Below are 57671 nucleotides of genomic sequence, written 5' to 3'. Positions count from 1 at the left end.
TGGCCCTTCATAAATAAAACCAGTGTATAATTGTATTAAACACGCTCCTGCTTCTAGTTTTTCGATAGCATCTTCGGCAGAATGGATACCTCCTACTCCAATAATAGGAAATGCTTTTTTGCTTTTTTGAGATAGAAAACGAATAACTTCAGTAGAACGTTTTGCCAATGGTTTTCCGGATAAACCTCCCATTTCTGATTTATTTTCGGATTGCAATCCTTCGCGAGAAATAGTTGTATTCGTAGCAATAACTCCTGCAATCTTTGTTTCCTTAATAATATCTATGATATCCAGCAATTGATCATCCGTCAAATCAGGAGCAATTTTTAACAGAATAGGTTTTTGTTTTGGCTTAGCCAAATTCTTATTTTGCAGTGTTTGCAACAATTGAGTCAATGGCTCTTTGTCTTGCAAGGCACGAAGATTTGGTGTGTTTGGCGAACTCACATTAACTACAAAATAATCTACATAATCATATAACGCATCAAAACAAATTTCGTAATCAGAAGTTGCTTCTTCATTAGGAGTCAGTTTGTTTTTACCAATATTTCCACCAATTAATACACCTGTGTTTTTTTTCAAACGTTCTACTGCTTCTTGAACACCACCGTTATTAAAACCCATTCGGTTAATTATGGCACTATCTTCTTTAAGACGGAACAATCGTTTTTTAGGATTTCCTTCCTGACCTACAGGAGTAAGTGTTCCTATTTCGATAAAACCGAAACCAAAGTTGGACAATTCTTTATATAACTTGGCATCTTTATCAAAACCTGCAGCCAATCCAACTGGGTTTTTGAATTTCAATCCAAACACTTCTGTTTCCAGTCTGGGGTCATCAATATCATAAAGTGATTTGAAAAGGAATGAAAATCCAGGGATTTTTGATAAAAAGCGAATCAATGAAAAAGTAAAATAATGAATTTTTTCTGGGTCAAACCAGAAAAGTATAGGACGAATTATTAATTTATACATGTTTGTTGTCTTGTTCGTGCAAAAATAGAACTATCTACTCGATAAATAAATATTTGGAAAATAATTTTAATAAATCATTTTGCTCTTTAAAAACAAACTTAAAATATTCAACTTCAATTTATAGCTAATTTAATAGGCCCGTTTTGTTTTTTTATAGAAATAATCTGAATAATTAATTATAAATGACTAATTTTAAGTATAATACGTCATTCTGAATAAACTACTATTATAGGTTTTATTATTTAATTTAAAAAAAAAGCAATGAAAAAAGATTTAAATTTCCGTAGATTCTTGTCTTTTTGCATCACTATCATTGGATGCATATTTATGGTAGCAAGCTGTGATTCTCCCAAAAAAGAGAAGAAAGAAAGCTTTGATATGGCTGAAGCCAAAAAAAGTATTGAAGAGCAAAACTTTATTTTTACCGAGGCGATGAACAAAAGTGACTCCGTATCTGCAGCCAATTGTTACACTACAGATGCAAAATTTATGCAGCCCAACACAAAAGCAACTGTTGGTAGAAATAACATACTTCATGTTATTTCGAATTTTATGAAATCTGGCATGCCCAAATTTAGTTTGAATACTAAGGAAGTTTGGGGAAATAATGATCTATTAGTTTCAGAGGACGAATGGACATTTACCGACAAATCGGGCAAAGTATTAGACCGTGGAAAATCATTAGTCGTATGGAAAAAGGAAGATGGAAAGTGGAAAATGTTCCGTGATTGCTATAATTCTGATATGCCAATGCCTAAGTAAAATGAAATTATTTTTCTATTTACAAAATGAATTTAAAAAAAACCGAAACTATAAATATGGTTTCGGTTTCTTCTTTTCTGCAATTGAAAAATTAGTTTCACACTAAAATTTTGAATGTCTTTACTTTTTAGTTTTCCATTTTCATTTTCGTTCTTTTCATCATCATTCCATTCATATCCATTTTGTCCCCATTTTTCATCATCATGGTTTTCCCGTTTTTCATCTTTACCATTCCGTTAGGAAAAACCATTGCACCATTAGACATCATCATTTCATTTTCCATCATCATCATCTTACCGTTTTTCATCATCATCATTTTTCCGTCTTTCATCTTTACATACCCTTCCATTTTATTCATCATCATCATCATGCCATTCATATCCATCATATCTCCGTTTTTGAACATAATGGTTTTCCCATCTTTCATTTTTACCATCCCGTTTGGAGAAACAACAGAACCATTAGGCATAGTCATTTTTTTTTCCATAATAATCATCCTTTCTCCTTTCATCATCATCATTTTACCATTTTTCATCATTAAATGATCTTTCATTTGGACCATTTTTGGATCGTACATTTTGGAATCATACATTTTAGCATCCTTAGCCGTAGCGCCTAAAGTACAAATAACCACTGCTAATAAAATAAATAAATTTTTCATAATATATTGATTTTTAGTTTTTTACATTATTAAAATTACAAAAAAAAATAGTTATAAGAAACTCTTTTTAATTTTTAATTCACAAAAAAAATCTAAACTAATAATTACAACACGCAGGAGCGCCCTTTACAAAAAAAAGAAATCCTGTTTACAGATTTCTAAAGATCTATTTATAAATTAGCAAACTAAAGGCCTTATATTAAAAAAAGCATGCATAATACAATCATCTTAATAGTTGGTCGGGGAAATCTACAAAAATACGGCTCACTAAACACCGCATTATTAGCCTATTTATACCAGCAAAATTATATATTCTTTACGAACCAATTGGTCAGGAAATATATCATTTGAGTAATATTGAAAGGAAATATAAATGGTTCCCTGCAATTTTAAAAAAATATTTTGGAGAATTTATCTTTTGAGATATACTATTCTTAATTTTATTCTTTTTTTAAAATCCTTCCGCAAGAATATAAATACTATAGAATTTCATTCAAAAATATTAAAACAGTTTCTCTTAAAATTGGGCACTAAAAAAGAAATAATCATAATTTAAAGTTCAGCTGGTGGATTAATAGCAACACAAATTGCGGATGAGTTAAATATAAAACATATTATTTGTTTGGGTTATCCTTTTCAACATCCTGAAAAAGAAGAGGAATCTCACCGATTTATGCATTTAAAGAACTTAAACACTCCCTTCATTATAATTCAAGGTACAAATGATGCTTATGTCGGGAGTGAAATTGATACAAAATATGAGCTTGCGCCAACAATTGAACTGTTTTTTGTGGAAACAAATAATGATTTTAAAACCTCAGCTGATGATTGGAAAAAAGTAATTACTAAAATTAACAGTACAATTAATCCAATTATAGAGTAATCAACAACTAGTAAGCCAAAATTTATACAAAAAAATAGTTAAGTATCATAAATCCTAATATATTTACTATAATCTAATTTTTGTTTTAACGCTTGTAATAATATTTCCTTTTTATTCGACAATTAAAACAGAAGGTGGTTACCATTTGATAATTCTTAAAAGCTATTTTCCAAAATTTAAAATAAAACACTTTGAAAATGATTAATGATACAAATTGGCACGAAAAACATACAGCAACATTAAATGTAGGAAGTCGTTTAGCTGACTCTGTAGCCAAAGGAATGGGTTCCTGGAGGTTCATTATAGTTCAAACCATATTAGTACTGCTTTGGATGACATTAAACATTGCTGCTTTTACTTACCACTGGGATGTATATCCATTTATCCTCCTAAATCTTCTTTTTTCTACTCAGGCTGCTTATGCCGCGCCTATCATCATGATGTCCCAAAACCGTCAAAGTGAAAGAGACAGATTACAGGCGCAAGCAGATTACCAAACAAATATTGACGCAAAACTAGAAATAGAAGCCTTGACAATTCAACTAAATAAATTAGAAGTCGAAAAACTAGATGTAATAATTTCCTTGTTGAAAGAAATGAAAGAAACTAAATAAGTCCTCGGAATTATTTTCTTTGAAAGCTTTGTCATAAATTTTGCGGACTTGTTTCATAGGCTACAATTAAGATTATTTCTTAACTTTCTGTGACTGCTAAGTTAGCATGTCCACTCTTGAAGGATACCGAAAATAGCTTCTGAAAAAATGATTATATTTGCATAAAACAAATAAAAAATGCAACATATTATAGACCGATTCATCAGTTACGTAACTATTGATACAGAATCTGACGCCAATTCGGAAACCACGCCAAGTACCCCTAAACAATGGGACCTAGCCAATAAACTAGTTGAAGAATTAAAAGCTATTGGCATGCAAGATGTAACAATAGACGACAAAGCGTACATCATGGCTACTTTGCCAAGCAATGTTATCCATGAAGTACCAACTATTGGATTTATTTCCCACTTTGACACCACGCCCGATTTTACCGGTGCCAATGTAAAGCCTCAAATTATCTCAAATTATGATGGTAAAGACATTGTCTTAAATGCTGAACAAAACATTATATTATCACCTAATTATTTTAAAGATTTATTATTGTATAAGGGACAAACCTTGATTACAACTGACGGAACGACATTATTAGGTGCCGATGATAAAGCCGGAATCACCGAGATTGTTACCGCAATGGAATTCCTTATCAAAAATCCCGAAATCAAACACGGAAAAATCAGAGTGGGTTTTACACCTGATGAAGAAATTGGTCGTGGTGCACATCATTTTGATGTAGAGAAATTTGGAGCTGAATGGGCTTATACGATGGATGGTAGCCAAATAGGCGAACTGGAATATGAGAATTTTAACGCGGCTGGCGCCAAAATTATTTTCAAAGGAAAAAGTGTTCATCCTGGTTACGCCAAAGGAAAAATGATCAATTCTATGCTGATTGCTAATGATTTCATCAATGAATTACCTGATGATGAAACACCAGAAACAACTAAAGGATATGAAGGCTTTTTCCATGTACATCACCTTACTGGCAGTATTGAAGAAACCGTTTTGGAACTGATTATCAGAGATCATAACAAGAAAAAATTTGAAAAACGCAAAGAATTAGTAGAAAAAATCACTCGAAAAATCAACAAGAAATTTGCGAAACAATTTGGTGCTGATATAGTTAAAGCCGAGATAAAAGATCAATATTACAATATGAAAGAAAAGGTAACGCCTGTAAAACATATTGTGGACATTGCTGAAAAAGCAATGAGAGAAATAGGTATTAAACCACTTATTAAACCTATTCGCGGAGGGACTGACGGTTCCCAATTGTCATATAAAGGATTGCCATGCCCAAATATTTTTGCTGGTGGACATAATTTTCATGGAAAATACGAATATGTTCCCGTTGAAAGCATGCAAAAAGCAGTAGAAGTTATCGTGAAAATTGCTGAACTTACCGCAATAGGCGATTATATTAAAACGGAAGAAACCATTAAAAATAAAAAATAATTGGAATCATCAAAAACCGATACACGTATTTGGGATAAAATCAATGGTTGGTCAGAAGAATTAGAATTACTTAAATCAATTGTTGCCCAGACGGAACTCATCGAAACTACGAAATGGGGAGGTTGCGTTTATGTCTTAGACAATAAAAATGTGATCGGGATAGGAGGATTTAAAAATTATTTTACAATCTGGTTTTTTAATGGCGTTTTTCTAAAAGATGAAAAAAAAGTTTTAGTTAACGCGCAAGAAGGCGTTACTAAATCATTACGACAATGGCGCTTTACATCAAAAGATGATGTAAATGAATCTTTGGTTTTGGAATATATTCAGGAAGCAATTGAAAATGAAAAGCAGGGAAAAATAATTAAACCCACTAAAGCGGAACTTACAATTGAGATGCCCGAAATTTTTCAGAAGGAATTAGATGTTAATCCGAATTTAGCCGACGCTTTTCTAAAATTCTCACCATACAAACAAAAGGAGTTTTTAGAATACATAGTTGAAGCAAAACGAGAAGAGACTAAACGTTCCAGACTAGAAAAGATAAAGCCAATGATACTCGAAAACATTGGTTTAAATGACAAATATCGATAAAATTAAGACCCAATTCTGAAAAATCAGAGTTGGGCTTTTTTTTTTAAAATCATATTATATTACATAAATGCAATTTAATAATCATTCGATGAAAATTGCATTCAAATTCATAACCCCGATATCTTTTGAAAACTATTGAAAAGGAATTATATCCTTTTTGACATCTTTATGTGCATTGTTTTTATTGTAAAGCGCATCAAAATATTAGTATTATACTGAAAACCTTAACATTGACCAGTTTGTTAAATCACTATATTTACTAACAACTGCTTAACAATCTATTAACACCACAGATAACTATTCGTATAATTTCATAAAAAACTAATACTAAAAATATAAATTATGATACAAAAAAAAGAAGCGCAAACTGATTCAGTATCGCCAGCAAAACCTAAAATCGATAAGCCAGTTAGAACTCGGACAACAAAAATTGTCGAACATGTTATGGAAGCGGTTGCAATTGAAGAACCAAAAATTGAAGAAACTAGCACCGAAAATGTAGAAGTCTCACCTACTAATCCAGATGAAAACAGTAAATCTTCAAAAAAGAAAGATGATAAAAACAAGACTAAAAAGAAAGCGAAAATGAAAGCAAAAGAAAAAGCTAAAAAGGCTGACGCGAAAGAAAAAGCAAAACAAAAAGCGAAAACAAAAGCAAAAAAGGCTAAAAAAGCAAAAAAAGAGAAAGCAAAAAAAGCCAAAGTAAAAGCGAAAGCAAAAGAAAAAAAGGCTAAAGCGAAATCTAAAAAAGCGAAAAAGAATAAAAAAAACAAGAAGAATAAAAAATAACCCGATTCTTTTAAATACAAAATGCCCTGAAATTCAGGGCATTTTTTACTAGTTCAAAAAGAACTATTATTTTTTTACAGCTGGAGTATTTAATGCTGCACTCATTTCCATAGAGATAGCGGAACGCTCCATTTTTAATTTTCCTGACATAGTTTCAACGATAACTGTAGTATCAGCTAATTCAGAAACTTTTCCGTGAAGACCACTTTTTGTAATAATTTTGTCGCCTACTTTCAAGCTGCTTTCAAATTCTTTTTCGCTTTTAGCTTTCTTTTGTTGCGGTCTTATCATAAAGAAATAGATTACCACAAACATTAATAGAAACGGCGCAAATTGAGTTAATTGTCCCATAATTTTAAAATCTCTTTTTTGTTTATTAATATTACATTAAACCACGACCAGCTTTAATCATCTTTTTGCTAGCCTGTAGCTCTTTTACTAAATTATCTAAAATTCCGTTGATAAAAATACTACTTTTTGGTGTAGAATACTCTTTGGCAACTTCTAAATATTCGTTAAGGGTAACTTTTACTGGAATTGATGGAAATTTAAGAAATTCACAAATGGCCATTTTAAGAATAATGGTATCAATCTCGGCAATTCTATCGCTGTCCCAATTTGGCGTTTTATCAACATATTCTTTAGCAAATTCTGCTTCGTTCAAGACTGTTTTTCTAAACAAATCTTTCACAAAATCCTTGTCCTCGTTGTCTTTATACAATTTTGGCACTCTGAAATTATCATCTTCACCAGATTTAATAACTTTCAATTGCTTGATGATATGTGTATTAACTAATGGAATATCGTCTACCCAAGTTAATTTATCATCTTCTAAATATTCATAAAGTTTTTCATTAGGAACAATTACATCCATAAATAAATCAACAATAAATTGTTTATCCTCTTCGAATGTGTTGATTGAATTACTCATGTATTTTTCATACAACTTACTTGCTTTTATATCATTAAGAAGCAACAAGATATAATCATCGTTTTTTGTCCAATTGTCAATTTTACGATTTTCAAGAGCAATACTAAGTGAATTGTTTTCTGAAAGAATTTGAAAAATACTATTTTTAATAAATTTTTCATTTGGCTTACGCTCCTCAGCAGTAGCAAGATGTTTCAGAGATGATTTATGCAAAAAGATGGTTTCTTTTTTACAAATTTCAATCAGGGAAGAAAGCATTATTAGGTATAAATCTTGAATATTGTCGATACTATAGAAAAGAAATTTTTCTTCTTTTTCCAGATTATCAGAACCGTTTTGATGCATCGCATAAATGGATTGCATAACTTTAACGCGTATGTGTCTTCTATTTACCACCTTGTAAGAACTTTTATTAATTAGAGTGCAAAAATAAGAATTTCATCCTTGTAAATAAAATATATAATCGCTTATTTTAAAAGTATTCAGTGATCAGTATTCAGTGAACGGCAATTATTGGACACTAAATACTGATAACTGAACACTGAAAACTACTTTTTACTATTCTCTATCTTTCTTTGATCAATACGATTTTGAGCAATAGTCAGAGCCGCATGATGCGTAGTAATTCCGTTAGCAATGGCAAATGCAAAAATCTCTAGAGTTGTATTGTAAATATTCTCTGTTTTACGCATAATCTCTGCTTTGTCATAATGCGCTAATTCCGCATAAACATTGATAATTCCACCAGCATTAATCAAAAAATCAGGGGCATAAAGAATCCCTCTTTCTTGCAAAATTGCACCATGAATATTCTCATTTGCTAATTGGTTATTGGCTGCACCAGCAATTACTTTAGCTTTAATTTTATGCACAGTGGCATCATTTATAGTCGCACCCATAGCACAAGGAGCATAAATATCAACATCGGCAGAATATAAATCATCCCCGGTAAAAATTGTAGCACCGTACTTTGATCCAACTTCGTACAATTTTTCTTCATTAATGTCTGCGATAGTAACTATTGCTCCCTCTTTTGTCAAATAATCAACTAAAGTTTCTCCAACATGACCAATCCCTTGTACCAACACTTTTTTCCCGCTAAGTATATCTGAACCAAACTGCTGTTTTGCAGCTGCTTTCATACCAAGATATACGCCGTAAGCTGTTACAGGCGATGGATTTCCAGAACCGCCTCTTGATTCAGAAATTCCGGTCACATAAGGCGTAACGTCTCTAACGGTGTCCATATCTGCAGTTTCCATTCCTACATCTTCGGCAGTGATATATCTTCCGCTTAATGAATGTACAAACTCACCAAATTTACGCATCAATTCCGGTGTTTTTTGGGTTTTGGCATCGCCAATGATAACCGCCTTACCTCCACCGATATTTAATCCTGTAATGGCTGCTTTATAAGTCATACCGCGAGAAAGTCGCAATACATCATTTAAAGCTTCCCATTCGTTAGCATAATTATACATACGAGTACCTCCTAAAGCAGGACCCATAACCGAATTATGAATACCAATAATTGCTTTTAAACCTGTATCTTTGTCGTTGCAAAATACAATTTGTTCGTGATCATTAAATGATAGTTGACCAAAAACGGGATCCATTTTTTGAAGTTCCTTTCCAGATGTGAAAGCTGCATTCATAGTATTAATTTTTATAGTGATAAAATTATGAATTTGTCAAAAAGACAAATCAAATTTACACAAAAAATACATATACACTAATATTTTAGTTAAAATTTATCAATATGGTAATTATTACGAATAAATTATAGTTTTAAACTTTATCAAAAATTAACTAAAAAACAAAAAATAAAACTATTTCAATAAAGAATATCTTAAAAACATGAAAGAATTACGTTATTTAAATAAATACTTTATCAAATATAAATACAGCTTTTCGCTCGGTATTATATTTACCATCATTGCCCAAATATTTTCTTTGTTTACACCAAAACTAATTAGCAAATCATTCAAAGTAATTGAATCCTTTTCTAAAGACAAAAATGTAGCCATTTCAGTAATTCGCGAAGAACTAATTTCGAATATTTTATTGATTATCGCTACCACTATCATAGCTGGTTTTCTTACTTTTTTGATGCGACAAACGCTTATTGTTATGTCACGACACATTGAATTCGATTTGAAAAATGAAGTTTTCCGACAATACGAAAACTTATCGCAGAACTTTTATAAACAAAATCGTACGGGTGATTTAATGAACCGCATCAGTGAAGATGTTTCAAAAGTAAGAATGTATGTAGGACCGGCGGTTATGTACACGATCAATACCTTCATACGATTTACAATTGTCATCGTATATATGTATAATGTTTCGCCTCGCTTGACTTTATATACCATTCTTCCATTACCACTATTATCATATTGCATTTTCAAATTAAGCTCCGAAATCAATAAGCGAAGCACCATATTCCAACAATATTTATCTAAAGTTTCCAGTTTCTCGCAAGAAATATTTTCTGGAATCCGTGTGATAAAAGCCTATTCATTAGAAGATCAGCATCAAAACAATATGGTAAACCTGGCCAATGAGAGCAAAAGCAAAAGTTTAAACTTAGCCAAAGTTCAGTCTTTATTTGGACCGTTGATGCTGGCACTTATAGGAATAAGTAACTTAGTTGTTATTTACTTTGGAGGATTAATGTACATTGATGGTACCATAAAAAGCATTGGAACAATAGCAGAATTTATCCTGTATGTCAACATGCTTACTTGGCCAGTAGCTTCTTTAGGATGGGTCTCCTCTATGGTTCAAGAAGCCGAAGCCTCTCAAAAACGTCTTAACGAATTCCTTAAAATCGAACCTGAAATAAAAAACAACAATCCAAATAAATCTATTATTGAAGGTACTATTTCTTTCGAAAATGTAAGTTACACGTACGAAGACACTAATATTGAAGCATTAAAAAATGTCACTTTTACAGTCAAAAAAGGAGAAACACTAGCAATTCTAGGAAAAACAGGATCCGGAAAATCAACAATCTCTTCATTAATATCTAGATTGTACGATGTAACAGGCGGAAAAATAAACATTGATGGAAACGAAATAAGGACCGTAAACCTTTATGATTTACGAAACAGCATTGGGATTGTACCGCAAGATGCCTTCTTATTTTCGGACAGCATAAAAAACAATATAAAGTTTGGTAAAGAAAACGCAACTGATGAAGAAGTAGAATCAGCTGCAAAAAATGCTGTTGTACATGATAACATTATTGGTTTTAATAAACAATATGACACCATATTAGGCGAAAGAGGAATTACACTTTCCGGAGGACAAAAACAACGCGTTTCTATTGCCAGAGCAATTATTAAAAACCCTCCTATATTACTTTTTGACGATTGTTTGTCGGCAGTAGATACAGAGACTGAAGAAGCTATTTTGAATAATTTATCTGAAATTTGCAAGGATAAAACTACCATTATCGTAAGTCATAGAGTTTCATCAGCCAAAAATGCAGACAATATTATCATTCTTGAAGACGGAAAAATTATCCAACAAGGTTCTCATAATCAATTGATAAATCAAGAAGGGTACTATGCATCCCTATATTTAAAACAACTTTCAGAAAAAGAATTGCTTTAATTGTTGTGTAATACATATATTTTTTAGATTTTTGAGTACTACTTAACAACCATAAATTGATAGAAAGGATTATGAGAGAAAATGACATGTTAGAAAAAGAAGAGATATTTTCTAAAGTTCTACGAGCTGGAAGAAGAACTTATTTCTTTGATGTGAGGGCTACAAAAGCAGATGATTATTATATTACGATTACCGAAAGTAAAAAATTTACTGAAGAAGATGGCTCGTTCCACTTCAAGAAACACAAAATTTATTTGTACAAAGAAGATTTTGCTGCTTTCGCAGAAATTTTAGGAGAAATGACCTCTTATGTTTTGAACCACAAAGGGGAAGAAGTAATCTCTGAAAGACACCAAAAAGATTTTAAAAAAGAATATGCTTCTGATAAAGTTGAAGACGAATTCATACCAAAAACATCCTCTTTTACTGATATTGAATTTGATGATATTTAATTGTTAATTACCTACTTACACACCTAAAAAGTCCAAAAGTCATTTGATTTTTGGACTTTTTTGTATTTAAAAAACTCTTTCGAGTTAAAATACAACAAGTCTTTACCAGTTGTAATTCAGAATTGATTAACTTTACTAATCAACTTAGTATCAGTACAATAATTTACTTTATATTTCAGAATAAGCTACAAAAGTAGTTGTTTTTATTTCGATTATAATTCTAAAAATCAGGTTGTTGCTTTTATTAATTTACAGTTCAAACTCTTAAGAACTTCAATTTATGCAAACTACTCCAATAAATAATTTTTGGCAATTTAACCCCGACTATTGGTTTAAAAAACTAAACAGTTCTGCATTGGGATTATCTAAAACTGAAGCTGCTAAAATACTATCAGAATCCGGACATATAAAAAAAAGCAAGTCGGCTTTTAGAAAAGAAGCAACTCTTTTTATCGGACAATTCAAAAGCCCATTGATGCTATTACTTATAGGAGCAGTTCTGCTTTCGGCTTTTCTTGGAGATACCTCCGATGTATTTATTATTCTTTTCATCGTTTTGTCTACTGGATTCCTTAGTTTTTTTCAGGAAAGAAATGCGGGACGATTTGTAGAGAAATTGCAATCAATGATTGCATTAAAGAGTACTGTTCTTAGAGACGGAAAACTACAAGAAATTAATTCCTATAATGTAGTTCCAGGCGACATTATTATACTGAATGCTGGAGATATGCTTCCCGCAGACTGCTTGATTATTGAATCCAATGAATTGCATTCAAACGAAGCAAGTCTTACTGGAGAATCTTATCCTACAGCAAAACTAGTTGGAGTTTTAGACGAAAATACCGCATTAGCTAAAAGAACCAATTCTCTTTGGGAAGGTACAAATATAGTAAGCGGTACAGCAAAAGCATTAGTTATTAATACAGGAAAAAACACCATTTTTGGCAATATTGCAAAAAGTGCGACCACAATTATAGAAACTAAATTTGAAAAAGGAATTAAAGACTTTGGCTATTTTTTGATGAGAATCACATTGATTCTTTCGATTTTTATTTTAGTGGTCAATTTATTATACCACAAAAATGTTATTGACTCGGCTTTATTTGCTTTGGCTTTAGCTGTAGGAATGGCACCTGAATTATTACCTGCCATTACAACAATTGCAATGAGTGCCGGAGCAAAAAGAATGTTAGATAAAAAAGTTATCGTAAAAAAACTTTCTTCTATTCAAAATCTAGGAGAAGTTAATTTATTATGTACAGATAAAACAGGAACCATTACTCAAGGTGCAATAATAATTTCAGGTGCAGTGGATGGTCTTGGCATCGAAAACGAATATGTCAAAGAACTTGCGTATTGGAACGCTTATTTTGAAACGGGTTACGCCAATCCAATTGATGAAGCCATAAAAAAGATAAAATTGGAAACAAAAGTAATGCCCTTGAAAACTGGCGAGATTCCTTATGATTTTATTCGCAAAAGATTAAGCATCGCTATTACTACCGGCACTGATAAAGTATTGATTAGCAAAGGAGCTTTTAAACAAATAATCAGCATTTGCACATTCGTAAGATTAAGTAATGGGAGCATTGAAAACATTGAATCCCACAAAACTGAAATTGAGGATAAATTCAATCAATTTGGAATTAACGGTTTGCGAACAATAGCGGTCAGTTACAAAAATATTAATAACGACCATATTTCAAAAGAAGACGAAGCAGACTTAATTTTCGCAGGTTTTATATTACTTGAGGATCCGGTAAAAGCTGGAATCATAGAAATAATTGAAGAACTAAAAAAACTACAAGTAAATTTAAAAATAATTTCTGGCGACAACAAAAATGTAGCACTTTCAACAGCATTAAAAATTGGAATCAAAAACCCTATAGTTATGACAGGCCAAGATCTTTTTAGTGCAAGTCCGGAAGCACTGAAACATTTGGTAAGAAAAACACACATTTTCGCGGAAGTGGAACCGCAGCAAAAAGAACACCTTATCCAAGTTTTACGAAAAACATATACGGTTGCCTATGTGGGTGACGGCATTAATGATGTTTCGGCTTTAAGTGCTGCCGATATCGGAATTTCTGTCGAAAATGCCGTTGATGTTGCCAGAGAAGCGGCTGATTTTGTACTAATGGAAAAAGACTTGAAAGTCATAATTGATGGTATAAAAGAAGGTCGAAAAACTTTTGCAAATACCTTGAAATACATATTTATCAACACTGGATCAACTTTTGGAAATATGTTTAGCGTAGCAATAGCGTCCTTATTATTACCTTTTTTGCCCATGCTTCCTAAGCAGATTCTATTGACTAACTTTATCACTGATTTCCCATATCTTACCATAGCTTCGGATAATGTTGACCAAGAACAACTAAACAGACCTGGCAAATGGAATTTGAAATTAATACGCAATTATATGATCATTTTTGGCATACATAGTTCTGTCTTTGATGTTATTACTTTTCTCATACTGTATTATGTACTAAAAGTAAAAGAATCCGCATTCCAGACTGCTTGGTTTGTAGAATCAATCCTTACTGAATTGTTCATTTTATTTATCATTCGAACTCACAAAAACTTCTTTAAAAGCAGACCAGGCAAATATCTTTTTATCTTGAGTTTTATTGGATTAGTACTAACCTTAATTCTCCCCTATCTTCCCTTCGCTGACAAAGTGGGATTATCTCCTCTTCCTTTCCTTAATATGATAATAATGCTAATAATTGTCGCTATTTATATCCTGACAGCGGATGTGTTAAAAGTTTGGTTTTTCAAAAAACACTTCCATTCGTAGTACATCTACTTTGGTTCAAATACCATTTTTTTAAATTCAATAAATAATTTAGACATTAAATATTTTAAATTAATTTCTAAAAAGTATTTTTGTTTAATGGAAACGAAACTATTAATACTGGCCGGACTTGGCGATTCCGGAGAAAGACACTGGCAAAGCTATTGGTTACAGAAATTTAAAAACAGTTCCAAGTTAGCTCAGAAAAATTGGGAACAACCTATACTTGAGGATTGGCTTAGTAATTTAACGGAAGCTATTTCAAACCTAGACTCCCCAACGATCCTGGTAGCACACAGTCTTGCTGTTTCGATGGTTTTGCATTGGGATGCAGCAAATACTAATTCAAACATAATTGGCGCATTATTGGTCGCTCCTGCCGATGTTGATTCTCCAGATCACACCCCTGAAACCATTTGGAATTTTTCTCCAATGCCAACTAAAAAATTAAAATTCCCATCCGTTGTTGTCACCAGTGCTAATGACCCCTATATTTCTCCGATAAGAGCTGAATATTTAGCTAAAATCTGGGGTAGTGATTTTATAAATATTGGTAAAAAAGGCCATATCAACTCCGATTCAAATCTTGAATTTTGGGAAGAAGGCCAATTGATTTTGGAACAATTAATAACTAAAATTGATATTGGTTAAGCTGAACCAACAATTCATACTAATTGGATCTTCATTGATTTGTTTTTGTTGATTTTGACATAAAAAAACTGCTTCATTAAAAAAGCAGCTTCTTATTTTGATTAAAAAGGTTGATTATCTTTTATACAAACCGACTAATTCTCCCCTGGCAATAATATGCTCTTTCATTGCCTTTTCAAGTTCATTTTTATCAGTACTTACAAGTAAATTTAGTTTAGTATTTAAAGCGTATACTTTAAAATGATAATGATGTTTGCCACTTGGAGGGCAAGGCCCATCATATTTATTTTCCCCAAAACTATTCCTGCCTTGAATTCCTGGTGCAGAATTTTCTTTTATACTGTTTTTTGGTGTAATATTCCACATTATCCAATGACAAAAAGATCCATTTGGAGCATCTGGATCATCCAGTATAATAGCCAGGCTCTTTGTATTTTTAGGAATTTCGTCTATACTAATCTCTGGGTTTACATTTACCCCGTCACATGTATATTTCGAAGAAATAAATTCATTATCCAGAAATTCAGGACTTTTTATAACTAATGTGGTACCGGCTGTTACTGACATGATAAATCGTATAAATAAGATTCATTATTAATGTGCCATTTGTTGTTCATGACACATTTCTGCACATTTACGACATGCTTCTGCACATTTTTTACAATGTTCCATTTGTGGATATTTTTCACATTCAGCGGCACATATTTCGCACATTTCAGCACATAATTTTAAGAAAATAGCTGTGTTTTCAGAATTTCGTTCCATTAGCTGGGCTGTTAAGCGGCATATATCTGCACAATCCTGATCGTTCATCATACATCGAGCCATATCCATTTCTTTTTCTAAATGGCATGCATCATAACAATGTGTGCATTGTGCAGCACAAAGATGCAATACGTCAATAATTCCTTGCTTTTCCATTTTTTAGGTATATTTAAATTAAAAATCTATTTTAAAACACCAAAAGGAAACGCTACGGCATTTGATTTCCATCTGGTTCACAATATGACGGCTGCACCTGCTGATGCATCATTAACAATACCGTATTGTACTGCAAATAGCTTTGGAGAAACTTTACACTAACTGTAATCCTAAAAATTTAAAAAAGAATTTGTAGCACGCATTCAGTAAGGTATTGTATGTAAAAAAACTCCGATATAGAAAAGTAAATTTACAATATTTATTATTTTAAAGGATTGATAAATAGATTATTAACATTTTAATAACCTATTTATACTGAAGAAGTTAAGTAAATCCTGCTATTGAAGTTATCCAATTCTCAACCCATTTTCAATCTTAAAATCAGGTGCTAATAAGATAACATCACCTTCCTCCCCTACTGCTCCCAATACCAGACACTCGCTCATGAATTTACCAATTTGTTTTTTAGGGAAATTAACTACAGCTATCATTTGTCTGTTAACCAAATCTTCTTTTTGATATCGTCTGGTAATTTGTGCCGATGTTTTTCTAATTCCAATTGTGGAACCAAAATCTATCGTAAGTTGATATGCTGGTTTTCGTGCTTCAGGAAAATCATTGACTTCCAAAATAGTTCCAACTCGCATTTCTACTTTTTCAAAATCTTGCCAAGTCAATTCCATGGTTATATTGTATTAATGGTTTTTAATTAAATGTTAATTTCTAACAAACCTATCAATTTTACAACTATTTACACTAATTTCATAAGACATTTTTTTCCCTATCTCTTTAAATTTACAAAGTAGGAATACTATTTAAAAATTATAAATACTAGTAGTAAGATGGAAGACAATCAAACAAATGGAAGCGAATCGTTAAGGAATGGTAGCTTTTCTAAATCAAAAATGGCAACTGATAAATATCTTGAGACGGAAACAAACATAAAATTATATGTAAAGGATTATGGTCAAGGAAAACCGGTAATTCTTATCCACGGCTGGCCGCTATCTAGCGAAATGTGGGAATATCAAATCGAGGCTTTGGTCGAAAATAACTTTAGAGTTATCGCTTATGACCGCCGAGGTTTTGGAAAATCTTCACAACCTTGGAACGGATACGATTATGATACTTTGGCAGATGATTTAAAAGCAATTATCGATCAGTTAGAACTGCAAGATGTTACTCTAGTTGGATTTTCTATGGGTGGTGGAGAAGTCGTGCGCTATTTCAGTCGTCACGGCGGAGAAAAAATTGCCAAAGCAGTGCTAATATCTGCAGTAACTCCACATTTATTAAAAACCGATGCTAATCCAGAAGGAGTTCCTCAAGAAAAATATGATGCAATGGCGGAACAAATTAAAGACGACCGAATTGGGTTTATGGATGCCTTTGGGAAAACGTTTTTCGGTGTGAGCTTTATTAGCAAGCCTATCAGCACGCCACTATTGGATTATTACAGAATGCTGTGTTCACTTGCTTCTCCCCGTGCCACCTTAGAATGTGCAAAGTCTTTTTCTACAACTGATTTTACGCATGAAATGTCCTCTGTAAATGTACCTACATTAATCATTCATGGAGATGAAGACAAAACTGTTCCGATAGAAATCACTTCTGAAATTGCCACTAAATTAATCCCTGATAATATCTTTATTATTTACGATGACGCGCCACACGGATTATTTTATGTAGAAAAAGAAAAATTAAATAGAGATTTGATTAAATTTTTAAACTCTGAAATTTAAATTGAATCATTAAAAAGTACGCTCCGAAAGGGTAATTTGTCAATCAAACAACGCTCCTCAGAGCCTTTCGTCTGGAGACAAATATTAGACAAAATATTTAAACACGAATTTCACTAATTTACACGAATTAATTGGTGGTAATTAGTGAAAATGGTGTTGATTTATTTTTTTTATAAAAAGCTGTAAGCGCACTAAAAATCTAGTAAATCCATATGTCTATTTACGTATATTGGTAGCTTCAGATCGTACTTTTATTATTTTGATTCTAAAATATTTTAGTAAAAAGACGAATCTTTTTTAATACTGCATTTTTTATTGTAATTTGGTAAAAGCAATATCAACTTCAATGACACGAACAACTTCACATACAGTAGCACTGGGAACTTTGGCTCCAAATTTCAATTTAAAAGACACCAATTCGAGCGAATGGTTTTCTTTTCAGGATTTAAAAAAAGAAAAGGGGACTTTAGTAGTATTTATTTGTAATCATTGCCTATTTGTTCATCATGTAATTGATGAAATTGTTATGATTGCCAATGATTATCGGGTACAAGGCATTGGTATCGTTGCCATTTCCAGTAATGATGTGATAAAATTCCCGGAAGATGCACCGGAATTGATGACCGAGTTTGCGTTCCAAAATAAATTTGAGTTTCCCTATCTTTATGATGATACACAGGAAGTGGCAAAAGAGTATGATGCAGTTTGTACACCCGATTTTTTCTTATTTGACAATCAAGATAAATTAGTCTATCATGGACAATTAGACGACAGCCGACCGGGAAACGGAATTCCATTAAGTGGAAACGATTTGCGCGGTGCAATTGATAGCGTAATCTACAATAGAACTATTAATCCCGATCAAAAACCGAGTTTAGGTTGTAATATTAAGTGGAAATAATAAATTATATTTATAAATGAACATAAAGAAATCCCAAAACTCTCGCTTTGGGATTCTAAATGAATTGGATTGTTCAATACTGCAACCTGCGATGAACACTGAATACTATTACTTCACATCCATTAATTCGACGTCAAAAATCAAAGTAGCATTTGGTGGAATTGCTCCTCCAGCACCACGAGATCCGTAACCTAAATGTGATGGAATTACGAAACGTGCTTTATCACCTACTCGTAACAAGGCAATACCTTCATCCCATCCTTCGATTACATTTCCTTTTCCTAATGGAAATTCAATTGGTTTTTTTCTTGGGTAAGAACTGTCAAAAACTTTTCCGTCTGGAAGTTGTCCTGTATAATGCACCGAAACTATTTTACCATTTGCTGCTTTTTTACCTTCCCCTCTTTGGATAAATTGGTAACGCAAACCGCTTTCTGTTTTTTCGAAACCAGCCGCTAATTTATCCATTTCAGCTTCTGCATCTGCTTTCAAAGAAGCGTCACGTTTGTTACGGGCACCTTTTAAACCTACAAATGCTTCAATAGCATTCCACTTTTTAGCTTCGTCTCCTACTCTGATGATTTCAACTGACTCTAAAGCATCTCCTTGTGCAATAGCATCTACAACATCTTGGCCTTCTATAACATTTCCGAAAATAGTATGTTTATCATCTAGCCATGGTGTAGCCACATGCGTGATAAAAAACTGTGACCCATTTGAGCCTGGACCTGAATTTGCCATCGACAAAACACCAGGTGCATCGTGACGTAAATCTTTGTGGAATTCATCCTCAAATTTGTAACCTGGATCTCCAGTTCCTGTTCCTTGAGGACATCCTCCTTGAATCATAAAATCAGGAATAACTCTATGAAAATTTAAACCATCATAGAATTTTTGTCCTTGAGGTTTTATTTTGTTTTCCATATTTCCTTCAGCAAGAGCTACGAAGTTCCCTACTGTTCCCGGTGTTAAATCGTGTGTTAGCTTTACTAAAATAGCACCTTTTGCGGTGTTGAATTTAGCGTATATTCCGTTTTCCATTGTGTTTAATTTTTATTGAAAGGCAAATTTACGAAATTAATTTTAAAAAGGGAATTGCGGAATTGGTTGATTTAGTTATTCGTTGATTTGAGAATTTGGGAATTTGGAAATTTGAGAATTTGGGAATTTGCAGATTATCTAAAATTATTTTTTTAGCAATAGAAAAGATTTGTTAATATCTATTTGACCATTTCTTTAATTTGCTTTATTTGTTCCGTAGGAACTAAATATCGAAAGAAAAAACTAATCGTTTCATTTGTCCCGTTAGGGACTAAATATTGGTAGAAACACACATTTCACTTCTTATTTTTGTCCCGTAAGGGACTATACAACCTTAAATCAATTCTTTGAAAATAAATTTTTCATCATAATCGATTTCAAATTTTTCAAGAAAATCAAGGTATTCTTCTCTAAATATTTTCTTTTTATGATGTAATTCTTGGTTGTGAATATAACTTATTACTTGGTTTATTTCAGATTTACTATATGAAAAAGCACCATATCCTTCTTGCCATTCAAAATGTCCGTTTGTTAGTTTACTTTCATTAATCCATTTTGAAGAACTTTGTTTTAAGTCCTTCATTAAATCGGAAACGGATTGTGCTGGTCTTAGCCCAATCAAAATATGAATATGATCTGGCATTCCGTTTATTGCCAAAAGCTTATGATTATTATTTTGAATTACACCCGCTATATATTTATACAAGTCTTCTTTCCATTTAGATTGTATAATTCCATGCCTGAATTTTACCGAAAAAACAAAATGAATGTGTATTTGTGTGTAGGTATTTGCCATATGTTTCGTCCCTACGGGCATATGCGTCAACTTACGGGAATAGCGAATTGAATCTCTGGTTAAAATTGCATCTTTTCTTCTTATCATAAGAGCAATATTTGGCAAGGATTTCTTCCATTTCACACCGTATATCATCCTTGTTTTGCAATGCTGCTATAAGCGGAATTAACTTCTCTATGTTTTTGCAAATGTACTTTATGAATTTAATTAAACTGAGATCTCGCCCGTGATTTTTATAAATTCTAGAGCAATAGCTCTGGTATAAATATTGTGTACATAAAACTATCATTATCAATCTTGCGCTTAATAAAACACACAATTGCTTTTCGGAAACATTTTGGATTTTAGAAAAATTCATGTTGCTTTTCCATGATTTGAAGATTGTTTCAATTCTCCATCTTAGGGAATATAAATTCATTATTCTCTCATAATCTGCTTTCTCTTTTGGCAACGTCGTTATATAAATAGACCAACCCATTAATGCTAAATAGTTCTGTGAAGGAATTGATTTTCTAGCATTTTTTTTAGCATTCATTCTTCTAGTATTTGCAATTTCAGCACTTACTGGTTCTGCAACAATCCTTACAACGGTATGTGATTTGTTGTCGTTTAAACAAACTTCCATGTCAATGGAATTTTTCTTCTTTAGCAGTTTTGCCAAATCTATTTCTTTCTTGTCCGTAATGTTCAAAAAAACAGACCTGTGCTTAAATCGGTAAATACAATCGACTTCCGCATCTATATGCCTTTTTATTTCTGCATTTGTGTAATATCCCCTATCCCTCAATATTAGGTCGCCTTTTTTTACTTCTAATTCCGGAGCAGAAGTCAAATCATTTTTGCTGTATGGATCAATCGAAAATGCAATGAAATTGCCGGAAACATAATCATAAACGGCTTGGATACGTGTGTTGCAAACAGTAGTGGTAGCATTTGACACGCCCGAAAAAATATTGAAAAGCCGGAACGGGATTTTTAAAATCGTACTGTCTTGAACCAGTATCCGTTTAAATCCGAAGTTGTCCCTTAATTGGTTTTCATGGCTTTGCACTTTTGAAGTTAGAATGACTAACAAAACCGATTGAAAAAAATGAACGCATTGCTCATTTACCCGCTTCCAAATAGATTGCTTTGAAGTAAAAAAGCCAGATAAAGTTTCCATTCTTGATGCTAAATCATTATAGCTGGGAGTGCCATTTACTGATTCTAAACACAATATTTTTAATAGTATTTGAGGGAATATTTTCTTGGGTTTCCTTTTCGAAAATCGGACATTAAATGCAAGGGTCAATATTTTTTCATCTGTCAATCCCTCTATTTTTAAAAAATTCAAAAAATTAACATCACTAACAGCTTTAAAGTTTATCATTTTTATTATTTTTGTTAATAGTATATATACTATTAATAAAAATAAATAAAAAAAATGGGATACAAGGTAAAAGTTCAAAGAGTAGATAGAGGAAAAACGAAATCTTTTTATATAAATTTCCCTGCCGCACTTGCAGAAGCTGGGGAAATTAACAAAGGAGAGGAGATGGAGTGGGTTATTCAAGATAAAGACACGTACATTTTAAAACGCATAAAAAAAGCCTCAATTTAGAGGCTTTGTAACTTTAAGTTGACGCATATGCCTTACGGGACTTTATTTGCTGGGGTTAACTTTTTTTCTACCAACATTTAATTCCTAACGGAATATTTTAATGAGTCCTTTACTTTTTAATTTAAGTTTACGTGCGGGACGTTCTTACTATCTGGGCATTTTTTCTTGGCTTTTTCTTTTTTTCTTATTTCGTACATATTTTCAAATTCAATAAACATTATAGAATTAATGAATATGAAAATTATGGCATACCAAAAACCATAATAATAACTTAACCAAGTTGATGCTCCAAATGAATGTGAAATCAAAACAAAAAGAGCGAAAATTTTCAGTTTTCTATTTTGTAGTTTATTACCAATTATTCCAATAAATATTAACCATAAAGCACAAATTATAAATAATCCCGAAGTGTGATTCGCCATCATAAACGCACCAATTGGATTTTCTTCGTTTGCTTTACTTAAGTTTCCTTTCCAATATTCGTCAGATTGATTTATAATTGTAATAATTTCGTCAAATAAGCAAGCCCAATATGCAGGAATTAATAAAATTAATTTTGTATTCAGAATTTTCTCTTTCATTAAACGACTGTTGTTTTATTTGCCTTTTTACGTTTTTTACTTTCCGATTTCAAGCGTAAAAAAAAATGTTTGATTTTAAAATTTTGATTTTCAGCGTAATTTTGGTTTCGACTGACCGCTAACTTTCATATAGTCATAACAAAATCATTCCAATCTACTCAAATCCGGCTGTCTTTGTCTGACAAATATCTAATTATTTGTATTTCAAATGTATAATAAATTTATTACAAAAACCACCTAAGGGCTTTTATTTATTAATCTCTTTCGTACTAATTTAGTTATCTAAAACCTTTAATTCTACAAAATCCTAGCCCAGATAGAAGCGAAAATCCTTTTTATTTTTTTTTAAAAATAGAAAGATTGCAACGAATAGCTGGAATAGCTCCCAAAAAAAATGACATCCTTTACGAATGCCATTTTTAGTAGTGAATTAAAAAAGGATTATTTGTCTGAAAGTCCCGCGTTTTTCAAATACGGTTCGATTTGCATGTCATGCCCAATAAAATCCTTGAAAGCTTGGTTTAAATCGACGCTGTTCCCTACTGATAAAATATATTTACGGAAACGTTCGCAATTCGCTCTGGTCATACCACCATTGGCCTGCATCCAATCGAAAGCATTATAATCCAAGGTTTTTGACCAGGTGTAAGCGTAATAACCAGCTGAATAACCCCCGCTCCAAATGTGTGCAAAGTAAGGCGTGTGATATCTTGTTGGAACTTCATTGACCAACAAACCATATTTTTGAAGTGCTTCTTTCTCAAAAACCAAAGTTGGTTTAAAATCTGCTTCTTTTTCTACACTATGCCAAGCCATATCAAGCGTTGAGGCGGCCAATAATTCGGTCACGTCATATCCTTTGTTGAATGTCTCTGCTTTTTTAATTTTATCAATTAAAGCTTGAGGAATCACTTCTTTTGTTTTGTAATGAATCGCATAATTTTTTAAGACAGTAGGATCCAGTGCAGCATGTTCGTTGATTTGAGATGGAAATTCCACATAATCACGCGGCACAGATGTTCCTGAAATACTTGGATAATTTTGATTGGCAAACAAACCATGCAAGGTATGTCCAAACTCGTGGAATAATGTTGTCACATCATCAAAACTAATCAATGATGGGTTTCCATTAACTGGTTTAGAAAAATTATAAACGTTTACAATCACCGGTTTTTGTTTTAAATAATGAGACTGAGTCACAAAATTATTCATCCAGGCACCACCGTTTTTGTTATCTCTGGTGTAAAAATCCAGGTAATAAATCGCCATTGATTTTCCGTCATTGTCAAATACTTCGTACGCCACAACATCCGGATTGTAGACCGGCAAATCTTTTCTTTCCTTGAAAGTGATGCCATACATTTGTTTTGCTGCAAAAAATACCCCTTTTTCTAAAACAGTCGTTAACTCAAAATAAGGTTTTACTTGACTTTCGTCCAAATCATATTTTGCTTTACGAACTTGTTCGGAATAAAAATTCCAATCCCAAGGCTCCAATTTGAATCCTCCATTTTGAGCATCGATCAGGTCTTGAATTTCCTTGGCTTCTACTTTTGCTTTAGCAACTGCTGGGGTAGCAATTTTCGCTAAAAGGTCCATCGCAGTGCTTGGTAATTTTGCCATTTGGTCTTGCAATCTCCATTCAGCAAAACTTTTCTTACCCATTAATTTCGCTTTTTTCAAACGTAATTTGGCCATTTTTTCTAATACTTCTCGAGTATCACCATCGTCATTTTTCTCCGCACGAGTCCAAGACGACTTGAATATTTTTTCTCTTGTGGCTCTGTTTTTAAGACTTGCCAATAAGGGTTGTTGCGTTGTATTCAATAATCCAATCAAATATTTACCATCGTGGCCTGCCTCGGTAGCTTTTGCTTTTGCAGCGGCTATTTCGTCTGAACTCAAACCGTCTAAATCCTTTACATTGTCAAATAAAACGGCTCCATTTTTACGGGCAATCAATAATTTGTTGCCAAAGAGTGTACCCAAACTGGCCAACTCTTCGTTTATTTTCTTCATCTTTTCTTTATCAGCAGGCGATAAATTTGCACCCGCCAATTCAAACAATTGCAAGTAATATTGCGTCAATCTCTTGTCTTCTCCTTTTAGAGTAGCCAGGTTTAACGCTTTGAAACGTTTGTATAACTGGCTGTTCAAATATATTTTGTCATTGTGAGCGGAAAAAATCGGAGCATATTCTGCTTCAATCGCTTGCAAAGTGGGATTAGTATTTGAACCCGTTAGATTATAAAAAACTCCTGTAGCCCTAACTAAATCGACCCCGCAAATTTCGAGTGCCAACACCGTATTTTTGAACGTTGGTTTAGCAGGATTAGTTGCTATTTTGTTTATTTCCTGATCATGGCTTTTTAAGGCATATTCGAAAGCAGGCTTAAAATTCTCGTCTTTAATTAAATTAAAAGGCGGTGCTTGATACTGCAACGCGCTTTTTTGCAAAAGTGGGTTAGTCATTTTAATAGAATTATTTTGAGCGTGAAGCGCTTGATTTTGCAGGGAAGCAATAAAAACAAGCATTATACTAGCTTTGGTTATTTTTGAAATCATTGTTTAAGATTAAATTATTTGTAGCGATAAAAGTAGTTGAAATAAGCTTATAGTTAAATAGTACAATTGAATAATTTAATTTCAATCTTTAAATCTTTAAATTTTGACTCTTTAAAACTTTGTACCTTTGCACCTTTAAAATTAAGATGTAAAATTATGCGTATTGATATTGTTACCGTTTTACCTGAATTATTGAGAAGTCCGTTTGAGGCTTCGATTATGAAACGTGCCATCGATAAAGGATTGGTAGAAGTTCATTTTCATAATTTGCGGGATTACACCACGAATAGACAAAAAAGTGTAGACGATTATCCCTACGGCGGTGGTGCTGGCATGGTGATGACGGTGCAACCTATTGATGCCTGTATCACGCATTTGAAAAGCGAAAGAACCTACGACGAAATCATTTATATGTCTCCGGACGGAGAAACTTTGAACCAAAAAATGGCCAATACCATGTCGATGTATGAGAATATCATCATTTTGTGTGGGCATTATAAAGGCGTTGACCAACGAGTTCGTGATCATTTTATCACTAAAGAAATCTCTATTGGTGATTATGTATTGTCCGGTGGAGAATTGGGGGCTTTGGTTTTATCGGATGCATTAATCCGATTGATTCCGGGTGTTTTGAGTGATGAAACCTCAGCATTGACGGATAGTTTTCAGGATGGATTATTATCGGGCCCTATTTACACGCGCCCTGCAGATTATAAAGGCTGGAAAGTTCCTGAAGTATTAACCAGCGGGAATTTTGCCAAAATTGATAAATGGCGAGAAGATACGGCGTACGAACATACAAAGAATAGAAGACCGGATTTGCTTGAGGAGTAAAAATTAGTTTAAAGTTTGAGGTTTAAAGTTGGCTATCAACAACTTCTCAACTTTAAACAAGAAAAACTTTAAACTTTAAACATTTTTTTTATCTTTGCACCCAAATTCAGGTTAACCTCTGGCGAGATCCGCGAATGTTGATTTGATATAAAAACCATAATTAAATATATCATGGCAGATTTAATGAAATTCGTTCAAGACGAATTCGTAACAAGAAAAGATTTCCCAGTTTTTGCAGCTGGAGACACTATTACCGTTTACTACGAAATTAGAGAGGGTGAAAAAACTAGAACACAGTTTTTTAAAGGAGTTGTTATTCAAAGAAGAGGTTCTGCTAATACAGAAACTTTTACTATTCGTAAAATGTCAGGTGCTGTTGGAGTTGAGCGTATCTTCCCAGTTAACTTGCCTGCTTTGCAAAAAATTGAAATTAACAAAAAAGGTGCAGTTCGTAGAGCTAGAATTTTCTACTTCAGAGAACTTACTGGTAAAAAAGCTAAAATTAAAGACAAAAGAAGATAGTCCGCTATCTCTTTACCATAAAAATCCCCAACATTGTTGGGGATTTTTTTTTGATATAAATTCAAATATTTCCATTTACATTATTTACGCGTTTTCTTGAGTTTTTATTTGACAAAAAAAGAATATTAAATTTTTCATATTCTCTTTTAAAACGTACAAAAACAATAATTACGTAATTCAATTTATTCCATATTAAACTTAACACAAACGTATTTCCTTTTACGATACCGTTTTATTATATTTGTAGCCACGTTTTTAAAATAAATAAATTACACATCAATACATTATGACAAAAATTAAAGTAGCCAATCCAGTGGTTGAATTGGATGGAGATGAAATGACACGAATTATTTGGTCTTTTATTAAAGAAAAACTAATTCTTCCTTATTTAGATTTAGACATTAAATATTACGATTTAGGGATTGAAAATAGAGATGCAACTAATGATCAAATCACTATTGATTCAGCAGAAGCAATAAAAAAATACAATGTAGGGATTAAATGCGCGACCATTACTCCTGATGAAGATCGTGTAAAAGAATTTGGTTTAAAGAAAATGTGGAAATCACCAAACGGAACTATCCGTAACATCGTAGGTGGTACTGTTTTCCGTGAACCAATTATCATGAAAAATGTTCCTCGTTATGTGCAAGGATGGACGCAGCCAATCGTTATTGGTCGTCATGCTTTTGGAGATCAATACAAAGCAACTGATACCGTTATAAAAGGAAAAGGAAAATTAACCATGACTTTTGTTCCTGAAGAAGGAGAAACAAAAACTTGGGAAGTTTACGATTATGAAGGTGATGGAGTTGCTATGGCAATGTACAATACGGACGAAAGCATTTATGGTTTTGCTCATTCATCTTTCCAAATGGCATTGACTAAAAAATGGCCATTATACCTTTCTACAAAAAACACAATCTTGAAAGCTTATGATGGGCGTTTCAAAGATATTTTTGAAGAAGTTTACCAAAAAGAGTACAAAACTCAATTCGTTGAAGCAGGAATTACTTATGAGCACCGATTAATCGATGACATGGTTGCTTCCGTAATGAAATGGAGTGGTGGTTTTGTTTGGGCTTGTAAAAACTATGATGGTGATGTACAATCTGACACTGTTGCACAAGGATTTGGTTCATTAGGATTGATGGCTTCTGTATTAGTTACACCTGACGGAAAAACAGTAGAAGCTGAAGCTGCTCACGGAACGGTTACAAGACACTTTAGACAACACCAACAAGGAAGAGCAACTTCTACCAATCCAATCGCATCTATCTTTGCTTGGACAAGAGGATTGGAACACAGAGGCAAATTAGACGAAAATCAACCATTAATTGATTTCTGTCATGCTTTAGAACAAGTTTGTATTGACACTGTTGAAAGCGGTAAAATGACTAAAGATTTAGCTATGCTAGTTAAACCAGAAGGATTGACTGAAGCTGATTACTTGACTACTGAGAATTTCTTAGCAGCGATAAAAGAAAATTTAGATGCTAAATTAGCATAATCTATCTTTTTCCATACCACAAAAAAGACAACCCGAAACGGTTGTCTTTTTTTTTATCTTAGCAATACATTAACAATTGTTAAACAAGAATTAACTTCCATTAGTTCAAATTTGCAAAATCAAAATCTAAGAAATGATTACTAAGAAAAATATTGTCTTTTTTATTCTTTTATTATCTTCTCTGGCTACTTTTTCACAAGATACAAACATACGCGACCTGACGAAGCAAAAATTTACACTAAGCGGAATCATAACCGATACTAACAGTAACGAAACTTTAATTGGCGTAAACATTGTAATCTCGGGGTTAAAAACGGGAGTTACTACCAATGAATATGGGTTTTACTCCATTACTTTACCACAAGGAATTTATGCAATTCAAATCACTTATTTGGGATACCAAAACATTGAAGAATCTATAAATTTAAACCAAAACATAAAAAATAATTTCAAGCTATTCAGTAATGAAACAGCATTAAAAGAAGTTATTATTACCGATAATAAAACCAAAACTGATATTCGAAAACCGGAAATGAGCGTCAATAAACTCTCTATTTCGACCATTAAGAAAATGCCAGTTGTACTTGGAGAGGTTGATGTTCTTAAATCTATTTTAATGCTTCCCGGTGTTACTAATGCTGGCGAAGGCGCTTCAGGATTCAATGTTCGCGGTGGTGGCGCAGACCAAAATTTGATTCTATTGGACGAAGCAACCATATTTAACTCCTCCCATGTTTTTGGTTTTTTTTCCGTTTTTAATCCGGATGCGATTAAAGATTTAAAATTATACAAAGGAGGAATTCCAGCTCGTTTTGGAGGAAGAGCTTCGTCAGTTTTAGACATTTATCAAAAGGATGGCAACAGCAAAGGATTTCATGTTAATGGAGGAATAGGATTAATCTCGAGTAGGATTTTGGTCGAAGGACCATTAGTAAAAGACAAGGGTTCTTTTCTTATTGGAGGCAGAAGTTCCTATGCGCATTTATTCTTGAAACTATCGGAAGAACAAAAAAACAACTCGGCCTATTTCTATGATTTGAACACTAAATTGAGTTACAAACTGAATCCAAATAATAACTTATATTTATCCGGATATTTTGGGAGAGACGTTTTTAGCTTAAACAAAAGTTTTACTAATATTTATGGAAACTCCACTTTAAACTTACGTTGGAATCATTTATTTTCAGATAAATTATTTTCGAATTTATCGCTGATTTACAGTGACTATTATTATGGTTTAGATCTTGATTTTGTTGGTTTTAAATGGGATTCTGGAATCAAAAATTACAATATTAAATACGATTTTAAAAATTACATTTCAGATTCTTTCAAATTAAATTATGGTGTAAATGCTATTTACTACGATTTTAATCCGGGAACCATCAAACCATCTGACGCTAATTCCGGGATTAATTTTGATCAATTAGATAAAAAATACTCTTTTGAACCCGCATTATATATTAATGCTGATCATGAAATTTCGGATAAAATATCGCTTTCTTACGGAATTCGCTATAGCATGTTTTACCGTTTAGGACAATCAACCATAAATATTTATGAAAATGACAATCCGGTAACATTCAATCCGGATTTACAAATTTATGAAAAAGCGACTCCTATTGAAACAAAATTCTATGAGAAGAATAAAGTTATGAAAAGCTTTAATAATCTGGAACCACGTTTTTCATTTGCCTATCAAATCAATGACGACCAATCTGTAAAAGCAAGCTATAACAGAATGGTGCAATATTTACAATTAATCTCTAACACCTCATCTCCTACTCCGCTTGATGTGTGGACGCCAAGTGATAATTTTATAAAACCACAAATTGCTGATCAAGTCGCTTTGGGTTATTTCAAAAATTTTAAAGACGGAATGTATTCACTTGAAGTGGAAACGTATTACAAGAAAGTAAAAAACCGATTGGATTATATTGACGGCGCAAATTTGATAGCTAACAAAGCCATTGAACAAGTGATACTCAACGGACAATTAAGATCGTACGGATTAGAAGTAATGTTCCGAAAAAACGAAGGCAGATTTAACGGTTGGATTTCCTATACCTTATCTAAATCTGCGCAGCAAACTCCGGGAAGAACAGCTGTTGAAAAAGGAATAAACAATGGAGCATGGTACAATTCAGTGTACGATAAATTGCACAATATTGCTATTACCAGTTCTTATAATTTGAATGAAAAATGGTCTTTTGGAGCCAATTTTGCTTTACAAACCGGACAACCCGTAACTTATCCAAACGGGCAATATGAATACTTGGGAATAAACGTACCAAGTTATGGTTTGAGGAATGAAAATCGTCTTCCGGCTTATCATCATCTCGACATTGTTGCAACATTGACACCTAGAAAAAATGCCGATAGAAACTGGAAAGGAGAATGGGTTTTCAGCATTTATAATTTGTATAACCGGAAAAATGCGGCTTCCATCAATTTCCGACAAAACACAGATACCGGTAATAATGAGGCGGTAAAAACTTCCATTTTCGGAATAGTTCCAGCCGTTAGTTATAACTTCAAATTTTAATTATCATGAACAAAATAAAATCACTATTAGTTATTATTCTGGCATTCTTTCTAAAGAGCTGTGAAGATGTTATTCCAGTAAATTTAAATACAGCTACTCCAAAATTAGTCATAGAAGCATCAATAAACTGGAAAAAAGGAACATCAGGAAATCAACAAAAAATCACATTAACCACAACGACTGATTTTTACAGCAATCAAATTCCAAAGGTTTCCGGAGCTACTGTTTACATAAAAAATAGCTCTAACACTATTTTCGATTTTATTGAATCGGCAATAAAAGGAGATTATGTCTGCTACAATTTTGTTCCGGTATTAAATGAAGTTTATACGTTAACAATCATTAGTAATGGATCAATTTACAATGCCAAAGAATCTTTAAAATCAGTTGCCCCAATAACAGAAATCATTCAAAATAATAATGGTGGATTTACCGGAAACACAATAGAAATTAAGTCTTACTTTACTGATCCAGCTAGTGAACCTAATTATTATTTGTATAAATACATTTATTCCAATCAAATTAAATCAAATTTTTATGTAGATCAAGACGAGTTTTTTAACGGCAACAGATTCTTCAGTATTTCCCAAAATAATGATTTAAAAGTAGGCGACAAGATAGAAGTCATCCATTACGGCATTTCTAAAACCTATTATAATTACATGAGTGTTCTGGTCAGCATTGCCGGAAATAATGGCGGAGGTCCATTTCAGTCTCCTCCCGCAACAGTTCGAGGAAATATCATTAACACTACAAATGTAGCGGATTATCCTTTGGGTTATTTTTCCCTAAGCGAAGTTGACATTAAGAATTACAAGATTGAATAACTATATTTGTATTCATAATTTTTAATTTGTAATTTATAACTTATAATTAACCATGTCTTCACATCACATCGTTCGCGACGACCAAGAACCGGCTTTAATAATTGCTAATGGCGCCGCGTGCCATCCGGAATTATTAGGACAATTACTAGAATGGTCTCCCCTAGTAATTGTATTAGATTCTGCCATGGAAAGAGTCATGCAATTAGATATCAAAGTCGATGTGCTTTTAGGTGATTTCGATCGCGGATTTGATCCCGAACAATATAAAACTTCCCAATACCCTATAGAAATTATTCATACTCCGGACCAAGATAAAACGGATTTAGAAAAAGCATTTGATTATTTAATTCAAAGAAAAATCCCGGCGGTAAATGTAGTTTGGGCAACTGGTAGAAGAGCAGATCATACGATTACCAATCTGACAAATATTGTTCGATATAGAAATTTATTGAAAATTGTTATTCTGGACGACCATTCAAAAATTTTTTTGCTACCCAATAAATTTGAAAAATGGTACTCGGCAAATACACCCATTTCGTTAATTCCCATTGGCCACGTTAACGGAATTCATTCTGACAATTTATTTTATCCGTTAAAAGACGACAGTTTAACTATTGGGTATAGAACCGGAAGCAGCAATCACGTCACCAAAGATGGTATCGTTACAATAGAACACAATGAAGGCGATTTATTAATGATGGAATGCATGGATTGATCTTGAAAAACAATTTTATACTCAAGCATAATCTATTAAATGCTTCTTATATCTTGCCAAAAAGAGATTGACTACCTTTGCATCCGAATTATAGAAAATGAAAGCGAAAACAATTACCGAAAAAACTAATTTACATCCGAGAAATCTTGATAGATTTGGGTACGATTTTGAACAATTAATCAAAGACAATCCTGAATTAAAAAATTTTGTTGCTGTCAATGAGCACAATATCGAAACGATCGATTTTAGTAATCCAGATGCTGTAAAGGCATTAAACAAAGGTTTATTAATCAATCATTACGACATACAAGATTGGGATATCCCTAAAAACTATCTTTGTCCTCCCATCCCGGGAAGAGCTGATTACATTCATTATTTAGCTGATTTATTAGCTTCAAGCAATAACGGAATCATTCCGCAAGGAGAAACAGTACAAGGTTTAGATATCGGCATTGGTGCAAACTGTATTTACCCTATAATAGGAAACGCTTCTTATGGCTGGAGTTTTGTTGGTACAGATATTGACGAAAATGCAATTCAAAATTGTAAAAAAATTATTGAAGCAAACCCAAAGTTAATTGATCCAATTAGTTTGCAATTACAAACGGAATCCCGTTTTATTTTTAAAAACATAATCACTCCCGAAGATAAATTTACATTTACTATTTGCAATCCTCCTTTTCATGCTTCCCAAGATGAAGCTACTAAAAGCTCCGTGCGAAAAATAAACAATTTAGAATCCCGAAGCCTCGCGACAAAAACCACAAAACCCGTTTTGAATTTTGGTGGCCATAATGCCGAGTTATGGTGTGAAGGTGGCGAACTAGGTTTTGTTACCCAAATGATTTACGAAAGCGCAAAATATCCAATGCAATGTCTTTGGTTTACTACTCTTGTTTCCAAAAGAGATAATCTGTCCAGTATTTACAAAACGTTAAACAAAGTAAGTGCAGCGGAAATAAAGACAATTGACATGGCGCAAGGCCAAAAAACAAGCCGAATTGTAGCATGGACTTTTTTGAGCGAAGCACAGCAAAAAGCCTGGAAATTTTAAAAAATAACTTTTATTACTTCTTATTCTCATTTATTTTCAAAAATTATCTACAATAATATAATTATTGTATTTTCAAAAAAAACAAATCCTTTTACTTTTTCTATAAAATAGTCCATAAATAATGATAATCCATTATTTATGGACTATTTCTGATTATTTTATAAAAATTAACGTTATTTTAATAGTAATTTAGCCGTCAGAACCCTAAAAACCCAAAAATGAAAAAATTTTTTTTTATTCTAACCTTTATTCTTTCGGCAGGCTTAACTGCTCAGGAAATTAAAGTTTCAGGAGTCGTAACTGATGACTCCAATGCTACTTTACCAAGCACAACTGTAATTGTTAAAGGAACTGCCAAAGGCACAACTACAGATGCTAACGGTAAATTTACCATTACTGCAAAAACAGGTGATGTTTTACAATTCTCTTACGTAGGTTTAGAAACTAAATCTGTAACAGTAACAGGAAATACTGTAAATGTTATTTTAACAGGAAGTGGTGAAACACTTCAAGATGTTGTTATAATAGGTTCCCGTAATCCTACCAGAACGGTAACAGAATCTGCGGTGCCAATTGATGTAATCAGCATGAAAGAGATTGCTTCACAAGGTCCACAAGTTAACTTAAACCAAATCTTAAACATGGTTGCGCCATCGTTTACATCAAACACTACGACTGTAGCTGATGGAACGGATCACATCGACCCTGCTCAATTAAGAGGTTTAGGACCAGATCAAGTATTGGTATTGGTTAACGGAAAAAGAAGACATACTTCTTCTTTGGTAAATATTAATGGATCGCCAGGTAGAGGATCAGTAGGAACAGATTTAAATGCTATTCCTGCTTTTGCGATCGAAAAAATCGAAGTGTTGAGAGACGGAGCTTCCGCACAGTATGGTTCTGATGCCATTGCAGGTGTAATCAATATTAATGTAAAGAAAAACACCAATAAATTAGATGTTGCCCTTTTTGGAGGAGGAAATCTTTCAAAAGGAGCTAATGACCATACTGGTAGTATTGATGGTGGCAACTACCAATTAGACTTAAACTACGGAACAGGTCTTGGCAAAGAGAAAAGTTTTATTAATGCAACTGCCAGTTTTCAACTTAGAGATGCTACTAGCAGAGCAAAGGATGTAACTGGTACTCTATTCAATGCCTATAATGCGGTTGAACAAAGAGCTGCAGAAGCTGGTACAAACATTAATGCCTTGTTTGGAAACATTACTAATACACCTAATACAACACAAATACTTACCACAATAAAACAGTATGCTCCTCAAGTAGGTTATTTTACAGCGTCGCAACAAACTGCTATAACAGGTGCTCTAACTATTCCTCAAATGCAAACCGCATTAAACTTTGATGCTACAGCAGGAGAATTAGCGTATAGAAGTCTTGAAAGAAAAGATTTCAATATGAGAGTGGGACAATCTTCTTTGCGAAGCGCCCAATTCTTTTTGAACGCCGCTTATCCAATCAATGATAAATTAGAAGTGTATGCTTTTGGCGGAACTAGCTATAGAACCGGCGAAGCTGCAGGTTTTTACAGAAAACCAAATCAAGCCAGATCATATACCGGATTATATGCAAACGGCTTCTTACCAGAAATTCATTCTACAATTGGCGATGTATCTGTAGCCGCTGGTCTTAGAGGTCTTTTATTCGAAAACTGGAATTTTGATTTAAGTAATACTTTTGGAAAAAATACTTTTGATTATAACATCGAAAACACTGTGAATGCTTCCTTAAGAGAAAAATCTGCAACTCAGTTTGATGCTGGAGGTTTAGGTTTCTCTCAAAATACAACCAATTTTGATATGAATAGAAAATTTGATGTTATGAAAGGACTGAACGTTGCGTTTGGTGCTGAATACAGACATGAAAACTTTAATATCAATGCTGGTGAACCAGATTCATATAACCTATATGACATCAATGGAACAGCAGTTACGGGGACAACTCCTGCTAATATTAAAGTTACTGATTTTTACGGTGCTAATAGACCAGGTGGAGCACAAGTATTCCCAGGTTTCAGACCTGCAAATGCAATTGACAAAGGACGTAATAGTGTAGCCGTTTATACTGATTTAGAATTAGATCTTACTGACAAATGGTTAGTTAATGGCGCGGTTCGTTTTGAGAATTACTCTGATTTTGGAAATACAACTAATTTCAAAGTGGCATCTCGTTACAAACTAACGGATAACATCAATTTGCGTGGTGCTGTTTCAACAGGATTTAGAGCGCCATCATTACATCAAATCTATTTTAATTCAACAGCGACTCAATTCGTAGGCGGTGTTCCATTTGAAGTTGGAACTTTTAACAATGATTCTCCAGTTGCAAAAGCATTAGGAATTCCAACATTAAAACAAGAAGAATCTAAAAGTGTCAGTATTGGATTTACTGCAAAAATACCTGCTGCAAATATCACTTTAACAGCTGATGCCTATGTTGTTAAAATAAATGACAGAGTCGTTCTTACAGATCAATTTACTTCGAATGCTGTTACTAAACAATACTTTGATGCCGCAGGAGCAACTGCAGCAACTTTCTTTGCGAATGCAATTGACACAGAGTCAAAAGGAATTGATGTTGTAATTAGCCATAAAACAAGTTTCGGTGAAGGGTTATCTTTAAAAACTGATTTATCTGGTACTATTTCTAATACAAGAAGAGTCGGTTCAATACACGCATCGCCGATACTTGAAGCAGCAGGTCAGATAAACAGATACTATTCAGAATCCTCAAGAATTTATCTTCAAGAAGCAGTGCCAAGAGTTAAAGCTAATTTAACAAATTCACTTTCTTACAAAAAATTCGATTTCTTCTTGAGAAACGTTTATTTTGGTAAAGTAACAGATCCAAATACAGCAGACGTAAATGGAGATGGAAGAGTTGAAGGTATTGTAGTAAACGGTCAAGCAGTAGAAATTGAGCACCCAATCTGGGGAGCAAAAATTATTACTGATTTGTCAGTTGGTTTCAAAATTACCAATGCTGCAAAAATTGTTATTGGAGCTAATAATATTTTTGACATTTATCCAGATATGAATCTTGGAACGCAAACTGCAATCAAACCACGATTAGTGTCAGGAGCTATCGATTATACAGCTGCTCCATCGACAATCGATTTGTCTAATGCAAATCAATTTGTATATTCAAGAAACACATCTCAATTTGGTCAAAACGGTCGTTTTGTTTTTGCCAGATTAAGCTTCAGCTTCTAGAAGAATATTTTTATAATATGGAAAGCCATCAACAAAAAGTTGATGGCTTTTTTTTGGCTTAAACTTTGGTAAAAAAAGAATTCAAACTTTGTACCTTTGTTCCTCTTAACCTTTGTCTATTTTTTAAATGAATTTCCAAGTAGTATCCGATTACCAGCCTAAGGGCGACCAACCCCAAGCGATTGAAAAATTGACTCAAGGGATTATTGATGGTGAAAAATTCCAAACTTTATTGGGAGTTACCGGATCTGGAAAAACATTTACAGTTGCCAATGTGATTCAGGAAGTGCAAAGACCAACTTTGGTTTTGGCACATAATAAAACCTTAGCGGCACAATTGTACTCGGAATTCAAACAGTTTTTTCCAAATAATGCCGTGGAATATTTCGTTTCTTATTACGATTATTACCAGCCCGAAGCATTCATGCCCGTAACCGGCGTTTTCATAGAAAAAGATTTATCCATCAATGAAGAACTGGAAAAAATGAGAATGTCAACAACGGCTTCGTTACTTTCTGGGCGAAGAGATATTTTAGTTGTAGCGTCTGTCTCCTGTTTATACGGTATCGGAAATCCAATAGAATTTCAGAAAAACTTGATTCCAATTGAGAAAGGACAAATCATTTCCCGAACTAAATTATTGCATCAACTAGTGCAAAGTTTGTATTCCAGAACTGAAGCCGATTTTAATCCCGGAAGTTTCAGAATAAAAGGCGACACAGTAGATGTTTATCCGAGTTATGCAGATGAGGCCTATCGAGTTCATTTTTTTGGTGATGAAATCGAGGAAATTGAAAGTTTCGACCCAAAGAATTCTCAGGTTCTAGAAAAATTTGAAAAACTGACGATTTATCCAGCCAATATGTTTGTGACTTCGCCAGATGTACTGCAAGGTGCAATTTGGGAAATACAACAGGATTTGGTAAAACAAGTCGATTATTTCAAGGAAATTGGAAAACATCTCGAAGCAAAACGATTGGAAGAACGCACCAATTTTGATTTGGAAATGATTCGTGAACTCGGTTATTGCTCCGGAATTGAAAATTATTCCCGTTACCTTGATGGTCGTTTACCAGGAACAAGACCATTTTGTTTATTGGATTATTTCCCAAAAGATTACTTAATGGTGGTTGATGAAAGTCACGTGACTCTTTCTCAAGTTAGCGCCATGTATGGCGGGGACAGAAGCCGAAAAGAAAATTTAGTGGAATATGGTTTCCGACTTCCGGCAGCGATGGACAATCGTCCTTTGAAGTTTGAAGAATTCGAAGCGATGCAGAACCAAGTAATTTACGTTTCGGCTACACCAGCCGATTATGAATTGCAAAAAACGGAAGGTGTCGTTGTGGAACAGGTAATTCGTCCGACAGGATTATTGGATCCAATCATCGAAATCCGACCAAGTTTAAACCAAATTGATGATTTAATCGAAGAAATTCAGGTTCGAGCCGAAATTGACGAACGCGTTTTGGTGACCACTTTAACCAAAAGAATGGCGGAAGAATTGGCCAAATATTTAACCAAAGTCAATATTCGTTGCCGTTATATTCATTCTGAAGTAGATACTTTGGAACGAATAGAAATCATGCAAGATTTACGGAAAGGAATTTTTGATGTGTTGATTGGTGTGAATTTACTTCGTGAAGGCCTGGATTTACCCGAAGTTTCTCTGGTGGCAATTTTAGATGCAGACAAAGAAGGTTTTTTACGAAGCCATCGTTCGCTTACGCAAACAATAGGTCGCGCAGCAAGAAACCTGAATGGAAAAGCAATTATGTACGCTGATAAAATTACGGCAAGCATGCAAAAAACCATTGATGAAACCAATTATCGCAGAACAAAACAAATGAATCACAATACTGCAAACAATTTGGTTCCTCAAGCTTTGAATAAAAAGATTGAGAGCGCCTTTACTAAAAATCCTTTGGCAGATTATGAATTAGGCTACACTAATTCTATTGCAGCCGAACCTGTTACTGAATATTTATCAAAAGTGGAAATAGAAAAACGCATTCGGGAAAAACGAAAAAACATGGAAAAAGCAGCAAAGGAATTGGACTTTATGCAGGCCGCAAAATTACGTGATGAAATAAAAGCGTTGCAAGGACAATTGACTTAATTCTGCTCTTCCTGAAAAACATTTAATAAAACTTCACCATCAATAATTACATTTGGCGCTTCCTTCATTAACTTAAGAATACGTTTCGTAGCTTCTGGATTGAGTCCCATGTCAATTGCTATTTGTTGGATAGCGACAGTTTCTTTTTTATGCAAAACACCATCGCTATGCATTAATAAAGCCAATCTATAAAATTGTTGAATGCGTTGAAAATTTGATTTGATTGGCAATTTTGGTAATTCTTGGTGAAACAAATCATTGAATCCTCCTTTTTCTATATTTAACTCATTGGCAACAATAAACAAAAATCCATATTCTCTCTTATGTAACTTTCCATCAACAGTAGAAAATGCAATCATTTCTAAAAGCAAACTTACTTTTTCTTCGTTAGTATCCATCAAATTATTTTTTGCTAAAATATCTCTTTTAAATTAAAATACAAAAAATTGGTCACTAATTAGACATCTTTTATAGATTTTCATATTGTTTTTGAACAACTATAGAAAATACAAAAAAAGAGAGAGAATCAATTTTGATTCTCTCTCTTTTCTATTTAAATTTAATAGGAATTAATCATCGTACTCATCGTTATCGCAATGTCCACGATTATCTCTTTCTTCATATCTTCTTTGTGCTTCGTATCTTTGTTGCGCTTCATATCTTCTTTGCTCTTCATACCTTCTTTGCGCTTCGTATCTTCTCCTATCATAATCTCTCCGGTTCTCATATCGTCCAGGATTACAGTAGACTCTATCATTATCGTGATATTCTTTGTAAACTCTTTGAGGGGCATACCCTCTCTCATAATGACCTGATACTACTACTGTAGGAAGTCCAACATTTAAACCAAACGATACCTGTGCATTTATTGCGCTTGTGGCAAAAAAGGCTATACCTAATAATGCGAGTAACTTTATTTTTTTCATCTTTTCAAAATATTAATTAGTAACTACTATTGCGAAATCCAACAACTGTGCCAGTAAATAATTTCAATATTAGCACGAATCAACGAAATATAAGAAAAATCGAAATAAAAAAAGATTATCACTCAGATTATCAAACATTTAAACCAAATAAAAAAAACACAGTAAAATGAAACTTTAACAAAAAAACAAAATTCGATTACTGGAACGATAGTAATTTGGGAAGTACTTCTACTATAATTCGAAACAATAAATAACAATATATTCGAAATAAAAGTAGAGATCAATCACTGAATGAATTTGATTTCTATAACAAGACCTTTATTTTAATAAAAGATCCTCAATTATAATTTTATTCAAAATCAAATTATAAAAATAATTACTATTTTTAGCTAAAAAATTCCTTCTAAATTAAATTACAAATTATAACTTAATGATTAGACGACTTCCCCTTCTTCTTGTACTACTTTTTGCATTTACAAATACAATAGCTCAAAAAAGTACCGCGTCAAAACAAGTTTCAAGTTTTACTGTTGAAGCTCCTCAATTGCATTCAAATAAAAAAATATGGGTGTATTTACCTGAAAATTATTTAACCACAAAAAAGAAATTTTCGGTTATTTATATGCATGATGCCCAAAATTTATTCGACACTAAAACATCCTACAGCGGAGAATGGAATATCGATGAAAAACTGGACAGTCTCCATGCACAAGTTATTGTAGTGGGAATAGAACACGGAAACGAAAAGCGTTTAGCAGAATTAACTCCCTATAAAAATGAAAAATATGGCGGCGGAAAAGCGGATAATTATTTAGAATTTATTGTTAAAACGCTAAAGCCGCAAATTGACAAAACGTATAGAACCAAAACTAAAAAGAAAAACACCATTATTATGGGAAGTTCTTTGGGAGGATTGACTTCCTTTTATGCTACTTTAAAATATCCTGAAGTGTTTGGTAAAGCAGGTGTTTTCTCGCCCGCTTTTTGGATTAACCGTAAAGAAATTTTCGAACTAGAACAAAAAACAAAAAAACAAAAAACAAAATATTATTTCCTGTGCGGGGATAAAGAAGGAGATGATGATTCTATGGTTACAGACCTTAATAATATGGAGCGTCTAATTAATACAAAAAGATGCTATTGCCTCAATTTGAACGAAAAGAAAATAGTAAAAGGAGGACAACACAATGAAAGATTATGGCGCGATGGTTTTGTAAAAGCAGTTTTATGGCTCGGCTATTAAATATTATACATTTAAAGAAAAATACATTAATTTCAAGTACTAAAATCCGATTCAAATGGAACTAATCTTAAGAGAATACAATCTCAAATTAAAACATACATTCACGATTTCAAGAGAATCGATAAACTTTCAGCCTTCTTTAATTGTAGAATTAAAAAGTGATGGTTTCTTTGGCTTTGGCGAAGCAACTTCTAATCCGTATTACAAGACAACCGTTCCGGTAATGATGCAGGATTTGGAAAAAATTCGGAGCGTAATTGAATCAACGACAAATGAAACACCCGAAGAATTTTGGTCAAAGATTCATCCGTATTTAAAACAAGATATGTTTGCGTTATGCGCTTTGGATATGGCGTATACTGATTTATATGCGCGTAAAAAAGGAAAGAAATTATACGAATTGTGGAATTACACCACCGACAAAAATCCATTGACAGATTACACGATTGGAATTGCTTCCATCGAAAAAATGGTCGCTAAAATGAAGGAATTGCCTTGGCCGATTTATAAAATAAAATTAGGAACCAAAGAAGATATTGCCATTGTAAGGGAACTCCGGAAACATACCGATGCCATTTTTAGAATTGACGCCAATTGCGGCTGGGGCGTGGAAGAAACCATCAATAATGCCATCGAGTTAAAAAAACTAGGTGTTGAATTTTTAGAACAACCCATGAAAGCTGACAATTGGGAAGGACACAAGCAAGTTTACAAACATTCTGTTTTACCAATAATAGCTGACGAAAGTTGTATCATAGAAGAAGATGTTGCCAAATGTTACCATCATTTTCATGGGGTAAATGTCAAATTAGTAAAATGTGGAGGACTAACTCCCGGAAAACGAATGATTCAGGAAGCTAAGAAATTAGGCTTAAAAACGATGGTGGGTTGCATGACCGAATCAACTGTGGGAATATCCGCGATTGCGCATTTATTACCACAATTGGATTATGTCGATATGGACGGCGCATTGCTTTTGGCAGAAGATATTGCAACCGGAGTGACTATTGATTTTGGAAAAATAAACTACTCTGAATTAAATGGAACTGGTGTAACTTTAATGTAGTTTTAAATGAAAGTCAACCAATCACCAGATCGAACAATTGAAATCGACAATGAAGAATATCTTTATTTTGGAGGAACGGCTTATTTAGGATTACCAACGCATCCTGAATTCCAAAAACTGCTTATCAAAAATATTTTGCAATGGGGAACAGCTTACGGAAGTTCCAGAAGTGCCAATATTCAATTGAGCGCCTACGAAAACGGAGAACGATTTTTAGCCAAATTCATCAAAGCAGAAGCTGCACTTACCGTTTCTTCTGGCATGCTGGCGGGAAAATTATTAATTGAAGCATTAACACCTGAAACCGATTGCTTTTTTCATTTTCCAGATACGCACACTGCAATTAAAGCCCCAAATAGTCTTCCTGTTTTTATTGGCAACAAATTAAATCCCCGTTTGCTGGATAACGTAAATGAAAAAATTACGATTCTAACCGATGCAGTTCCTTTTTTTAATGTAAAACCAATCGATCTTTCAGTCCTAAATTTAATTCGTCCCAATAAAGAAATTACTTTAGTTATAGACGAATCACATTCCCTTGGGATTTTAGGCACGAATGGTTGCGGGATTTTTTCGAATATTGATCTTCCCAATATTAAAAGAAAAATCATATCGTCCTCTTTGGGTAAAGCTTTCGGATTGACGGGAGGTGTAATTGCCAGCGATTCCGAATTTATTAATCAGATGGCAACCCATGATACTTTTGTGGCCAGTGCCGGAATGAATGCCGCATTTGTACAAACTATGGCTGATGCATCAGCAATTCATTTGCAACAGTATCAAAAATTAAAAAACAATTTGAACTATATAGACGTTCATTTGATTAAAAATAAAGAAGTTCGTTTTGATCCAAATTATCCGTTAATTTATCCTGAAATCGAAGGAATAAATGAAATTTTCACTGCGAATAAAATCATCATGACTAATTTTAAATACCCGACTGACACCAAGGATTTAAATCGAATTGTTATTACTGCCAATCACAAAAAAGAAGATTTGGATAAAATACTTCAAATTCTGAACCAAAACCAATTCTAAATCTAAAATTGTGGTCCAATTGCTTTTAAACCGTACCTTTGTAAAAAATTAGAATATGATGACAAACAACGATATCTTTAAAAAACTTCGCGTGGCTTTAATGTTACGTGACGATCAAATAGTTGAAATATTAGAATTGGTAGATTTTAGAATCACTAAATCAGAATTAGGTGCTTTTTTCCGTGATGAAAAACATGAAAATTATATGGAATGTGGTGACCAAGTGTTGCGTAACTTTCTGAATGCATTGGTAATTCACTTGCGTGGAACGAAAGAAAATCCAAAAAACCCAAATGATGTTTTAGCAAAACATAAAGCTCAAATTCCTGCAAAAGAAGGATCTAAAGACAGACCCGAGTTTAAGGCAAAACCACGAGACGAAGAAAAATCAAGAGGTGACGAAGCACCCTCAAAAGCAAGACCGGCAACAAAAAACACTTCTAAAAAACAATATCCAAAAGGAAATTCAAAAGTCCAAGTAGTGGAGAAAGTGAAATTTAATTTCGGCAAGAATAAAAAATCATAACTGTGAAAACGGCATTGATTATTGGTAGCACCGGTTTAATAGGTTCACAACTATTGAATCTTCTTTTAGATAGTAATGACTATCTAAAAGTAATCGCTTTCGTAAAAAGAGACACCGGAATAAAGCACCCAAAATTAACGCAACACGTGATTGATTTTGATAAGCCAGAAACCTATAAAGAATTAATCGTTGGTGATGATTTCTTTTGCACCATTGGTACAACAATCACAAAAGCGGGAAGTAATGACGCGTTTAGAAAAGTAGATTTTGAATATCCGCGCCAGTTTGCCACTTTTGCTTTGCTAAATAAAGTCAAACAGTATTTGATTATTTCATCTCTTGGTGCTGATGCAAAATCTGGAAATTTCTATTTGAAGACAAAAGGAGAAATTCAAGATTTTCTTAAAGATTGTGATTTCGAAAGCATTTCTGTATTGCAACCTTCCCTTCTATTAGGAAACCGAACTGAATTTAGATTGGGAGAAAAAGTTGGTGCCTTTTTTATGAAAACACTTTCTTTCTTATTACTTGGAAACTTGAAAAAGTATAAACCCATTGAAGGTAAAACAGTAGCCAAAGCACTTGTGAAAATTGCCCAAACAAACAATAAAGGTTTTAAAATATATGAATCGGATGTGATTCAAGAAATTGGAAACTAATACAAAATCCTGAGCTTTCACTCAGGATTTTTTTTGATATATCTTTAAAAGTATTTGCTCATAAATTTTTAAGAACTACAACTTAACATCGAACATCCTACTTTATCTCTGGCCCAATCGGGTCTTTTGGCAAACCATTTTTGCAAATTCGGTTGTTCAGAGTATGGATTTTTTAGCATTTCAAATAATTCGTTTAGCAAAGAAAAGTCTCCTTTATCTGCATCATCAATACATAATTGTGCCATGTAATTTCGCAACACATATTTTGGATTCACTTTATTCATTTTGTTTTTTCTCTCAGAATCCGAACGTATTTCTTCATTGATTCGAATACTGTAATTCTCCAACCAATCGTGCCAGTTTTTCAATATCGTTTCATCCAAATCCTTTTCGTTGTAAAAAGCATCTTTTATGGTGTTGAAAGCTGTTGATCCATTATCTGCTTTAGTAACATTACTTAAATTTCTAAAGAAAATGGTCATATCCGTTTCTACGCGTTCCAGCAATTGGGTCAAACTCTGAATCAAAACAATATCGTGTTCTCTTTTGATTTGGAAACCGAGTTTATTTTGCATCATATTCAAATACTCCTTTTCGTAATCTGCACTAAAAGCATCTAAAATAGCTTCAAGAGGTTTCGCATCCTCAATCAAAGGATACAAAGCATTCGCTAATTGATACAAATTCCAAAGCGCAATTTCTGGTTGATTGCCAAAACGGTATCTTTTATGCTCCCTGTCGGTTGTATTGGGTGTCCAATTGGAATTATAATCTTCTAACCAACCGTACGGCCCGTAATCAATGGTAATTCCGTGAATAGACATATTATCGGTATTCATAACTCCATGAACAAAACCTACCCTTTGCCATTCGACGATCATCTTGAGCGTAGTATTAGTCACTTCTTGAAAAAAGGCCAGATATTTTTTAATCCCCTCCTCTATAATTTGGGGGAAATGATGTTTAATAGTAAAATCAGCTAATAATTTGAGATTAACTAAGTCTTTTCGAGAAGAAAACAGTTCGAAGCTACCAAACCGTATAAAAGATGGAGCTACTCTGCAAACAATTGCTCCTTTTTCATAGGCAGGATTTCCATTATACAATACATCACGCAATACCTGATCGCCAGAAAGCATCAACGAAAGGGAACGTGTTGTAGGAATGCCCAAATAATGCATCGCTTCAGCACACAGGTACTCACGAATGGAAGAACGTAAAACTGCAAAACCATCTGCAGTTCTGGAATATGGCGTCGGCCCTGCACCTTTTAGCTGTAAAGTGTACGATTTATTAGCATGATTTACTTCGGTAAGATTGATTGCACGCCCATCTCCTAATTGTCCGGCCCAATTGCCAAATTGATGTCCAGCATAACTCAAAGCATACGGTTTCGTGCCAGGATAAACGGTATTCCCTGAAAAAGTATTTAAAAAATCAGCTGAAAGAGTATCTTCCTCAGACAGTCCCAAAAGATTCGCCACTTCTGCTGAAGCGTGAATTAGTGAAGGATTGGAAGGCTGTTTTGGTACTACATAAGAAAAACAAGCTTGCTCAACCTGTCTCGGAGTATTGATTTCACTTGGGTCAGCAGGTAATTCAGCAGTAAAATTATTTTGTATATGGAGTTTCATTTGGTAACGGATTTATATAAACTAGAAATAATTAATACTAGTACACTACAAAGATATTCGATAGCTGACACATAATTGAATTCTTACGATAATTTTAATTGATGACCAAAATCGTTTTGCTTATTAAAATTAAAACTTCATTTATTAGAATCATCCTAAAGAAAAATTTCTAACAAAAAAAATCCTGTTTGCCGTAGCAAACAGGATTTTTAAATATATAACTATTTATAATTAAGAAAGAGCCGCTTTTACTTGATCAGCTGCTTCTTGGAATTCAACAGCAGATAAAATTGGCATTCCTGAATTATCAATTAATTCTTTTGCAATAGCTGCATTGGTACCTTGTAAACGAACAATGATTGGCACTTTAATTGCATCACCCATATTTTTGTAAGCATCAACAACTCCTTGCGCCACACGGTCACAACGAACGATTCCACCAAAAATATTAATCAAAATTGCTTTTACGTTTGGATCTTTTAAGATAATACGGAAAGCAGTTTCAACACGTTTTGCATCAGCAGTTCCACCTACGTCAAGGAAGTTAGCAGGCTCAAAACCAGCATACTTGATTAAATCCATAGTTGCCATTGCTAAACCAGCTCCGTTCACCATACATCCTACTGTACCGTCAAGATCTACATAGTTTAATCCTACTTCTTTTGCTTCAACTTCGATTGGGTTCTCCTCACGAATGTCACGCATATCAGCATATTTCTTTTGTCTGTATAAAGCATTGTCATCGATATTTACTTTAGCATCTACAGCCATAATTTTATTGTCAGATGTTTTTAAAACCGGGTTGATTTCAAACATCGACGCATCCGATCCAATATAAGCATTGTATAAAGAATCGATGAATTTCACCATCTCTTTGAACGCATTTCCAGAAAGACCTAAGTTAAAAGCGATTCTTCTTGCTTGAAAACCTTGCAATCCAACAGACGGATCAATTTCTTCCGTAAAAATTAAATGAGGCGTATGTTCCGCAACTTCTTCAATATCCATTCCACCTTCAGTAGAATACATAATCATATTACGACCTGTAGCTCTATTTAATAAAACAGAAACATAAAATTCAGAAGTTTCACTTTCACCAGGATAATAAACATCTTCAGCGATTAAAACTTTATGTACTTTTTTACCTTCCGCAGAAGTTTGTGGTGTAATTAATTGCATTCCGATGATTTGTTCTGCAATTTCTTCAACTTGTTGTAAGTTTTTTGCCAATTTAACTCCACCACCTTTTCCACGTCCACCTGCATGAACTTGGGCTTTTACAACATACCAACTTGTACCAGTTTCGGTAGTTAATTGTTTAGCAGCAGCAACCGCTTCTACTGGGCTATTAGCAACGATTCCGCGTTGAATGCGAACTCCGTAACTAGCTAAAATCTCTTTTCCTTGATATTCGTGTATGTTCATAATATAGAATTTGTCTGGATTCTGAATTTATTCCAGAATAAAAGTGCCACAAAAATAGCAAAATTAAACAGAACTGTTATTTTTTTTTCAATTTAATATGCAACAATAATTATGTTTTTTCTAGACTAGGATAACCGCGTATTAAAAAAATAAAATTTAAAAAATGTATGTAAATTTGTTATAAAACTTTAAAAGAAATCTTAAGTAGAACATTTCTTTCAAAATCATAAGCTTCAATGCATTTTATGCATATCCTTTTTATCAATAAATCATTTCGCAAGTGTTTAAATATTGTTTTTGCGATTTATTTAAGCCTTTTCTGTTATTACTGTAAAAATATACCCGTTTTAGCTTTTACACCTATTATATCCTACTAAATCTTTAATTTTGTAGAAAAAATATTAAGCATGAAAGTTAAAGAACAAGGCCTTTATTTGCCCGAATTTGAACACGACAACTGCGGCGCAGGATTTATTTGCAATTTAAATGGAATTAAGTCCAATGATATTATTCATAAAGCATTAGATATTTTAATAAAATTAGAGCATCGTGGAGCTGTTAGTGCTGATGGTAGAACTGGCGATGGAGCAGGAATTTTATTTGACATTCCCCATGATTTTTTTAAGAAAGTTTGTGATTTCGAATTACCTGAAACTAGACAATATGCGGTAGGAATGGTTTTCATGCCAAAAAGCACAAACCAGGTAACGTTTTGCAAAACAACTTTTGAAACGGCCATACAAGATCAAAATTTAGAAATCATAGGATGGAGAGATGTTCCCGTTGACGCATCCAATCTAGGTCAAATTGCAGGGGAGAAAGAACCCACGGTAAAACAAGTATTTGTTGGTAAAAATGGATTGGACCTTACGGAACAACAATTCAATGCAAAAATGTTTGCTGCCAGAAAAATTGCAGAACATACTATTAGAAATTCAAGAATTTCAGAAAGCTATATGTTCTATTTTTCCAGCTTTTCTACAACTACGATAATATACAAAGGCTTATTGATGCCCGAAGATATTAGCAGATATTATACTGATTTAACCGATGATGACTTAGTGACCAGACTGGCTTTGGTTCACCAACGATTTTCGACAAATACTTTTCCTTCTTGGGAATTGGCACAGCCGTTCCGATATATGTGTCACAATGGCGAGATAAATACCCTTAGAGGTAACATTAGCAGAATGCGTGCTCGTGAAGAATTGATGCAAAGTGATGTTTTTGGTGATGATATCAAAAAATTGTTTCCTATTATATTAGAAGGCAAATCAGATTCTGCCTCAATGGATATGGTAATCGAATTGTTATTGATGACAGGACGATCTCTACCGGAAGCCATGATGATGGTCGTTCCTGAAGCTTGGGAAAAACACCAAACGATGTCAGAAGATAAGAAAGCGTTTTACGAATATAATGCTTGTATCATGGAACCTTGGGATGGTCCGGCTTCGATTCCTTTTACGGATGGAAATGTTATTGGTGCCTTATTGGATAGAAATGGATTGAGACCTTCTCGTTATACGTTGACAAAAAGTGGCTTCGTTATTATGTCTTCAGAAATTGGGGTTCTAGACATCAAACCCGAAGATGTAATTAAACATGGTCGTTTAGAGCCCGGAAAAATGTTTTTGGTCGACATGAACGAAGGCCGAATTATTGAAGATGATGAGATAAAAAATGCAATAGTTACTAAACGTCCGTACAAAAAATGGTTGGATGAAAATTTGTTGCAATTAGCACAAATTCCATATACTGACAACGCAATACCAACCGAAAGCATTGACTTCGCAACGCGACAACGCCTATTTGGTTATACAATTGAGGACTTAAAAACCATAATAAACCCAATGGGAGCTCAAGGTGCTGAACCTTTAAGCTCAATGGGTAATGATACTCCTTTGGCGGTCTTATCGGACCAACCACAACTTTTATACAATTATTTCAAACAATTATTTGCTCAGGTTACAAATCCACCATTGGATGGTATACGAGAAGAAATCATTACTGATATCAGTTTGGCAATCGGAGGAGATTTCAATATTTTCGATATTGAACCAAAACATTGTAAAAAATTAAAAATCCAAAATCCGGTTATTTCAAATGAAGATTTAGATAAAATAAGAAATATTGATCATGTTGATTTCAAATCGGTGACTATTTCTACATTATATGATATTGAAAAAGGTGTAAATGGATTGGAACGCGCTATGGAAAGAGCAGTTCAAGCTACTTTTAAAGCTGTTTCTGAAGGTTGCAATATCGTAATCATTTCTGATAGAGGTGTAAGCGAAAAAATGGCTCCAATACCAATGTTATTGGCTTGCTCTTACATTCACCATTCCTTAAACATTCTAAAAGTTCGTTCGAAATTTGGAATTATAATTGAATCAGCTGAACCACGTGAACCACATCATTTTGCATTATTGTTTGGTTATGGTGCAAGCGCAATAAATCCTTACATGGTAAATGAAATCATTCATGACCAAGTAAATGAAGGTTTTATTACTGGCATAAAAGCTGATTATGCAATTAAAAATTACAATAAAGCGATTGCAAAAGGTATCCTTAAAATCATGAATAAAATTGGCATCTCTACTTTACATTCATACAGAGCTGCTCAAATTTTTGAAATTTTAGGATTAAATAAAACGTTAACTTCTAAATATTTCCCATATACACCTTCTAGAATTGAAGGAATTGGTCTGATCGAAGTAGAAAAAGAAATCAAAAAAAGATATCAAAAAGCCTTTCCTAATTCAAAAGTGGCTAATTTATTACCCCTTGAAATTGGAGGAATTTACAGATGGAGAAGAACCGGGGAAAAACACATGTTCAACCCAACGACCATTTCTAAATTACAGCAGGCAGTTCGATTAAACAGTCCAGAAAGTTATAAGGAATATTCAAATATGGTTAATGACCAAAGTGAAAACCTAATGACTATTAGAGGTTTATTTGAATTCAATAATTTGGATCCAATTTCTATTGACGAAGTAGAACCTTGGACCGAAATTGTAAAAAAATTCAAAACTGGCGCCATGTCTTATGGGTCTATTAGTCAAGAAGCTCACGAAAACTTGGCCATTGCCATGAATAGAATTGGGGGGAAAAGTAATTCTGGAGAAGGTGGAGAAGATTCTAAACGATTCCAAAAAGACTTAAACGGTGATTCTAGAAATAGCGCCATTAAGCAAGTCGCTTCTGGAAGATTTGGAGTGTCTATCAATTATTTGACTAATGCCAAAGAAATTCAGATAAAAATGGCTCAGGGTGCAAAACCTGGAGAAGGTGGTCAATTACCCGGAGAAAAAGTAGTTCCATGGATTGCTGCTGTAAGAAATTCAACTCCTTATGTTGGATTGATATCGCCTCCGCCACATCACGATATTTATTCAATTGAAGATTTATCCCAATTGATTTTTGACTTAAAGAATGCCAATCGCGAAGCGAGAATCAATGTTAAGTTGGTATCTGAAGTTGGAGTTGGAACAATTGCTGCCGGTGTTGCTAAAGCAAAAGCCGATGTAATTTTGATTTCAGGATACGATGGAGGAACTGGAGCTGCTCCATTAACTTCACTGCAACATACAGGTATTCCTTGGGAACTTGGTTTAGCTGAAGCACAACAAACATTAATATTAAATGATTTAAGAAGTCGTGTAGTTTTAGAATGCGACGGACAATTGAAAACAGGTCGTGATGTTGCTGTTGCTGCGCTACTTGGAGCTGAAGAATTTGGTTTCGCAACTGCGCCACTAGTAGCTTCAGGTTGTATTATGATGAGAGCATGTCACTTAAACACTTGTCCAGTTGGTATAGCGACACAAGATCCCGAATTGAGAAAAAATTTCAAAGGAACTCCGGAACATATTATTAACTTCATGTATTTTATTGCTGAAGAGTTAAGAGAAATTATGGCTCAATTAGGATTTAGAACGCTAAAAGAAATGGTGGGACAATCTCAAAAATTGAATGTCAACAAAGCGATCAAGCATTATAAAGCAAGTGGATTAGATTTATCTTCGATTTTATACAAACCAGAAAAAGCTAAAGTAGTACCAAATCATAATACCACTACCCAAGATCATGCGTTAGATAATGTACTTGATTTTGAAATTATAAAAGCGGCAATCCCTTCTATTTATAGAAAAGAAAAAACAAGAGTAACTTTTGATATTAAAAATACAGATCGTTCGGTTGGTGCTATATTAAGTAATGAAATTTCGAAAATATATGGAGCACAAGGTTTACCTGAGGACACCATTTTAGTAGATTTTACAGGTTCTGCTGGACAAAGTTTTGGTGCTTTTGCGACCAACGGTTTATCATTCAAAATTCATGGAAACTGTAATGATTATTTGGGAAAAGGACTTTCGGGTGGTAAATTAATTATCAAGGTACCTCCTACTGCTACATTCAAACCAGAAGAAAATATCATTATTGGTAACGTGGCGCTTTACGGAGCAATTACTGGTGAAGCTTATATCAATGGTATGGCTGGAGAACGTTTTTGTGTGAGAAATTCTGGAGCAACAGCCGTTGTGGAAGGAATTGGAGATCACGGCTGTGAATATATGACTGGAGGAACCGTCGTAGTTCTAGGAAAAACCGGAAGAAATTTCGCGGCAGGTATGAGTGGAGGTATTGCTTATGTTTATGATCCAAATAAAAAATTCGATGCTACCGTATGCAATATGGAAATGGTCGCTTTTGAAACATTAGAAAATGATGACGTTACTAAACTGAGACGTTTGATAAAAAACCATTCTATGTATACCAACAGTCCTTTAGCTAAAAGAATTTTAGAAGATTGGGAAAATCAACGCAACCATTTTGTAAAAGTAATGCCAACAGATTATAAAAAAGCATTACAAAGATTAGCAGAAGAAAAAAAAATTGAAGAACTAATAGCACTATAGTTATGGGAAAGATAGGTGGATTTAAAGAGTATAATAGAAGTGACGAAAATAATATAGCTGTTGTAGAACGAGTATCAAACTATAATGAGTTTACAATTCCGTTAGCCAAAGATAAAATTAAAGAACAAGGATCAAGATGTATGGATTGCGGCATCCCTTTTTGCCACAGTGCCTGTCCATTAGGAAATTTGATTCCTGATTTTAACGACATGGTTCATCAAGAAGAATGGCAAAGTGCATTGGAGATTTTACAATCAACAAATAACTTCCCGGAATTTACAGGAAGATTATGCCCTGCTCCTTGTGAAAAATCATGTGTATTGGGTATAATCAGTGAGCCAGTTGCCATTGAAAATATTGAAAAAAATATTATCGAAAGAGGTTTCGCAGAAGGATGGATCAAACCACAAATTCCAGCGACAAGAACAGGTAAAACAGTAGCTGTCATAGGCTCTGGCCCTGCTGGTTTAGCAGCTGCACAACAATTAAATCGTGCAGGACATAACGTTACGGTTTTTGAAAGAGACAATGCAATAGGAGGCTTACTACGTTATGGAATTCCTAATTTCAAATTAGAAAAAGGAATCATTGACAGACGTGTTGTGGTTTTAGAAGCGGAAGGAATTGAATTCAAAACTAATGTAAACGTTGGTGTAAATTTCAGCATTGAAGAACTAAATTCTTTTGATTCAATCGTATTGTGTGGTGGTGCAACTGAAAGAAGAAGTTTACCCACTAAAGGAATTGAAAGTAAAGGAGTTGTTCAGGCAATGGACTTTTTAACTCAACAAACCAAAGTACTATACGGAGAATCTATTCCAGATCAAATCAAAGCAACTGGTAAAAATGTTATTGTTATTGGTGGTGGAGATACAGGATCGGATTGTGTTGGAACATCAAACAGACATGGTGCTAAATCAGTTACTAACTTTGAGATTTTACCAAAACCACCCGTTGGAAGAAGTGAAACTACTCCTTGGCCATTTTGGCCTTTACAATTAAAAACTTCCTCTTCTCATGAAGAAGGATGTGACAGAAACTGGTTAATCAATACCAAAGAATTTATTTCTAATGAAAAAGGGGAATTAACAGGCTTGAAAACCGTTGAAGTGGCGTGGAAAATGACACCTGGCCAAAGACCAGAACTGATTGAAAAAGACGGATCAGAAAAAATATGGCCTTGTGATTTAGCTTTACTGGCTTTAGGATTTACAGGTCCTGAAAAGACATTAAGCGATCAGTTGGGGTTAGATGTAGATTTTAGAACCAATTATAAAGCAACTAATTACCAAACGAATGTTCCTCACATATTTACTGCTGGTGATATGAGAAGAGGTCAATCTCTAATTGTTTGGGCAATTTCTGAAGGTCGTGAAGCCGCTAGGGAAGTAGATAATTATTTGATGGGATACACTAATTTACCAACAAAAGGTAATGGTGACTTACCTAGTTTATAATAAAAAATAGTTTTTTTTAAAATCCCCTGATAAAAATACTTGTCAGGGGATTTTTACTTTAACGAAAGTTACAAAAAATAAATAAACAACAATAATTGTTGCAATTACAACATTTTGTTACAATTTGTTATAATCTGTATTATTATTTGTTTGTGTTGATAAAGAATAATAAATTTGCTAAAAATTAATAACAATGCAAGCAAAAGACTTACTACAATTAGCGGAACAATTCGGAAACCCATTATATGTTTATGATGCCGAAAAAATACAATCTCAATACAACAGATTATCAAAAGCTTTTTCTAAGGTAAATAAGTTGCGCATTAATTATGCGATGAAGGCATTGTCTAATGTTGCGATCCTTCAATTATTAAAAGAAATGGGATCTGGTTTAGACACTGTATCCATTCAAGAAGTTATGTTAGGACTTCATGCCGGTTACGACCCCGAAAAAATTTTCTATACACCTAACGGAGTCTCTTTAGAAGAAATTGAAGAAGTTAATGCGATGGGTGTTCAAATAAATATTGACAATTTATCAATATTAGAGCAGTTCGGAACTAAATATCCAAATGTTCCTGTCTGTATTAGAATAAATCCACATGTAATGGCAGGTGGAAATGCAAATATATCTGTTGGTCATATCGATAGTAAATTTGGTATTTCTGTTCACCAACTACCTCACTTAGTTCGTATTGTTGAAAATACAAAAATGAATATTGTTGGTATCCACATGCATACTGGTTCTGATATTCTTGATATCGAAGTATTTTTATATGCTGCTGAAATATTATTCGACGCTGCAAAAAACTTTAAAAATTTAGAATTTCTAGACTTTGGAAGTGGTTTTAAAGTGCCTTACAAAAAAGATGATATAGAAACTGATATTGAAGAATTAGGTAAAAAACTCTCAAAAAGATTTAATGCCTTTTGTGTTGAATACGGCAAAGAATTAACCTTGATATTTGAACCAGGTAAATTTTTGGTAAGCGAAGCCGGTTTCTTTTTGGCTAAAGTAAATGTGGTGAAACAAACTACTTCTACTGTCTTTGCGGGAATTGACAGTGGTTTCAATCATTTGATTCGTCCAATGTTTTACGGTTCACAACATCATATTGAAAACATTTCACACCCAAAAGGAAAAGAACGCTTTTATTCCGTTGTTGGATATATTTGTGAAACAGATACTTTTGCTAATAATAGAAGAATTACCGAAATAAAAGAAGGTGATATTTTAAGTTTTAGAAATGCTGGAGCTTATTGCTTTTCTATGGCATCTAATTATAATTCTAGATACAAACCTGCTGAAGTTTTATGGATGAATGGTCAAGGTTATCTAATCCGTGCTCAAGAAACTTTTGAAGATTTATTGAGAAATCAAATTCCACTACCAACAGAAATAACAGTTTAAGTTAAATTATAAATCCCGTCTAGTTAAAGAGACGGGATTTTTTTCTAATCCGAAATGTGCTATTTTCAGTGCAAGACACTCAAATAGAATTAGCTTATTTTTTATCCAAAAGACTTTCTAATACTTCCGATTCTGTTCCATTAGTAAACGGGATCTTTAGCATTTGCGAAAGCGTAGGAGCAATTTGTGTAATGTACTTTTTACCATGACTTTCTCCTTTTGGCACTTGCCATCCATAAAAAAGAAGTGGTACATGGGTATCATAACTATTAGGTGTCCCATGTGTAGTTCCTGTTGGTTGATATTGCATATAACCAGCTTTGTCCAGAATTACAATATCTCCATTTTGTTTGGGGTCGTAACCTTTTGCTATAAAACTTAAAAAATAATCATTTCCGGAAGAAGCTAGAATTTCTTCTTCGGTATAGACTCTTTTCACTTGTTCTTGTGTCATCAGGAATTCCTTAAAACTTTGTTTTACTTTAGTCAATTCTAATCCTTTTTCTTTTATAATTTCCTTATTAAAGAAAAGATTGAAATTAGAATAATCCAAAACCAGATTAACACCAAAAGTATCTATCGAATATTTGTTTAACGAAGCAACAATATCCTTTGCAGGAACATTTTTCACATTGTATTTATTATCTTTTAAATAATTTGGATTTTCAGCACCAGCATGATCTGCGGTCAAGAAAAGCAAATAATTGTCTTTCCCAACAGTTTTGTCCAAATAGGTCAAAAAGGTTTCCAGCGTCTGGTCTAAACGCAAGTAGGTATCTTGCAATTCCATAGAACGGGGTCCAAAAGTATGCCCAACATAATCTGTTGAAGAAAAACTAACCGTAAGAAAATCGGTAATATCATCTTTCCCCAATTCTTCTTTTTCAATGGCTTTCATGGCTAATTCTGCCAAAATATCATTACCGAAAGGGGTCGTTCTCAAAACATCGGCTCCTTTTTCGGCATATATTCTACTTAAATCATATGGAAAAACAGGTCCAGAACTTTTATCAATTTTCCCTTCGTACGGATTATCGTCAGGAAGACTTTCGTTGTAAACTGCTTTCGGTTTTAATAAATCCCAGCCTTTGGTAATGTAAGGCATATAATGTTTCTCTTGATTGAATTGGGTTACCCAATCTGGTAATTTTTCACCATAAAAAGTGCTCGAAATAAAAGCACCTGTTTTACTGAACCAAAATGCCCAATTTGCAAAATGTCCCGCCGGCAAAATCGCGCCACGGTCTTTAATACTCATTCCAATTACCTTTCCTTTAAAATTGGTAGCCATGCGCAATTCATCGGTAATGGTAGTGGTCAAAAGGTTTTTTGGAGACATAGCCCCCTCCTTTTCGGTACCATCACCAACAATTTTCACTGAAGCATCATCAGTACAATACACGTCTTTTCCTAGACTCCTGCTAAACCATTCGTTGCCTACAATTCCGTGTGTCGCCGGAGTAGTACCCGTATAAATAGAGGCGTGACCTGGAGCGGTATATGTTGGAACATAATTGTAATGCATGTTGTGAAAAGTATAACCATTGTTCATCAACTTTTTAAAACCATTAGGAGAAAAATCATCAGAAAAACGGTATAAATACTCCATTTTCATTTGATCTACAACAATACCAACAACCAATTTTGGACGCTCTTGCGCTTGAATGTTTGAAATTATTACAAACGTTAAAAACAAGACTAATTTTCTCATATTATATTTTTATATAGTTCCCCAAAAATACAATATAATGTTTAAAAAAAGGACCTAACAAAAACTTAAACACAATAAATTAATTTTCACTTAACTCAATTAAAATCAGACCTCAAAAAAAGATAAGTATTTAAATATAAAAGACTTTTCTAATTGCATTACGCAAGATTAAATTCAAAATACCTTAAATTATTTGTCTGAAGAATTATTATAAGCACAATGGGCAGAGCTTATAGAGCTAAAGAAAGTAATTTCGGAAATTTATCTAAAAAAAACTTAGACATAAGCATCAATGAGAAGTAATTTACTAAAAATATATTTGAAAGAAAAAAATATATGAATATGTTAAATATACAAAACGTTACAAAATATTATTTAAACCACTTCGTTCCTACAATTTTACCATCCAAATACAGCAAAAAAAGCATTTATATAACCATTTAACTTCTAATCTACAAAACCAAAAAAATCACAACGAAAAAAATCCCCATCAAAATGAATGATGAGGATTTAATAGAATCTAAAACTAGTTCAGATTAAAGAAAGGCGACGAACCGAGGCATTAGCCGAACACGTCGTACCTATAAAAAAAAAGAACCCCAGCTTTTTCAAACTGGGGTTCCACAAAGAAAGGCGACGACATACTCTCCCACATAACTGCAGTACCATCTGCGCAGGCGGGCTTAACTACTCTGTTCGGGATGGGAAGAGGTGAGCCCCGCCGCAATAACCACCTTAAGAGGTTATAATTGCTTTGGGCAATTATTTTGCAATTAAAAATTTTGAATTAAAAATTAAAAATTGCAATAATATCTTAACATACTGAGATAAAGAAAAATTTTTTTATTAGAAAGTTTCTTCCTCTCTCGTCCCAAAAGACGGGAGAGGAAAAGCGTACATAAGCTTACGGGTTATTAGTACTACTCGGCTATGACATTACTGCCTTTACACCTATAGCCTATCAA

General features: G+C 33.5%; 47 protein-coding genes, 1 rRNA gene and 1 pseudogene (1 of these 49 running past the window's edge). 30 read left to right on the top strand and 19 right to left on the bottom strand.

What is annotated here, in order from left to right; genetic code table 11:
• On the bottom strand, positions 1-975 hold the 5' portion of the coding sequence (locus tag ACFX5F_RS03270; protein ID WP_379849876.1) for a quinone-dependent dihydroorotate dehydrogenase. 60 nt of this gene lie to the left of the window's left edge; only the first 975 of its 1035 coding nucleotides appear in the window; the start codon lies at positions 973-975; its stop codon lies beyond the left edge, outside the window.
• 261 nt (positions 976-1236) lie between these two features.
• Between ACFX5F_RS03270 and ACFX5F_RS03265 the strand changes: the two genes are divergently transcribed.
• Positions 1237-1737 (top strand): YybH family protein, encoded by a 501-nt coding sequence (locus ACFX5F_RS03265; RefSeq protein WP_379849874.1) that lies wholly within the window; start codon positions 1237-1239, stop codon positions 1735-1737.
• Between the two features lie 127 nt (positions 1738-1864).
• Here ACFX5F_RS03265 and ACFX5F_RS03260 read toward each other — a convergent pair whose 3' ends face one another.
• Positions 1865-2398: a DUF6799 domain-containing protein gene (locus ACFX5F_RS03260; protein WP_379849872.1), complete on the bottom strand. Its 534-nt coding sequence runs from the start codon at positions 2396-2398 to the stop codon at positions 1865-1867.
• A gap of 571 nt (positions 2399-2969) precedes the next feature.
• Between ACFX5F_RS03260 and ACFX5F_RS03255 the strand changes: the two are divergent.
• The 5 genes and pseudogenes from ACFX5F_RS03255 to ACFX5F_RS03235 all read left to right on the top strand — a co-directional run.
• Positions 2970-3281, top strand: a pseudogene (locus ACFX5F_RS03255) (alpha/beta family hydrolase); the annotation flags it as partial.
• 197 nt (positions 3282-3478) lie between these two features.
• Entirely contained in the window at positions 3479-3895 is a 417-nt protein-coding gene (locus ACFX5F_RS03250) for a DUF1003 domain-containing protein (protein ID WP_379849870.1), read from the top strand.
• A 177-nt stretch (positions 3896-4072) separates the two neighbouring features.
• On the top strand, positions 4073-5350 hold the full coding sequence (gene pepT / locus ACFX5F_RS03245) for a peptidase T (protein ID WP_379849868.1): 1278 nt from the start codon (positions 4073-4075) through the stop codon (positions 5348-5350).
• Positions 5351-5944, top strand: coding sequence for a YdeI/OmpD-associated family protein (locus tag ACFX5F_RS03240; protein WP_379849866.1), 594 nt, complete (start codon positions 5351-5353; stop codon positions 5942-5944).
• A gap of 342 nt (positions 5945-6286) precedes the next feature.
• Positions 6287-6733: a hypothetical protein gene (locus tag ACFX5F_RS03235; RefSeq protein ID WP_379849864.1), complete on the top strand. Its 447-nt coding sequence runs from the start codon at positions 6287-6289 to the stop codon at positions 6731-6733.
• A 66-nt stretch (positions 6734-6799) separates the two neighbouring features.
• Here ACFX5F_RS03235 and yajC read toward each other — a convergent pair whose 3' ends face one another.
• The 3 genes from yajC to ACFX5F_RS03220 all read right to left on the bottom strand — a co-directional run bounded on the left by yajC (position 6800) and on the right by ACFX5F_RS03220 (position 9319).
• On the bottom strand, positions 6800-7084 hold the full coding sequence (gene yajC, locus ACFX5F_RS03230) for a preprotein translocase subunit YajC (RefSeq protein ID WP_379849862.1): 285 nt from the start codon (positions 7082-7084) through the stop codon (positions 6800-6802).
• A gap of 31 nt (positions 7085-7115) precedes the next feature.
• Positions 7116-8027, bottom strand: a complete 912-nt coding sequence (gene nusB, locus ACFX5F_RS03225; protein ID WP_379849860.1) for a transcription antitermination factor NusB — start codon at positions 8025-8027, stop codon at positions 7116-7118.
• Between the two features lie 185 nt (positions 8028-8212).
• Entirely contained in the window at positions 8213-9319 is a 1107-nt protein-coding gene (locus tag ACFX5F_RS03220) for a Glu/Leu/Phe/Val family dehydrogenase (protein WP_379849858.1), read from the bottom strand.
• Positions 9320-9521: 202 nt separating this feature from the next.
• Between ACFX5F_RS03220 and ACFX5F_RS03215 the strand changes: the two genes are divergently transcribed.
• The 4 genes from ACFX5F_RS03215 to ACFX5F_RS03200 all read left to right on the top strand — a co-directional run bounded on the left by ACFX5F_RS03215 (position 9522) and on the right by ACFX5F_RS03200 (position 15182).
• Complete coding sequence (locus ACFX5F_RS03215; protein ID WP_379849856.1) at positions 9522-11282, top strand: ABC transporter ATP-binding protein; 1761 nt, start codon at positions 9522-9524, stop codon at positions 11280-11282.
• Positions 11283-11353: 71 nt separating this feature from the next.
• Entirely contained in the window at positions 11354-11734 is a 381-nt protein-coding gene (locus ACFX5F_RS03210) for a PUR family DNA/RNA-binding protein (RefSeq protein ID WP_073207609.1), read from the top strand.
• Between the two features lie 280 nt (positions 11735-12014).
• Positions 12015-14534, top strand: a complete 2520-nt coding sequence (gene mgtA / locus ACFX5F_RS03205; protein ID WP_379849854.1) for a magnesium-translocating P-type ATPase — start codon at positions 12015-12017, stop codon at positions 14532-14534.
• 96 nt (positions 14535-14630) lie between these two features.
• A complete protein-coding gene (locus ACFX5F_RS03200; protein WP_379849852.1) occupies positions 14631-15182 on the top strand; it encodes an RBBP9/YdeN family alpha/beta hydrolase in 552 nt (183 codons plus the stop codon).
• 114 nt (positions 15183-15296) lie between these two features.
• On the opposite strand, the gene ACFX5F_RS03195 is transcribed toward ACFX5F_RS03200, so the two are convergent.
• From ACFX5F_RS03195 to ACFX5F_RS03185, 3 genes are all read right to left on the bottom strand, one after another.
• Positions 15297-15749 (bottom strand): YbhB/YbcL family Raf kinase inhibitor-like protein, encoded by a 453-nt coding sequence (locus ACFX5F_RS03195; RefSeq protein WP_379849850.1) that lies wholly within the window; start codon positions 15747-15749, stop codon positions 15297-15299.
• A 27-nt stretch (positions 15750-15776) separates the two neighbouring features.
• Positions 15777-16103: a four-helix bundle copper-binding protein gene (locus ACFX5F_RS03190; protein WP_379849848.1), complete on the bottom strand. Its 327-nt coding sequence runs from the start codon at positions 16101-16103 to the stop codon at positions 15777-15779.
• A gap of 347 nt (positions 16104-16450) precedes the next feature.
• A complete protein-coding gene (locus ACFX5F_RS03185) occupies positions 16451-16786 on the bottom strand; it encodes a tRNA-binding protein (protein ID WP_379849846.1) in 336 nt (111 codons plus the stop codon).
• Positions 16787-16945: 159 nt separating this feature from the next.
• On the opposite strand from ACFX5F_RS03185, the gene ACFX5F_RS03180 reads away from it, so the two are divergent.
• Together ACFX5F_RS03180 and ACFX5F_RS03175 are read left to right on the top strand one after the other, a co-directional pair.
• Positions 16946-17845, top strand: a complete 900-nt coding sequence (locus ACFX5F_RS03180) for an alpha/beta fold hydrolase (protein WP_379849844.1) — start codon at positions 16946-16948, stop codon at positions 17843-17845.
• Between the two features lie 346 nt (positions 17846-18191).
• A complete protein-coding gene (locus ACFX5F_RS03175) occupies positions 18192-18746 on the top strand; it encodes a thioredoxin family protein (RefSeq protein ID WP_379849842.1) in 555 nt (184 codons plus the stop codon).
• 108 nt (positions 18747-18854) lie between these two features.
• Here ACFX5F_RS03175 and ACFX5F_RS03170 read toward each other — a convergent pair whose 3' ends face one another.
• The 3 genes from ACFX5F_RS03170 to ACFX5F_RS03160 all read right to left on the bottom strand — a co-directional run bounded on the left by ACFX5F_RS03170 (position 18855) and on the right by ACFX5F_RS03160 (position 21952).
• Positions 18855-19787 (bottom strand): peptidylprolyl isomerase, encoded by a 933-nt coding sequence (locus ACFX5F_RS03170; protein ID WP_379849840.1) that lies wholly within the window; start codon positions 19785-19787, stop codon positions 18855-18857.
• A gap of 334 nt (positions 19788-20121) precedes the next feature.
• Positions 20122-20583 (bottom strand): IS200/IS605 family transposase, encoded by a 462-nt coding sequence (tnpA, locus tag ACFX5F_RS03165; protein ID WP_379850395.1) that lies wholly within the window; start codon positions 20581-20583, stop codon positions 20122-20124.
• Between the two features lie 31 nt (positions 20584-20614).
• The gene (locus tag ACFX5F_RS03160) at positions 20615-21952 is read right to left on the bottom strand and encodes an IS4 family transposase (RefSeq protein ID WP_379849838.1); all 1338 of its coding nucleotides are present in this window, start codon (positions 21950-21952) and stop codon (positions 20615-20617) included.
• Between the two features lie 54 nt (positions 21953-22006).
• Here ACFX5F_RS03160 and ACFX5F_RS03155 point away from each other — a divergent pair, with 54 nt between their 5' ends.
• Positions 22007-22183: a hypothetical protein gene (locus ACFX5F_RS03155; RefSeq protein ID WP_379849836.1), complete on the top strand. Its 177-nt coding sequence runs from the start codon at positions 22007-22009 to the stop codon at positions 22181-22183.
• 116 nt (positions 22184-22299) lie between these two features.
• Here the strand turns inward: ACFX5F_RS03155 and ACFX5F_RS03150 are convergent, their stop codons facing one another.
• Both ACFX5F_RS03150 and ACFX5F_RS03145 read right to left on the bottom strand, forming a co-directional pair.
• Positions 22300-22764, bottom strand: a complete 465-nt coding sequence (locus ACFX5F_RS03150) for a hypothetical protein (protein ID WP_379849834.1) — start codon at positions 22762-22764, stop codon at positions 22300-22302.
• A 441-nt stretch (positions 22765-23205) separates the two neighbouring features.
• Positions 23206-25329 (bottom strand): M3 family metallopeptidase, encoded by a 2124-nt coding sequence (locus ACFX5F_RS03145; RefSeq protein ID WP_379849832.1) that lies wholly within the window; start codon positions 25327-25329, stop codon positions 23206-23208.
• A 156-nt stretch (positions 25330-25485) separates the two neighbouring features.
• Between ACFX5F_RS03145 and trmD the strand changes: the two genes are divergently transcribed.
• The 9 genes from trmD (at position 25486) to uvrB (ending at position 38685) form a co-directional block, all read left to right on the top strand.
• Positions 25486-26163 (top strand): tRNA (guanosine(37)-N1)-methyltransferase TrmD, encoded by a 678-nt coding sequence (gene trmD / locus ACFX5F_RS03140; protein ID WP_379849830.1) that lies wholly within the window; start codon positions 25486-25488, stop codon positions 26161-26163.
• Between the two features lie 171 nt (positions 26164-26334).
• Positions 26335-26685: a 50S ribosomal protein L19 gene (gene rplS, locus ACFX5F_RS03135; RefSeq protein WP_131916212.1), complete on the top strand. Its 351-nt coding sequence runs from the start codon at positions 26335-26337 to the stop codon at positions 26683-26685.
• Positions 26686-26971: 286 nt separating this feature from the next.
• A complete protein-coding gene (locus ACFX5F_RS03130) occupies positions 26972-28195 on the top strand; it encodes an NADP-dependent isocitrate dehydrogenase (protein ID WP_379849828.1) in 1224 nt (407 codons plus the stop codon).
• A 133-nt stretch (positions 28196-28328) separates the two neighbouring features.
• On the top strand, positions 28329-30737 hold the full coding sequence (locus ACFX5F_RS03125) for a TonB-dependent receptor (RefSeq protein ID WP_379849826.1): 2409 nt from the start codon (positions 28329-28331) through the stop codon (positions 30735-30737).
• A 5-nt stretch (positions 30738-30742) separates the two neighbouring features.
• Positions 30743-31564, top strand: a complete 822-nt coding sequence (locus ACFX5F_RS03120; RefSeq protein ID WP_379849824.1) for a DUF4249 family protein — start codon at positions 30743-30745, stop codon at positions 31562-31564.
• A 52-nt stretch (positions 31565-31616) separates the two neighbouring features.
• The gene (locus tag ACFX5F_RS03115) at positions 31617-32279 is read left to right on the top strand and encodes a thiamine diphosphokinase (protein WP_379849822.1); all 663 of its coding nucleotides are present in this window, start codon (positions 31617-31619) and stop codon (positions 32277-32279) included.
• A gap of 97 nt (positions 32280-32376) precedes the next feature.
• Complete coding sequence (gene rlmF / locus ACFX5F_RS03110) at positions 32377-33333, top strand: 23S rRNA (adenine(1618)-N(6))-methyltransferase RlmF (protein ID WP_379849820.1); 957 nt, start codon at positions 32377-32379, stop codon at positions 33331-33333.
• Between the two features lie 218 nt (positions 33334-33551).
• Complete coding sequence (locus tag ACFX5F_RS03105; protein WP_379849818.1) at positions 33552-36566, top strand: TonB-dependent receptor; 3015 nt, start codon at positions 33552-33554, stop codon at positions 36564-36566.
• Between the two features lie 127 nt (positions 36567-36693).
• On the top strand, positions 36694-38685 hold the full coding sequence (uvrB, locus tag ACFX5F_RS03100; RefSeq protein WP_379849816.1) for an excinuclease ABC subunit UvrB: 1992 nt from the start codon (positions 36694-36696) through the stop codon (positions 38683-38685).
• Here the strand turns inward: uvrB and ACFX5F_RS03095 are convergent.
• Together ACFX5F_RS03095 and ACFX5F_RS03090 are read right to left on the bottom strand one after the other, a co-directional pair.
• On the bottom strand, positions 38682-39083 hold the full coding sequence (locus tag ACFX5F_RS03095; RefSeq protein WP_379849814.1) for an excinuclease ABC subunit B: 402 nt from the start codon (positions 39081-39083) through the stop codon (positions 38682-38684). The genes uvrB and ACFX5F_RS03095 overlap by 4 nt on opposite strands.
• A 171-nt stretch (positions 39084-39254) precedes the next feature.
• Positions 39255-39611, bottom strand: coding sequence for a hypothetical protein (locus ACFX5F_RS03090; protein WP_379849812.1), 357 nt, complete (start codon positions 39609-39611; stop codon positions 39255-39257).
• Positions 39612-40041: 430 nt separating this feature from the next.
• Here ACFX5F_RS03090 and ACFX5F_RS03085 point away from each other — a divergent pair, with 430 nt between their 5' ends.
• The 5 genes from ACFX5F_RS03085 to ACFX5F_RS03065 are packed head-to-tail and all read left to right on the top strand — an operon-like array spanning position 40042 to position 44143.
• Positions 40042-40854: an alpha/beta hydrolase gene (locus tag ACFX5F_RS03085; RefSeq protein WP_379849810.1), complete on the top strand. Its 813-nt coding sequence runs from the start codon at positions 40042-40044 to the stop codon at positions 40852-40854.
• 55 nt (positions 40855-40909) lie between these two features.
• On the top strand, positions 40910-41920 hold the full coding sequence (locus tag ACFX5F_RS03080) for a dipeptide epimerase (protein WP_379849808.1): 1011 nt from the start codon (positions 40910-40912) through the stop codon (positions 41918-41920).
• Positions 41921-41926: 6 nt separating this feature from the next.
• Positions 41927-42958 (top strand): aminotransferase class I/II-fold pyridoxal phosphate-dependent enzyme, encoded by a 1032-nt coding sequence (locus tag ACFX5F_RS03075; RefSeq protein ID WP_379849806.1) that lies wholly within the window; start codon positions 41927-41929, stop codon positions 42956-42958.
• Between the two features lie 58 nt (positions 42959-43016).
• Positions 43017-43484 carry a DUF1456 family protein gene (locus ACFX5F_RS03070; RefSeq protein WP_379850393.1) on the top strand — a complete coding sequence of 156 codons (468 nt, stop codon included), beginning with the start codon at positions 43017-43019 and terminating at the stop codon, positions 43482-43484.
• 2 nt (positions 43485-43486) lie between these two features.
• The gene (locus ACFX5F_RS03065) at positions 43487-44143 is read left to right on the top strand and encodes an NAD(P)H-binding protein (protein WP_379849804.1); all 657 of its coding nucleotides are present in this window, start codon (positions 43487-43489) and stop codon (positions 44141-44143) included.
• Positions 44144-44211: 68 nt separating this feature from the next.
• Here ACFX5F_RS03065 and ACFX5F_RS03060 read toward each other — a convergent pair whose 3' ends face one another.
• Together ACFX5F_RS03060 and sucC are read right to left on the bottom strand one after the other, a co-directional pair.
• Positions 44212-45777, bottom strand: a complete 1566-nt coding sequence (locus ACFX5F_RS03060; protein WP_379849802.1) for a protein adenylyltransferase SelO — start codon at positions 45775-45777, stop codon at positions 44212-44214.
• 231 nt (positions 45778-46008) lie between these two features.
• On the bottom strand, positions 46009-47202 hold the full coding sequence (gene sucC, locus ACFX5F_RS03055; RefSeq protein WP_379849800.1) for an ADP-forming succinate--CoA ligase subunit beta: 1194 nt from the start codon (positions 47200-47202) through the stop codon (positions 46009-46011).
• 407 nt (positions 47203-47609) lie between these two features.
• On the opposite strand from sucC, the gene gltB reads away from it, so the two are divergent.
• The 3 genes from gltB to lysA all read left to right on the top strand — a co-directional run bounded on the left by gltB (position 47610) and on the right by lysA (position 54995).
• Complete coding sequence (gene gltB / locus ACFX5F_RS03050; protein ID WP_379849798.1) at positions 47610-52127, top strand: glutamate synthase large subunit; 4518 nt, start codon at positions 47610-47612, stop codon at positions 52125-52127.
• Positions 52128-52129: 2 nt separating this feature from the next.
• A complete protein-coding gene (locus ACFX5F_RS03045; RefSeq protein WP_379849796.1) occupies positions 52130-53584 on the top strand; it encodes a glutamate synthase subunit beta in 1455 nt (484 codons plus the stop codon).
• A 193-nt stretch (positions 53585-53777) separates the two neighbouring features.
• Positions 53778-54995, top strand: a complete 1218-nt coding sequence (gene lysA / locus ACFX5F_RS03040; protein ID WP_379849794.1) for a diaminopimelate decarboxylase — start codon at positions 53778-53780, stop codon at positions 54993-54995.
• Positions 54996-55089: 94 nt separating this feature from the next.
• Here lysA and pafA read toward each other — a convergent pair whose 3' ends face one another.
• Together pafA and rrf are read right to left on the bottom strand one after the other, a co-directional pair.
• Entirely contained in the window at positions 55090-56706 is a 1617-nt protein-coding gene (gene pafA / locus ACFX5F_RS03035; protein ID WP_379849792.1) for an alkaline phosphatase PafA, read from the bottom strand.
• Between the two features lie 628 nt (positions 56707-57334).
• Positions 57335-57444: ribosomal RNA gene (gene rrf, locus ACFX5F_RS03030) — 5S ribosomal RNA — on the bottom strand.
• Positions 57445-57671: the final 227 nt, after the last annotated feature.

Origin of the sequence: Flavobacterium zhoui, from assembly GCF_042787235.1 — a bacterium.
GTDB lineage: Bacteria > Bacteroidota > Bacteroidia > Flavobacteriales > Flavobacteriaceae > Flavobacterium > Flavobacterium zhoui.
The sequence above is the reverse complement of the archived record's forward strand: the minus strand, read 5'-3'. Positions and strand labels throughout refer to the sequence as shown.

Bases quoted from the DNA above. Each gene is read 5' to 3' on its own strand.
- gltB (WP_379849798.1), top strand. From the start codon at position 47,610: ATGAAAGTTAAAGAACAAGGCCTTTATTTGCCCGAATTTGAACACGAC.
- nusB (WP_379849860.1), bottom strand. From the start codon at position 8,027: ATGCAATCCATTTATGCGATGCATCAAAACGGTTCTGATAATCTGGAA.
- ACFX5F_RS03085 (WP_379849810.1), top strand. From the start codon at position 40,042: ATGATTAGACGACTTCCCCTTCTTCTTGTACTACTTTTTGCATTTACA.
- ACFX5F_RS03130 (WP_379849828.1), top strand. From the start codon at position 26,972: ATGACAAAAATTAAAGTAGCCAATCCAGTGGTTGAATTGGATGGAGAT.
- rlmF (WP_379849820.1), top strand. From the start codon at position 32,377: ATGAAAGCGAAAACAATTACCGAAAAAACTAATTTACATCCGAGAAAT.
- pepT (WP_379849868.1), top strand. From the start codon at position 4,073: ATGCAACATATTATAGACCGATTCATCAGTTACGTAACTATTGATACA.
- ACFX5F_RS03120 (WP_379849824.1), top strand. From the start codon at position 30,743: ATGAACAAAATAAAATCACTATTAGTTATTATTCTGGCATTCTTTCTA.
- lysA (WP_379849794.1), top strand. From the start codon at position 53,778: ATGCAAGCAAAAGACTTACTACAATTAGCGGAACAATTCGGAAACCCA.
- ACFX5F_RS03045 (WP_379849796.1), top strand. From the start codon at position 52,130: ATGGGAAAGATAGGTGGATTTAAAGAGTATAATAGAAGTGACGAAAAT.
- ACFX5F_RS03180 (WP_379849844.1), top strand. From the start codon at position 16,946: ATGGAAGACAATCAAACAAATGGAAGCGAATCGTTAAGGAATGGTAGC.
- ACFX5F_RS03215 (WP_379849856.1), top strand. From the start codon at position 9,522: ATGAAAGAATTACGTTATTTAAATAAATACTTTATCAAATATAAATAC.
- ACFX5F_RS03250 (WP_379849870.1), top strand. From the start codon at position 3,479: ATGATTAATGATACAAATTGGCACGAAAAACATACAGCAACATTAAAT.
- ACFX5F_RS03190 (WP_379849848.1), bottom strand. From the start codon at position 16,103: ATGGAAAAGCAAGGAATTATTGACGTATTGCATCTTTGTGCTGCACAA.
- ACFX5F_RS03115 (WP_379849822.1), top strand. From the start codon at position 31,617: ATGTCTTCACATCACATCGTTCGCGACGACCAAGAACCGGCTTTAATA.
- ACFX5F_RS03185 (WP_379849846.1), bottom strand. From the start codon at position 16,786: ATGGAATTGACTTGGCAAGATTTTGAAAAAGTAGAAATGCGAGTTGGA.
- rplS (WP_131916212.1), top strand. From the start codon at position 26,335: ATGGCAGATTTAATGAAATTCGTTCAAGACGAATTCGTAACAAGAAAA.
- ACFX5F_RS03070 (WP_379850393.1), top strand. From the start codon at position 43,017: ATGACAAACAACGATATCTTTAAAAAACTTCGCGTGGCTTTAATGTTA.
- ACFX5F_RS03145 (WP_379849832.1), bottom strand. From the start codon at position 25,329: ATGATTTCAAAAATAACCAAAGCTAGTATAATGCTTGTTTTTATTGCT.
- yajC (WP_379849862.1), bottom strand. From the start codon at position 7,084: ATGGGACAATTAACTCAATTTGCGCCGTTTCTATTAATGTTTGTGGTA.
- sucC (WP_379849800.1), bottom strand. From the start codon at position 47,202: ATGAACATACACGAATATCAAGGAAAAGAGATTTTAGCTAGTTACGGA.
- ACFX5F_RS03210 (WP_073207609.1), top strand. From the start codon at position 11,354: ATGAGAGAAAATGACATGTTAGAAAAAGAAGAGATATTTTCTAAAGTT.
- ACFX5F_RS03235 (WP_379849864.1), top strand. From the start codon at position 6,287: ATGATACAAAAAAAAGAAGCGCAAACTGATTCAGTATCGCCAGCAAAA.
- ACFX5F_RS03170 (WP_379849840.1), bottom strand. From the start codon at position 19,787: ATGGAAAACGGAATATACGCTAAATTCAACACCGCAAAAGGTGCTATT.
- pafA (WP_379849792.1), bottom strand. From the start codon at position 56,706: ATGAGAAAATTAGTCTTGTTTTTAACGTTTGTAATAATTTCAAACATT.
- tnpA (WP_379850395.1), bottom strand. From the start codon at position 20,583: ATGGCAAATACCTACACACAAATACACATTCATTTTGTTTTTTCGGTA.
- trmD (WP_379849830.1), top strand. From the start codon at position 25,486: ATGCGTATTGATATTGTTACCGTTTTACCTGAATTATTGAGAAGTCCG.
- ACFX5F_RS03090 (WP_379849812.1), bottom strand. From the start codon at position 39,611: ATGAAAAAAATAAAGTTACTCGCATTATTAGGTATAGCCTTTTTTGCC.
- ACFX5F_RS03060 (WP_379849802.1), bottom strand. From the start codon at position 45,777: ATGAAACTCCATATACAAAATAATTTTACTGCTGAATTACCTGCTGAC.
- ACFX5F_RS03150 (WP_379849834.1), bottom strand. From the start codon at position 22,764: ATGAAAGAGAAAATTCTGAATACAAAATTAATTTTATTAATTCCTGCA.
- ACFX5F_RS03175 (WP_379849842.1), top strand. From the start codon at position 18,192: ATGACACGAACAACTTCACATACAGTAGCACTGGGAACTTTGGCTCCA.
- ACFX5F_RS03080 (WP_379849808.1), top strand. From the start codon at position 40,910: ATGGAACTAATCTTAAGAGAATACAATCTCAAATTAAAACATACATTC.
- mgtA (WP_379849854.1), top strand. From the start codon at position 12,015: ATGCAAACTACTCCAATAAATAATTTTTGGCAATTTAACCCCGACTAT.
- ACFX5F_RS03160 (WP_379849838.1), bottom strand. From the start codon at position 21,952: ATGATAAACTTTAAAGCTGTTAGTGATGTTAATTTTTTGAATTTTTTA.
- ACFX5F_RS03075 (WP_379849806.1), top strand. From the start codon at position 41,927: ATGAAAGTCAACCAATCACCAGATCGAACAATTGAAATCGACAATGAA.
- ACFX5F_RS03105 (WP_379849818.1), top strand. From the start codon at position 33,552: ATGAAAAAATTTTTTTTTATTCTAACCTTTATTCTTTCGGCAGGCTTA.
- ACFX5F_RS03260 (WP_379849872.1), bottom strand. From the start codon at position 2,398: ATGAAAAATTTATTTATTTTATTAGCAGTGGTTATTTGTACTTTAGGC.
- ACFX5F_RS03125 (WP_379849826.1), top strand. From the start codon at position 28,329: ATGATTACTAAGAAAAATATTGTCTTTTTTATTCTTTTATTATCTTCT.
- ACFX5F_RS03155 (WP_379849836.1), top strand. From the start codon at position 22,007: ATGGGATACAAGGTAAAAGTTCAAAGAGTAGATAGAGGAAAAACGAAA.
- ACFX5F_RS03200 (WP_379849852.1), top strand. From the start codon at position 14,631: ATGGAAACGAAACTATTAATACTGGCCGGACTTGGCGATTCCGGAGAA.
- ACFX5F_RS03220 (WP_379849858.1), bottom strand. From the start codon at position 9,319: ATGAATGCAGCTTTCACATCTGGAAAGGAACTTCAAAAAATGGATCCC.
- ACFX5F_RS03265 (WP_379849874.1), top strand. From the start codon at position 1,237: ATGAAAAAAGATTTAAATTTCCGTAGATTCTTGTCTTTTTGCATCACT.
- ACFX5F_RS03195 (WP_379849850.1), bottom strand. From the start codon at position 15,749: ATGTCAGTAACAGCCGGTACCACATTAGTTATAAAAAGTCCTGAATTT.
- uvrB (WP_379849816.1), top strand. From the start codon at position 36,694: ATGAATTTCCAAGTAGTATCCGATTACCAGCCTAAGGGCGACCAACCC.
- ACFX5F_RS03095 (WP_379849814.1), bottom strand. From the start codon at position 39,083: ATGGATACTAACGAAGAAAAAGTAAGTTTGCTTTTAGAAATGATTGCA.